This is a genomic window from uncultured Thalassospira sp. (genome assembly GCF_963976115.1).
Classification (GTDB): Bacteria; Pseudomonadota; Alphaproteobacteria; order Rhodospirillales; family Thalassospiraceae; genus Thalassospira.
The window spans coordinates 1-48,523 of the sequence record NZ_CAXBJJ010000026.1; the positions used below are offsets into that span (position 1 = coordinate 1).

The 48,523-nt window shown below is 53.4% G+C and carries 39 protein-coding genes and 1 pseudogene; 13 read left to right on the forward strand and 27 right to left on the reverse strand.

Annotated elements, in window-relative coordinates; translation table 11 throughout:
- The first annotated feature begins 204 nt into the window (after nt 1–204).
- Nucleotides 205–1,173, forward strand: a pseudogene (locus AAC086_RS22180) (IS30 family transposase).
- Nucleotides 1,174–1,465: 292 nt separating this feature from the next.
- Here the strand turns inward: AAC086_RS22180 and AAC086_RS22185 are convergent.
- Nucleotides 1,466–2,698: a glycosyltransferase family 4 protein gene (locus AAC086_RS22185; RefSeq protein WP_339782106.1), complete on the reverse strand. Its 1,233-nt coding sequence runs from the start codon at nt 2,696–2,698 to the stop codon at nt 1,466–1,468.
- Nucleotides 2,699–2,888: 190 nt separating this feature from the next.
- Here AAC086_RS22185 and AAC086_RS22190 point away from each other — a divergent pair, with 190 nt between their 5' ends.
- Complete coding sequence (locus tag AAC086_RS22190; protein ID WP_339782108.1) at nt 2,889–5,051, forward strand: bi-domain-containing oxidoreductase; 2,163 nt, start codon at nt 2,889–2,891, stop codon at nt 5,049–5,051.
- Here AAC086_RS22190 and AAC086_RS22195 read toward each other — a convergent pair.
- Nucleotides 5,033–5,974 (reverse strand): AEC family transporter, encoded by a 942-nt coding sequence (locus AAC086_RS22195; RefSeq protein ID WP_339782110.1) that lies wholly within the window; start codon nt 5,972–5,974, stop codon nt 5,033–5,035. The two genes, AAC086_RS22190 and AAC086_RS22195, sit on opposite strands and share 19 nt — an antisense overlap.
- A 167-nt stretch (nt 5,975–6,141) precedes the next feature.
- Nucleotides 6,142–7,635: a glycerol kinase GlpK gene (gene glpK / locus AAC086_RS22200; RefSeq protein WP_339782111.1), complete on the reverse strand. Its 1,494-nt coding sequence runs from the start codon at nt 7,633–7,635 to the stop codon at nt 6,142–6,144.
- Between the two features lie 200 nt (nt 7,636–7,835).
- Between glpK and AAC086_RS22205 the strand changes: the two genes are divergently transcribed.
- Nucleotides 7,836–9,020: a UDP-N-acetylglucosamine 2-epimerase gene (locus AAC086_RS22205; RefSeq protein ID WP_339782114.1), complete on the forward strand. Its 1,185-nt coding sequence runs from the start codon at nt 7,836–7,838 to the stop codon at nt 9,018–9,020.
- Nucleotides 9,021–9,088: 68 nt separating this feature from the next.
- Nucleotides 9,089–9,616, forward strand: coding sequence for a hypothetical protein (locus AAC086_RS22210; RefSeq protein ID WP_339782116.1), 528 nt, complete (start codon nt 9,089–9,091; stop codon nt 9,614–9,616).
- Nucleotides 9,617–9,740: 124 nt separating this feature from the next.
- Here the strand turns inward: AAC086_RS22210 and AAC086_RS22215 are convergent, their stop codons facing one another.
- The 9 genes from AAC086_RS22215 to AAC086_RS22255 form a co-directional block, all read right to left on the reverse strand.
- Nucleotides 9,741–11,201 carry an NAD-dependent succinate-semialdehyde dehydrogenase gene (locus AAC086_RS22215; protein ID WP_339782117.1) on the reverse strand — a complete coding sequence of 487 codons (1,461 nt, stop codon included), beginning with the start codon at nt 11,199–11,201 and terminating at the stop codon, nt 9,741–9,743.
- A gap of 691 nt (nt 11,202–11,892) precedes the next feature.
- Nucleotides 11,893–13,350, reverse strand: a complete 1,458-nt coding sequence (gene hydA / locus AAC086_RS22220) for a dihydropyrimidinase (protein ID WP_339782118.1) — start codon at nt 13,348–13,350, stop codon at nt 11,893–11,895.
- Nucleotides 13,351–13,485: 135 nt separating this feature from the next.
- Nucleotides 13,486–14,466 (reverse strand): ABC transporter substrate-binding protein, encoded by a 981-nt coding sequence (locus AAC086_RS22225; protein WP_339782120.1) that lies wholly within the window; start codon nt 14,464–14,466, stop codon nt 13,486–13,488.
- Between the two features lie 60 nt (nt 14,467–14,526).
- A complete protein-coding gene (locus AAC086_RS22230) occupies nt 14,527–15,681 on the reverse strand; it encodes an ABC transporter permease (protein WP_339782122.1) in 1,155 nt (384 codons plus the stop codon).
- The gene (locus tag AAC086_RS22235; RefSeq protein WP_339782125.1) at nt 15,678–16,607 is read right to left on the reverse strand and encodes an ABC transporter permease; all 930 of its coding nucleotides are present in this window, start codon (nt 16,605–16,607) and stop codon (nt 15,678–15,680) included. The genes AAC086_RS22230 and AAC086_RS22235 overlap by 4 nt, the downstream gene beginning before the upstream one ends.
- Nucleotides 16,597–17,388 (reverse strand): ABC transporter ATP-binding protein, encoded by a 792-nt coding sequence (locus tag AAC086_RS22240; RefSeq protein WP_339782185.1) that lies wholly within the window; start codon nt 17,386–17,388, stop codon nt 16,597–16,599. The genes AAC086_RS22235 and AAC086_RS22240 overlap by 11 nt, the downstream gene beginning before the upstream one ends.
- A 195-nt stretch (nt 17,389–17,583) precedes the next feature.
- Nucleotides 17,584–18,450 carry a nitrilase-related carbon-nitrogen hydrolase gene (locus tag AAC086_RS22245; protein WP_339782127.1) on the reverse strand — a complete coding sequence of 289 codons (867 nt, stop codon included), beginning with the start codon at nt 18,448–18,450 and terminating at the stop codon, nt 17,584–17,586.
- Nucleotides 18,451–18,626: 176 nt separating this feature from the next.
- Nucleotides 18,627–20,123, reverse strand: coding sequence for a CoA-acylating methylmalonate-semialdehyde dehydrogenase (locus AAC086_RS22250; protein ID WP_339782130.1), 1,497 nt, complete (start codon nt 20,121–20,123; stop codon nt 18,627–18,629).
- Nucleotides 20,124–20,144: 21 nt separating this feature from the next.
- Complete coding sequence (locus AAC086_RS22255; RefSeq protein WP_339782132.1) at nt 20,145–21,476, reverse strand: aspartate aminotransferase family protein; 1,332 nt, start codon at nt 21,474–21,476, stop codon at nt 20,145–20,147.
- A 420-nt stretch (nt 21,477–21,896) separates the two neighbouring features.
- On the opposite strand from AAC086_RS22255, the gene AAC086_RS22260 reads away from it, so the two are divergent.
- Nucleotides 21,897–22,538 carry a TetR/AcrR family transcriptional regulator gene (locus AAC086_RS22260; RefSeq protein ID WP_339782134.1) on the forward strand — a complete coding sequence of 214 codons (642 nt, stop codon included), beginning with the start codon at nt 21,897–21,899 and terminating at the stop codon, nt 22,536–22,538.
- A 339-nt stretch (nt 22,539–22,877) separates the two neighbouring features.
- On the opposite strand, the gene AAC086_RS22265 is transcribed toward AAC086_RS22260, so the two are convergent.
- Nucleotides 22,878–23,147: a CopG family antitoxin gene (locus AAC086_RS22265; protein ID WP_339782137.1), complete on the reverse strand. Its 270-nt coding sequence runs from the start codon at nt 23,145–23,147 to the stop codon at nt 22,878–22,880.
- Nucleotides 23,104–23,415: a BrnT family toxin gene (locus tag AAC086_RS22270; RefSeq protein ID WP_339782138.1), complete on the reverse strand. Its 312-nt coding sequence runs from the start codon at nt 23,413–23,415 to the stop codon at nt 23,104–23,106. The genes AAC086_RS22265 and AAC086_RS22270 overlap by 44 nt, the downstream gene beginning before the upstream one ends.
- Before the next feature lie 597 nt (nt 23,416–24,012).
- Here AAC086_RS22270 and AAC086_RS22275 point away from each other — a divergent pair.
- On the forward strand, nt 24,013–24,798 hold the full coding sequence (locus AAC086_RS22275) for a transporter substrate-binding domain-containing protein (RefSeq protein ID WP_339782188.1): 786 nt from the start codon (nt 24,013–24,015) through the stop codon (nt 24,796–24,798).
- 105 nt (nt 24,799–24,903) lie between these two features.
- Here AAC086_RS22275 and AAC086_RS22280 read toward each other — a convergent pair whose 3' ends face one another.
- The 3 genes from AAC086_RS22280 to AAC086_RS22290 are packed head-to-tail and all read right to left on the reverse strand — an operon-like array spanning nt 24,904 to nt 28,890.
- On the reverse strand, nt 24,904–26,181 hold the full coding sequence (locus AAC086_RS22280; RefSeq protein WP_339782141.1) for a Zn-dependent hydrolase: 1,278 nt from the start codon (nt 26,179–26,181) through the stop codon (nt 24,904–24,906).
- Between the two features lie 59 nt (nt 26,182–26,240).
- Nucleotides 26,241–27,518 carry an NAD-dependent dihydropyrimidine dehydrogenase subunit PreA gene (gene preA, locus AAC086_RS22285; protein WP_339782143.1) on the reverse strand — a complete coding sequence of 426 codons (1,278 nt, stop codon included), beginning with the start codon at nt 27,516–27,518 and terminating at the stop codon, nt 26,241–26,243.
- Nucleotides 27,519–27,543: 25 nt separating this feature from the next.
- Complete coding sequence (locus AAC086_RS22290) at nt 27,544–28,890, reverse strand: NAD(P)-dependent oxidoreductase (protein ID WP_339782146.1); 1,347 nt, start codon at nt 28,888–28,890, stop codon at nt 27,544–27,546.
- Between the two features lie 587 nt (nt 28,891–29,477).
- Between AAC086_RS22290 and AAC086_RS22295 the strand changes: the two genes are divergently transcribed.
- Together AAC086_RS22295 and AAC086_RS22300 are read left to right on the forward strand one after the other, a co-directional pair.
- The gene (locus AAC086_RS22295; RefSeq protein WP_339782149.1) at nt 29,478–29,912 is read left to right on the forward strand and encodes a universal stress protein; all 435 of its coding nucleotides are present in this window, start codon (nt 29,478–29,480) and stop codon (nt 29,910–29,912) included.
- 60 nt (nt 29,913–29,972) lie between these two features.
- A complete protein-coding gene (locus AAC086_RS22300) occupies nt 29,973–31,493 on the forward strand; it encodes an alanine/glycine:cation symporter family protein (protein WP_339782151.1) in 1,521 nt (506 codons plus the stop codon).
- Nucleotides 31,494–31,570: 77 nt separating this feature from the next.
- Here AAC086_RS22300 and AAC086_RS22305 read toward each other — a convergent pair whose 3' ends face one another.
- The 6 genes from AAC086_RS22305 to AAC086_RS22330 all read right to left on the reverse strand — a co-directional run bounded on the left by AAC086_RS22305 (nt 31,571) and on the right by AAC086_RS22330 (nt 39,171).
- Nucleotides 31,571–32,632, reverse strand: coding sequence for an osmoprotectant NAGGN system M42 family peptidase (locus AAC086_RS22305; RefSeq protein ID WP_339782154.1), 1,062 nt, complete (start codon nt 32,630–32,632; stop codon nt 31,571–31,573).
- A 45-nt stretch (nt 32,633–32,677) separates the two neighbouring features.
- Nucleotides 32,678–33,544, reverse strand: a complete 867-nt coding sequence (locus tag AAC086_RS22310; protein ID WP_339782157.1) for an FCD domain-containing protein — start codon at nt 33,542–33,544, stop codon at nt 32,678–32,680.
- Nucleotides 33,545–33,637: 93 nt separating this feature from the next.
- Nucleotides 33,638–34,615: an oligopeptide/dipeptide ABC transporter ATP-binding protein gene (locus tag AAC086_RS22315; protein WP_339782159.1), complete on the reverse strand. Its 978-nt coding sequence runs from the start codon at nt 34,613–34,615 to the stop codon at nt 33,638–33,640.
- A complete protein-coding gene (locus AAC086_RS22320) occupies nt 34,608–36,569 on the reverse strand; it encodes a dipeptide/oligopeptide/nickel ABC transporter permease/ATP-binding protein (RefSeq protein ID WP_339782161.1) in 1,962 nt (653 codons plus the stop codon). Before AAC086_RS22320 ends, AAC086_RS22315 begins: the two co-directional genes overlap by 8 nt.
- A complete protein-coding gene (locus tag AAC086_RS22325; RefSeq protein WP_085591920.1) occupies nt 36,566–37,513 on the reverse strand; it encodes an ABC transporter permease in 948 nt (315 codons plus the stop codon). Before AAC086_RS22325 ends, AAC086_RS22320 begins: the two co-directional genes overlap by 4 nt.
- 89 nt (nt 37,514–37,602) lie before the next feature.
- A complete protein-coding gene (locus tag AAC086_RS22330) occupies nt 37,603–39,171 on the reverse strand; it encodes an ABC transporter substrate-binding protein (protein WP_339782164.1) in 1,569 nt (522 codons plus the stop codon).
- A 240-nt stretch (nt 39,172–39,411) separates the two neighbouring features.
- Here AAC086_RS22330 and AAC086_RS22335 point away from each other — a divergent pair, with 240 nt between their 5' ends.
- The 3 genes from AAC086_RS22335 to AAC086_RS22345 all read left to right on the forward strand — a co-directional run bounded on the left by AAC086_RS22335 (nt 39,412) and on the right by AAC086_RS22345 (nt 43,183).
- Entirely contained in the window at nt 39,412–40,077 is a 666-nt protein-coding gene (locus AAC086_RS22335; protein ID WP_339782166.1) for a DUF1028 domain-containing protein, read from the forward strand.
- 60 nt (nt 40,078–40,137) lie between these two features.
- Nucleotides 40,138–41,376 (forward strand): allantoate amidohydrolase, encoded by a 1,239-nt coding sequence (locus tag AAC086_RS22340; RefSeq protein ID WP_339782168.1) that lies wholly within the window; start codon nt 40,138–40,140, stop codon nt 41,374–41,376.
- Nucleotides 41,377–41,536: 160 nt separating this feature from the next.
- Nucleotides 41,537–43,183: a U32 family peptidase C-terminal domain-containing protein gene (locus AAC086_RS22345; RefSeq protein WP_339782170.1), complete on the forward strand. Its 1,647-nt coding sequence runs from the start codon at nt 41,537–41,539 to the stop codon at nt 43,181–43,183.
- Between the two features lie 144 nt (nt 43,184–43,327).
- Here AAC086_RS22345 and AAC086_RS22350 read toward each other — a convergent pair whose 3' ends face one another.
- Both AAC086_RS22350 and AAC086_RS22355 read right to left on the reverse strand, forming a co-directional pair.
- Nucleotides 43,328–43,957 carry a LysE family translocator gene (locus tag AAC086_RS22350; protein WP_339782173.1) on the reverse strand — a complete coding sequence of 210 codons (630 nt, stop codon included), beginning with the start codon at nt 43,955–43,957 and terminating at the stop codon, nt 43,328–43,330.
- Nucleotides 43,958–43,959: 2 nt separating this feature from the next.
- A complete protein-coding gene (locus AAC086_RS22355; protein ID WP_339782175.1) occupies nt 43,960–45,195 on the reverse strand; it encodes an MFS transporter in 1,236 nt (411 codons plus the stop codon).
- 141 nt (nt 45,196–45,336) lie between these two features.
- On the opposite strand from AAC086_RS22355, the gene AAC086_RS22360 reads away from it, so the two are divergent.
- Nucleotides 45,337–46,203, forward strand: coding sequence for a LysR substrate-binding domain-containing protein (locus tag AAC086_RS22360; RefSeq protein ID WP_339782177.1), 867 nt, complete (start codon nt 45,337–45,339; stop codon nt 46,201–46,203).
- Nucleotides 46,204–46,236: 33 nt separating this feature from the next.
- Entirely contained in the window at nt 46,237–46,695 is a 459-nt protein-coding gene (locus AAC086_RS22365; protein ID WP_339782179.1) for an NUDIX hydrolase, read from the forward strand.
- A gap of 48 nt (nt 46,696–46,743) precedes the next feature.
- On the opposite strand, the gene AAC086_RS22370 is transcribed toward AAC086_RS22365, so the two are convergent.
- Both AAC086_RS22370 and AAC086_RS22375 read right to left on the reverse strand, forming a co-directional pair.
- A complete protein-coding gene (locus AAC086_RS22370; protein WP_339782181.1) occupies nt 46,744–47,505 on the reverse strand; it encodes a DeoR/GlpR family DNA-binding transcription regulator in 762 nt (253 codons plus the stop codon).
- 30 nt (nt 47,506–47,535) lie between these two features.
- Complete coding sequence (locus AAC086_RS22375; protein WP_339782183.1) at nt 47,536–48,471, reverse strand: sugar-binding transcriptional regulator; 936 nt, start codon at nt 48,469–48,471, stop codon at nt 47,536–47,538.
- Nucleotides 48,472–48,523 lie beyond the last annotated feature (52 nt).

The window sequence follows — 48,523 nt, forward strand, 5'->3', positions numbered from 1 at the left end:
AAACTCGGGACTAACTGGAATCCCCTGATTGATCAAATCCGACAGGCTGCTAGGGCATTGGCAAGTTCTCGCAAAGTAATGTCAGGATTTTTCTGTAAGCGTTCGATCAAGAAATCCATATGCGCGGCCAGTTTTCCCACTGTTCCAGGTGCACGCTAGATTCTAGAACCAAGTGCAACACTCAACGATTAAGTTGGGATTGCAATGGAACAATATTACAGTCAGATCGGCCTGAAAGAACGCTGTGAGATATACCGTCTGCGCGCAGAGGGTATATCTGAAAACGGGATTGCCCGCCGTCTTGGTCGGCACCCGTCCACCATCGGGCGCGAGATACGGAGAAACAGTCTGCCTCGATCCGGATACAAACCCTCAAGCGCGGATCGCATGTCCTGGGCCCGGCGTCTGCGGGGCAGCAAGATTGAACGCCGCAGCCCGCTGAAGAGCCATATCCTTGAAAGCCTTGCAATGGAACGATTACCGGAACAGATCGTCGGCAGGCTGCGACGGGAGGGATCATCGCACAGGGTGAGCGTTGAGACAATCTATGCCTGGGCACACAGCCAGGAGGGCCGACGGGAGGGGGCGCACAAGCTTCTGCCCTATGGCAAGTCACGACGTGGGCGCCGGGCGAGAAAGACCATGCGGCTGCCACCAATCCCGAACAGGATGTCTATCCATGAACGGCCAGAGGCCGCCAATGAGCGCAGCGAGCCCGGCCATTGGGAAGGTGATCTGATGCTGTTTGGCGGCCAGCGCGAAGTGCTCCTGACCATTACTGAACGCAAAAGCCGCTTGCTGTTGGCCTGAAAGCTGCCTGACCGCAAGGCGGAAACAACGGCAAACACCATGACGTCGATCCTGCTGCGTGTCCCGGAGATAACCAGAAAAACCATAACCTTTGACAATGGGGGTGAGTTCTATGCTCACCAGAAACTCCCCTTGCAGGCTTATTTTTGCGACCCGTACAGCCCATGGCAGCGCGGCTCTGTTGAGAATGCCAACGGCGTCCTCCGCCGCAGCCTGCCAAGAAAAACCAGGATCAGCAAATGGAGCGACAATGACATCGACGACATCATATGGACCTACAACACCACTCCTCGAAAATGCCTCGGGTTCCTAACCCCTTTGGAGGCCTTCGCTAAAGACCAAGGTGTTGCACTTGAATTTTGAATCCAGCCACGTCCTTGCCGCTTTGGCGCAATTTGGGCGTTATCTCTGTCCGCCGCAGCCAAACGCACCGCCGTACTTGGTGCCACACCAAAAACAGTTGCAGCGGCACGGGCCGAATGTCCCTGCCTTACGTAGCGCACAATTCGTTCGCGAAGATCCAATGAATATGGTTTGCCCATGAAACACCTCCAAAAAGAAGTGAATCACATAAATTCAAACAGGGGAATCCTCTTTCGATTCCGATCAAAGACAAACCGCTTTAGCCCTTCAAAATAACCAGTTGCAAATGCAATTACCCCAGAAGATCCTCGATAACGGCCATCGTTTTTGCAACGATCTTTTGATCACTAAGATCCTCCACAATCATTTGACGGGCATTATTTCCCATTTCTTTTCTTAAGTGCACGTCTTCCATCAGTGTTTCAATCGCTTGCGCCAATGCCTTTTGATCACGCGCCGGAATCAAAAACCCTGTATCACCATCTCTTACGATTTCTCGACTGCCTGGAACATCACACGCAATAAGGGGAAGTCCGCAAGACGCCGCTTCCAGCAATGCCTTTGGAACACCTTCACGATAATAGGAAGGTAACAAGGCAACATCGGATTGCTGAAACAATTCGACGATATCAGAACGCCGCCCCAACCATTCCACTACACCTTCATCGTGCCATTTCTGTAATTGCGATGAATCCACCTTATCCGCGTTGAACGCATCAGCACTCCCAACCAAAAGAAATCGGTAATTCCGACCTTTTTCGCGTAACATCTTTGCCGCAGCAACAACATCGCCAACACCCTTGGCCCATAGCATACGAGCAACAAAAATTGCCGTAAGGCGATGAGGACACCCCTCAGTGTCTCTATGCGTTGCAAGTACTTTATTCGTAACAGTAACTGCATTAACGTCAGCACCAGTACTTGCAGATTGCCTTGGGAAAAAAATCGCTGTATCGACGCCAGACCCAAGAATAACAGTTAACCTTGATAATACAAAACCATAGTCTTGAATCAATTCTGCGTCATCACGATTCTGAACGATGACATGAACCGATCTACGTTTTGACATAATCCACAATATTGCGCCAATTGCCTTGCGTACCAAACGCGATTTCTGGCCTGTCGCAACAAAAGTGGAACCCAACCCCGTAACCAGATTGACCGTTTTTATAAAACCAGCCAACGTCGTGGCGATACTTGCCAGCACTACACATTGAATAGCGATATTAAAAACAATGACCGGTTTCTCCCGCCTGATAATGGACACCAAATTTATTATTGTCCCAAGAGATGATACCGGACTTAACCCGCCGCGCGCAATTTTAAGGTCAATCACCCGAAAACCTTCTTCGCGAAGGCCCTCTGCCGCCGCGTTGGCACGGCAAGCAATGACAATTTCCCATCCGCGCACCTGTGCGGCACGGGCCAACGCCAGACGATGCGACACGAAATACCAGTCCTCGCTACAGACAAAAAGCAGCTTTTTACGCTTTTTCGGGGCGGTATCGGCAGATGAACGGGTCATAGTCATTTCCAGGCTGGACCCTGTGCAACGTCGTATTTGCAACCGGGTTATGGTTTTCAAACTGTGTGATGTTGCTAAGGGCGGTTTCACCATCCGTCAATGACAGATCGACCCTGCCATCACAGTATGGTTTAATTCAGCCGTCAAACAACATCCTGTGCGGGTGAAAATTGAGAAAGAAAATACAGTAATGACGACCATGCGCGCCTTATTACGGTTTCCAGGTGAAAAGCGAATATCGGTTACCAACTGCCCCATCCCTGCCCTGCGCCCCGGCTGCATTCTGGTCAAAACCACCCGATCCCTGATCAGCAACGGCACCGAAACAACCCAGAACCATGAAACCCGCCTGCCCCTGATCGCCAAGGCATGGCAGCGCCCGGACTTAACCGCACAGGTTATCGACAAACTGCGCCGCGACGGCATTTCTGCAACGCGCAATGCCGTTCAAAACCGTTTGGACCGGCCCATAGCGGCAGGATATGCCAGTTGCGGCATTGTCACCGCCGTGGCTCCTGATGTGCAGGATTTCACACCAGGAATGCACGTTGCCTGTGGCGGGATCAACCATGCCTGCCATGCCGAGTGGAATATTGTTCCGCAGAACATGGCCTGCCCGGTGCCAAACGGCGTTACAGACGACAACGCCGTTTTTACAACATTGGCATGCATCGCCTTTCATGCCTTGCGCCAGGGCGAGGTTGGCATTGGCATGACAATCGCCATAATTGGCTGCGGACTGGTTGGTCAGCTTGTTATTCAACTGGCACAGGCAGCGGGTGCACGGACCATTGCCATTGACCCGCAAATATCACGGCAGAACCAGGCACGGCAAAATGGCGCAATAGCCAGTTTTGATCAGGCAAATGCCATAAGCGCCCATGCCCTTGCCAATTTGACCCACGATATTGGCTGTGATGCGGTATTCATTTGCGCACCAGACCATCACGGTACCCTGATCGACGCGGCCGCCCCCCTGTGCCGTGACCGCGCCATTATTGTTTGCGTGGGCGATGTAACCCCCAAGGCCACCCGTAATTTGTTGTTTCGCAAGGAAATAACCCTGCGGCAGGTACGATCATACGGCCCCGGTCGATATGACGACACTTACGAACAACACGGGCAGGACTACCCGGCAGGATATGTGCGCTGGACGATCAAACGAAACATGCGGGCTGTTCTGGATCTGATGGCAGATAACCGCATCCATCCAGCTTCACTGATTGACGCCAGAATCACCCTGGAAGATGCCGATAAGCCGCCGAAAACCGGACCGGCACCGCTGGCAACCGTCATTTCCTATGACAGGCCCGCGCAAAGCAATAATCAGACGATCAAGAAAGTCACCTCGGCAGTCGAGGCGCCACAATTGCAAGCACCCCTTCCTGTTACACTTGCCCTGATCGGGGCGGGTAATTTTGCCGGGATCACCTTACTGCCGGCCCTGAAGAAAATTGCCGATGTCAGAATTTCGTATGTTGTCAGCACCACCGGGTTAACGGCAATGGGCGCGTGTCGCCGCATCCCCGGTGCAAAGCCGCTAACCGAGTACAACGACGCGCTAAACGACGCCAACCTTGATGCCGTTATAATTGCAACCCAACATGACAGTCACTGTAGCCTTGCGGCCAAGATACTGGAAATGGGCAAACATGTCTGGGTGGAAAAACCCCTGGCAATTGACCTGAAGCAGTTAGAAGACCTGGAAAAAATTGTCGTCCGGCATCCTGATAAAATTTTAATGGTCGGCCATAATCGCCGCTACGCGCCATTTACCCGGATCATTGCTGACCACCTGTCCGGTGGTCCCAAACATTTCGCTTATCATGTGCGTCTTTCACCATTGCCGTCCGGGCACTGGTTGCATCATCCGACACAGGGCGGACGGGCTATTGGCGAAGTCAGCCATTTCATTGATGTCATATCGAGGCTGGCGAATTCCCCCTTGATCAACCTGCAATGCCACTGGATAAACCGCAGCATGGGTGACAGCATCTGGAACATGCAATTTGAAGATAGCAGCCACGCCACCCTGCATTATGGACAGGGTGGAACCAAACGGGATGCCAAGGAAACCCTTCACATCACCGCACCCGATACGACCATCACCCTGACCGACTGGCACCGGTTAAGCATCCATCAATCAGGTAAGAAAACAACCCGTCGTTCCGGCCGCCTTTGGCCGCGCACACCACAAAAAGGGCATATAGAGGCGTTGCAACATTTTATCGACAAGATTGCACAAGCCAATAGAACAAACAGAGAAACGGGGATAAACAACCTTCCCTCCGCCATCAATGAAATCAGACTATGCCGAATGATTTTGAACGCCGCCTATGGCACCCCGGCATAAAGTACCAACAAGGGCAGTGTGATCACACTGATCAAGGTGGTAATGAGAATGGTGGTGGCTGAGCGGTCGATGCAGATTTGATAGTTACCAGCCAAAATAGCCACATTGGCCCCGACAGGCAGAGCGGCCATCAAGGTAACCACGATTAACCACAAGCGCGGCAGATCGAAAATAAAATAGGCAACCGAAAAAACCAGAACCGGCTGAATGAACATTTTGGCACAGGTGCACATCAGGCTGGCTTTTAAATTCCCGCGAATGCTTTGCCCGTAAAGCCCGCAACCGACCAGCAACAAAGCCACCGTTGGCCCGGCAACGCGAAAACCTTCCAGTGTATTATTGGCGATTTCGGGCAATTTCAAACCGATCAGCGAAGCCCCGACACCAGCGATAATGGCAATAATGATCGGATTTTTCAAAACCCGGACCATGCTGCTGGCAACATTAGCCAACCGGGTTTCGCCCGACGTCCGACTCCCTTCAACCAGAAAAATTGTAATGCCCAGCAACGTTAAGGGATGGATGGATAAAACAATCAGAAGCGGCACCAGGCCCTCTTCGCCATAAACCGCCTGCACCAGCGGAATACCCAGCAATACCACATTGGAAAAAACACCCCCAACCGCAGTGATGGCGGCTTCATCGTTTTTTGCGTTTAAGGTTACGCGCGCTGTGACATACATCAGCGCATAATTCAAAAGCGCCCCCCCATAATACGCCCCCCACAGGCGCAAATCAAAATGGGCCCGAATGTCGGATTGCGACAGAGTTTGAAACAGCATTGCCGGTATGAAAACCGTCATCGCAATCCGGGCCAAAACCGGGATGCCGTCACGCGATAAAATGCGGGTTCGCATCAGCAAATAGCCACACAGGATCGTCAAAAAAACGGGCCCAACCTTACTGAAGATCAAATCGAGCATTCATCCCCCAAACGCGGTATCTTTGCGGGCATCAGCCCGTTTACCGGCAACCATGCGCAACCATCGTGCCGATTGCCCATAAAAAAGGCGGCACAGCGACTGTGCCACCTGATTCCCGATGATCTTATAGAGGCTTTTGCTTTTTGACCAGTCCGCTTGGTGCACCCTTATTGATCGGAGCTACGCACCCTTTCAACCGCGTCCTTCCAACCCGCAAGTGCGTGATCGCGCTGGGCCTGCGCCATTTGCGGTGAAAACCGCTGATCAAGTTGCCAACGACTGCGAATTTCCTCAAGGTCGGCAAAAAACCCGGCTTGTAACCCCGCAAGGCAGGCCGCCCCCAAAGCCGTGGTTTCGGTGATTTTTGGTCGTTCGACATCAATTGCCAGAATATCAGCCAGATATTGGCAAATCCAGTCATTGGCGACCATCCCGCCATCGACCCGAACGGCCTTGGGGGCAACGCCGTCAGCCGCCATCGCATCAAACAAATCAAAGGTTTGGTAACAAACACTTTCAAGGGCCGCGCGCACAAATTCACGCGGGCCGGTATCGCGGGTCAATCCAAAAATAGCACCACGCGCATCGGCGTCCCAATAAGGTGCGCCTAACCCGGTAAAGGCAGGCACCATGTAAACACCGCGATTATCGGCAATATCGGCGGCCAAACCTTCGGTTTCGGCGGCGGATTTGATAATCCCCAACCCGTCGCGCAGCCATTGTACCGCCGCACCAGCCACAAAAATGGCCCCTTCCATCGCATAGCTGATTTTGCCATTCAGGCGATAGCCAATGGTGGTTAACAACCGGTGCTGCGACGTCACCGCTTCATCGCCGGTATTTAAAATAACAAAACAGCCTGTCCCATAGGTACTTTTGATCTCGCCCGGGGTAAAACAGCACTGGCCAAATGCTGCTGCCTGCTGATCCCCGGCAATACCCGAAATCGGAATTTCGGCCCCAAACAAACCGGCATCCACCACGCCAAAATCAGCCGCGCAATCCTTTACATCGGGCAACATCTGATGCGGAACACGGAAAATATTGCACAGCTCCGTATCCCACCGATCTTCCCGAATATTATAAAGATTGGTTCGTGCCGCGTTGGTGGCATCGGTGGCATGCACCTTACCGCCGGTCAGACGCCACAACAAAAAGCTGTCCACGGTGCCAAAGGCCAGATCACCCTGTTCCGCCCGGGCCCGCGCACCGCTAACATGGTCTAATATCCAGGCGATTTTGGTTGCCGAAAAATACGGATCAATCAGCAAACCGCTTTTGCCATTAATATGCTGTTCAAGGGCTGCATCGGTATGGCGCAAATCCCGGCACAGGGCGGCTGTTCGCCTGTCTTGCCACACAATGGCATTATAGACCGGCTTGCCGGTTTTACGATCCCAGACGATGGTGGTTTCGCGTTGATTTGTAATGCCAATCGCGGCAATTTCATTGACATCAACATGGGAAATGGCTTCGCGGCAGGTTTCCACCACGGTATCCCATAAATCTTCCGGGTCATGTTCGACCCAACCGGAATTGGGAAAATGTTGCGCAAACTCGCGTTGCGCAACTGCAACCGACTTGCCATCGCGATTAAAAATGATGGCGCGCGAACTGGTCGTTCCCTGATCAATGGCAAGGATGTATTTTTTATCTGACATGTCGTTCCTCCCGGTGCGTCAGCCGAAATACAACAGAATGCCGACCGCGCACATTTGGTTTTGCTAAAAGTCAGATAACATCGCCGCCAAGTCAAGAATTTTCATTATTCAACACAAAAACCATTCTCAAGTTCATTGGTGAAAATTTTAATACCCCACGCACGACCTGGAAACAATGCCTCGTGATTGCAACGCCGTTTATGCATACTGATCAACACGTTAACGTCGCTGAAATTGAAAAGCCAAACTATATGATTGTTGATCTGGTCTATGGCACCCGCCCGAATATCATCAAGGCTGCGGCCCTGTATGCCAAATGGCGCGAAACCCGCCATTGCTGGCCCTTTGTGCTCCGCCTGATCGACACGGGGCAACATTGGGATCAAACCCTGTCCGCACACCAATGCCGCGCCCTTAACCTGCCCGCACCTGCATATAATTTGCACATGGGCCATCGTCAAAATGCGACCGGGGGCAGACCGCCAGAATCTGACCCGCCCCCGCGCATGGCGGCGATTGCCAACGTGGCACAGGCCTATAAAACCGTGCTGGCATCGGGGACAAAACCGGCTGCCACGATTGCCATTGGCGACGTTAATGGTTCGGTTGGGGTCGCGCAGGCAGCAAACACATGTAACGTGCCGCTATTTCATCTTGAAGCAGGCCTGCGGGGTGGCATTGATGCCAAAGCCGAAGAAGCCAACCGCCACGAACTAGACCGGCGATGTCACTATTTATGGGCGCCAGATGAAAGTGCAGCGGCCAATCTTCTGGCTGAAAACACCCCATCAGATCGCATTACCGTCACTGGCAATATCATGATTGATGCCCTGTTACGGTTTGCGCCGCAACATCGTGAAACGGCACATCAAATAGCCCCGACCGTTCTGGTAACCATTCACCGGGCGGAAAATACGGATGACCCGATGCGTTTAAAACCCATCGTAAAATCGATCCTTGAGGTTGCGCAAAACCACCAGGTGATATGGCCGCTACACCCGCGGACCAAACACGCCCTGGATCAGCTGGCATTAACCCCGTTTATCGAAAAATGCGCCCCGATTTCGCTGCTGCCCGCCCTGCCCTATCCGGCATTCATGGCACGGTTAAATGCCGCGTCGGCCGTCATTACAGATTCCGGCGGGATATTGGAGGAATGTGCGTTTTTGGGCAAACCCGCCGTCATCGTGCGCCCGCAAACCGAACGCCCCCACGCCATGGCCCACTGTGGTTTTCATCATTGCGCGCCTGCCGATATCGCACGGTACCTTAACCACGCGCTGCCTCATCCCCCAACCCCGTTCCGTCCCAAAGGCTGGGATGGCAAGGCCGCAGAGCGCATGTTGCAGGATTTATCGGCCAGGCTGCAAAACATGCCCGGCTAACCGGCATATAAATTGCTTACATATTTGATAATTCAACCCTATGTGGCAATTTTTACCGGGACAAGGCCATGAGTGCATTTCAATCTGTATCGGGTTTAACCAGCAGCCTTTCGCAAACAGCCAGTTCGTCAAACACCACAACGGTAGCGTCGAGCAGCACAGGCTACACATCGAAATCTGACAAAAACCAGCATTCCGCCGAGTTCAACTATATTCGCGAACATGGCTTTACCGCCTATGTGAAGGAAATAGAGGAACAAAAAATCAAAGAATTGCGCGAGCAAATGTTGCAATCAATGGGTCTGGACGAGGAAAAACTTGCCGCCATGCCCGCAGACGAACGCGCCGCCATCGAAGACGCGATTTCAAAACGCATCCAGCAGCAACTTGACGTTGCCACAATTGCCAAACAATCCAACAATGACGAAGATAAATCCAGCACCCAAAAGCTGGATCAAAACATGGCACAAATGTCGCTTGATCCGAAAATGTTTACCGCCTTGACCATGATGCAGGAACTGGACCAACAGTCCAAAACTTTGACCGACGACCAATCCGGTGGTGCGGACAAGTCCAAAACCGGGCAAGACTTTTAAAGACACGCATTGATCGCAACATCATCGCATTACACACAAAAAGGCCCAAACGGGACAGCCGTTTGGGCCTTTTCAAAGTCAGAAGCGGTGCCGTCAGATTACAGACCGCACCTTACTGGTGCAATCAGGCGTCAAGACCACCCATACAAACATATTTGGTTTCCAGATAGTCTTCCATGCCGTATTTGGAGCCTTCACGCCCGATACCGGACTGCTTATAGCCGCCAAACGGCGCCACTTCGGTCGAGATCACACCGGCATTAACACCGACCAACCCGCTTTCAAGGCCTTCGGCCAGCTTCCAGATCCGGCCAATGTCGCGCGAATAGAAATAGGATGCGAGACCAAATTCGGTATCGTTTGCCATTTCCAGCACTTCATCATCAGTTTTAAACCGGATCAGCGGTGCCATCGGGCCAAAGGTTTCTTCACCAAACACCTGCATGTCGCGGGTTGCGTCAACAATCACGGTCGGCTCAAAGAATGTCCCGCCTTTTTCATGGCGTTTACCGCCGGTCAAAATACGTCCGCCTTTTTCAAGCGCATCCTTAACGTGGTTCTCCACCTTCTGAACCGCTTTTTCTGTAATCAGCGGACCTATTTCAACACCGTCCTCGGTGCCTGCGCCCACTTTTAGCTTTGCAACCTTAGCAGCCAGTTTTTCGGCAAACGTGTCATACACTGCGTCATGCACAAAAATACGGTTGGCACAAACGCAGGTCTGGCCGGTGTTGCGGTATTTCGATGCCATCGCACCTTCAACTGCCGCATCAAGGTCCGCATCTTCACACACGATAAACGGCGCGTTGCCGCCCAGTTCCAGGCTGATTTTCTTGATCGTGTCGGCACACTGGCGCATCAACAAACGACCAACCTGGGTGGACCCGGTAAAGGTCAGCTTGCGAACGATCTTGCTTTCGGTCATTTCCAGGCCAATTTCCCTGGCATCCCCGGTCACAATCGACAACAGACCCTTGGGCACCCCGGCCCGTTCAGCCAGCACTGCCATGGCCAGTGCCGAATAGGGCGTTTCAGATGCCGGCTTAACCACCATCGAACAGCCAACGGCCAGTGCCGGGGCGGCTTTCCGCGTGATCATGGCCGTGGGGAAATTCCAGGGCGTAATTGCGGCACAAACACCCACCGGTTCTTTTAAAACGACAATGCGTTTATCGGCGGCAAAGGTCGGAATAACATCGCCATAAACGCGTTTGGCTTCCTCGGCAAACCATTGCAGGAAAGACGAACCATAAGCAATTTCGCCGCGGGCTTCGTTAATCGGCTTGCCCTGTTCGGCGGTCATCAACTGGGCCAGGTCTTCCTGATTTTCCATCATCAGGTCGTACCATTTCATCAAAACGCTGGCGCGATCCTTGGCCGTGCGTTTTTTCCACAATTTCTGCGCCTTTTCGGCAGCTTCAATCGCCTGTCTGACGATGTCACGGCCCAAAACAGGAATGGTTCCCAGTTTTTCACCGGTGGCAGGGTTTGTAACGTCTTCTGTCTTGCCATCGGGGGCATCGATCCATTCACCGGCGACATAAGCCTGCTGGCGAAACAGAGACGGGTCCTTGAGCGAAACCATGTTTCCTCCTGATATTTTGAAATCCGGGGCGCGAAACGTCCCCATTTGATGATCGGTATGTGACGCGGTTTTGGCCAATTTTGCAACCCAAATTGCCACGATCATCGTGAAAAGACATGTCCTTAAAACGTAAGCGACAGGACGCGGTTCCCAAAACCCGGGAAAATCGCCTGGCCCTTTGACAACAGCGGTAGCCTGATTGACAAAACGTTGCTGGCGCTCGAAAAGGAACACAATATCCTGATCCTGATTGACATTCCTGATCCCGAGTTCCCCCAGAACGGCTTCGCCCGTTAGGGTGTCACAAATGACATGCTTTATTTTGCCATACATCATCGGCGATCGGCGCGTACCAAAACAAAGGGGATGGCACGCGGCCACCCCCTTAAAGTACTTTTCCTTTAATATGACCCATTTTGTTGTTTTTGGCGTGTCGTTTGGCAAGGCACAGCGCGCTGCGCGATGCGGCGCATCGGGCGAGCGGTGTAACGCCGCCAAACACCGCCAAAATCAAACCCTGTGGGCCAGCGCAGTCTGCCGCCTGGCCGCGTCGAAATCCTTGTCCGTAAACCCATTACGCCCTGCGGACTTCTCCTTACCAGGCGGCAGACTGAGCTGGCAAAATGGGTCATATTAAAGGAAAAGTGCTTTAAAATCACGAACCACCGAAAACGGAAATCAGAACCGATACTCACACACCTGCAGGCATGTTTTCTGCTTTGCGTTCTACCTTGCGCGGGGCGGTGATTTCTTTCCATTTGGAAAGCGCCTTGTTCACAGCGGGAAAAGCATCGCGGCGGACAAATTCGCCATCGCCGCATTTGGCAAGCACCACACCTTCTTCGGCGGCAATGCGTCCACGGCTGATGGTGTAACGCGGCAGGCCGGTCACTTCCATGCCCTCAAACACGTTATAGTCAATCGACGAAACCTGATGTTGCGCTGTAATGGTTTTGGAGGCCTTCGGGTCCCACACCACCAGGTCGGCATCGGCCCCCACCAAAATAGCGCCTTTGCGCGGATAGATATTCAAAATCTTGGCAATGTTGGTAGACGTTGCCGCCACAAACTCGTTGGGTGTCAAACGCCCGGTATTCACCCCATAGGTCCAAAGCAGGGGCATACGGTCTTCAAGGCCGCCCGTACCGTTCGGAATCTTGGTAAAATCACCCATCCCCATGCGTTTTTGCTCAGATGTAAAAGCGCAATGGTCAGTCGCCACCACTTGCAGGCTGCCCGCAGCCAAACCATTCCACAAGCCATCCTGATGAACCTTGCTGCGAAACGGCGGCGACATGACACGCCGCGCGGCATGGTCCCAATCAGCATTGGCATATTCACTATCGTCAAGCACCAGATGCTGGATCAATGGTTCGCCAAAAACACGCTTGCCGTTCTGGCGCGCCCGGCGAATGGCTTCGTGGGCGGGTTCGCACGATACATGCACAATATAAAGCGGCACATTGGCCATATCGGCAATCATGATCGCACGGTTGCACGCCTCGCCTTCCACATCAACCGGGCGGGAATAGGCGTGCGCCTCGGGGCCATTATTGCCGGCATCTAGCAGGCGTTGCTGCAAGGTGGCAACCACGTCGCCATTTTCCGCATGAACCAGCGGCATCGCGCCTAGTTCCGAACAGCGCGAAAAAGATGCAAACATTTCATCATCATCCACCATCAAAGCCCCTTTATAGGCCATGAAGTGTTTAAAGGTATTAATACCCTTTTCCTCGACAACAATTTTCATCTCGTCAAAAATCTGCTCACTCCAGGACGTAATCGCCATATGGAACGAATAATCACATACCGCCTTGGATGATTTGTTATCCCATGCCTGCAAGGCCTCCAGAAGCGACTGATCTGGCGATGGCAAACAAAAATCAACCACCATCGTGGTGCCACCTGCTACGGCGGCTTTGGTGCCAAACTCAAAATCATCCGCCGAATAAGTGCCCATAAAGGGCATTTCCATATGGGTATGCGGGTCGATCCCGCCGGGCATGACATAGCACCCGTCGGCTTCAATCACCTTGTCGCCCGAAAGGCCCTTGCCAATCGCGGCTATCTTGCCGTCTTCAACCAGAATATCGGCTTCATAGGTCAGGTCTGCGGTAACGATGGTTCCGCCACGAATAACCATGGACATGGGTGGCTCCTTATTTATCGGTATCGGGGTTGAATGGGTCCGTGTTGGCACCCGGTCCCTGCAATTTCAGGGAAGATCGCCCGGCAACATTGGGGCCGTCGCCGGGCTCACAAAGGTTGTTATACGCGCAAAGGCTTACATTTTGTCGGTAACAGCATGCGTCCACGCCCCTTCGGGTTTTTTGGTAATAACCGGGTCCGAGCCACCTGAGAGCAGGCTGTCAACGGTGCGGGTGTAGGCGTCTTCGCTTAAAACACCATCGTCACTTAAAAGTTTGCCAACTTCCGTCATCATGCGGATCTGGTGCTTTTCGGTTTGTGCCCCGGTGGCGTCGTTATCAAGCACGATCAGGGCGGCATCCTCGGGGTGTTCTTTGGCCCATTTCCAGCCTTTCATGCTGGCATTAACGAAACGTGCCATTTTGTCGACAAAAGCCGGATTTTTCAGCTTGTCTTCCATCACATAAAGACCGTCTTCAAGGGTGGCAACGCCCTGATCTTCATATTTGAAAACAACCAGATCATCGGCCGGAATACCAGCATCAATGATCTGCCAGTATTCATTATAAGTCATGGTTGAAATGCAATCGGCCTGCTTTTGCAAAAGCGGGTCCACGTTAAAGCCCTGCTTTAACACCGTAACACCTTTGGGGCTGCCATCGGTGGGAATACCCAGTTTCGACATCCAGCTTAAGAACGGATATTCATTGCCAAAAAACCACACCCCAAGGGTCCGGCCCGGAAAATCCTTGGGCGAGGTAATACCGGTATCCTTCAGGCACGTCAGTTCCATGCCCGATTTGGCAAAGGGCTGGGCAATATTCACCAGCGGCACACCCTTTTCGCGCGCGGCAAGTGCCGATGGCATCCAGTCAACCATCACATCCGCACCACCCCCTGCCATCACCTGCGGCGGGGCAATATCGGGGCCTCCGGGATTAATGGTGACATCAAGGTCCTCGTCTTCGTAAAATCCTTTATCCTGGGCAACGTAGTAGCCAGCAAACTGGGCCTGAGTGACCCATTTCAATTGCAGGGTCACGTTATCTGCAGCCATCGCCGAAAGCGATGTCAGGCCAAATGCCATCCCCAGAGCCGTCGCAAACACCTTTTTCATTTCGTTGAAGCCTCTCCACAGGTTGAAGTTCATTCCTCCCGACGGGTCGCCTTTTTTGCCTTACTGGCGACGTACCCGAAATGACGGATGCCATGACGTTACCTTGCGTTCTGCAAGGGCCACGGCCCCGTAAAAGGCAGTCCCGACAAGGGCTGCCAATGCGATTTCCGCCCAGACCATATCAAGGTTCATCCGCCCGACTTCTGTCGAAATGCGAAAGCCCATACCTACGATCGGGGTTCCGAAAAATTCGGCCACAATCGCGCCAATCAGCGCCAAGGTGGAATTGATTTTAAGCGCGTTAAAAATAAACGGCAGGGCTGCGGGCAACCGCAACCGAAACAAGGTGGACCAATAGCCCGACGCATAAGTCGCCATTAAATCCTTTTCCAGTCGCCCGGCCGCGTTCAAGCCCGATACCGTGTTCACCAGCATCGGAAAAAACGTCATGATGACGATGACCGCCGCCTTCGACTGCCAGTCAAAGCCAAACCACATCACCATAATCGGCGCGACGCCAATAATCGGCAGTGCCGAAACCATATTGCCCAAGGGCAACAGGCCCCGTTTAAGAAACGGCACGCGGTCAACAGCAATCGCCACGATCAAGCCGCTGCCGCATCCTAAAACATACCCGGCAATCACGGCTTTTAGAAAAGTCTGACGGAAATCATCCCACAGAATGCCGGTCGAATGAACAAAGCGCACGCCGATCATGCTTGGTGGTGGCAACAATACCTGTGGCACACCAAACCCGGCGGTGATCACTTCCCACAAAAATAACAGCCAAACGCCAAAGGCAACCGGCACAATAATGTTGGCCGTTTGCTGCTTGCCATTTTCCAAACTGTGATAATTGGCAATCACATCGATGGCACGCCACACCAGCGCCCACAAGGACAGGATAAACATCCAAAAACCATAGGATGCATATCCAGCCAGCCCCCCATGATAAAGAACCACCAGAGCCTGCCACGCACCAAACACAACAATCAGCAGCAATAAGCTGGCACGGATAACACTGGTGACCCCGTACCAGGTGAAAATCACCCCGGCAACAACACAGGCCACCATGGCACCGGCCAGCCCTGGCAAGTCCGAAACAAAGGCAACGTTTTTACCGCTATCAATGTGAGCGCCGGACAAAGGAAACACCAGCGACAGCAGGGCAAAAACCGCCGCAACAAGGCAGAATTTATCGAGTTTGCCGCTCATGCTCGCGCCCCCATGCGTTCCAGAACCCGTTTTTCAAAAAAGCCGACAATCACCACCATCATCGCCGCAACAAAGGCCGCCGTTAACAAGGCCGCCCATATCTGCACCGTTTGCCCATAATAGGACCCGGCCAGCAACCGTGCACCAAGGCCCGATTGCGCCCCGGTCGGCAATTCGCCGACAATGGCCCCGACAAGGCTAATCGCGATGGCAACCTTCAGGCTGGCAAACAAAAACGGCATCGCCGATGGCCAGCGCAAGGCCAGAAAGGTTTGCCAACGCGAGGCATTATAGGTGCGCATCAGATCAAGCTGGATATGGTCGGGCGAGCGCAGGCCCTTAACCATGCCAATGGTGACCGGGAAAAAACACAGATAGGTTGAAATCATTGCCTTGGGGATCAGTCCCTTAAGGCCAATCGCGCCCAGCACCACAATAATCATGGGCGCAATGGCCAGAATGGGAATGGTTTGCGATGAAATCACCCACGGCATCAGGCTTTTTTCCAGCGTCAGGACATGAACAATCCCGACAGCCAACACGATACCCAAAACAGTGCCCAGCCCAAACCCCAATAGCGTCGAGGATAATGTGACCCAGGTGTGATAAACCAGTGAGCGTTTCGAGGTGATTTTAGTGGCAAAAATGGTTTTATACATTTCAGCGGCCACCTGGTGCGGGGCCGGTAAAACCGGGCGTTCTTGCGAAAGGGTTGCCTCAACCAGCTGCGGAACAGTCCAGTCCAGTTTAGCGCGGGCGTTGCGGTCGATCTGGCCGGGCAGGTTCAAAAAAACCGCCCCGACATACCACAGCACAAACAGCCCGATCAGCATCACGCAGACCGGCCCGGTCTGGCCTTTCATCATACGGCCCCAAAGGCTTGGCCCGGCGGTAGCGGTTGGCAAGGTTGCGGCATCAGTCGTCATAGCTATGCCCTGCCCGCAGCCCTTCGCGTACGCGATGCGCTACTTCCAGAAATTCGGGGGTTTCGCGCACATCAAGGGTGCGGTCTTTGGCGAAATCGGTTTCGATCACATCAATAATCCGCCCCGGACGTGGCGACATCACCACAATTTTCGACGACAGAAAAACCGCCTCGGGGATCGAATGGGTGACAAAAGCCACCGTCTTGTTGGTCCTCGCCCACAATTTTAACAATTGTTCGTTCAAATGGTCGCGCACAATTTCGTCCAGCGCGCCAAACGGTTCGTCCATCAACAACAAATCGGCATCAAAACTTAACGCACGGGCGATAGAGGCGCGCTGCTGCATCCCGCCTGACAGCTGCCACGGGAATTTTTTCTCAAACCCGTTTAATTCCACCAGTTTCAAGGCTTCATGGGCGCGCTTGATACGTTCTTCCCTGGGAATTTCCATAATTTCCAGCGGCAAAGTTACGTTGCGTTCAATAGATCGCCACGGCAGCAAGGCCGGGGCCTGAAATACATAGCCATATGCCCGTTCTTCACGTGCTTGCCGGGGTGATACGCCATTCACCAGCATATCGCCGCCTGTTGCCCGTTCGAGATCGGCAATCACCCGCAAAAGCGTTGTTTTGCCGCAGCCCGACGGGCCGATAAAAGATACAAATTCACCGCGATTAATCGTCAGATCCACCTCGGAGAGGGCATAAACCGGGCCATCGGCGGTTTGGAATGTCAGCGACATTTTTTGAATATCAACAACCACATCCTTCGATGCGGCCATCGGCGCCACATTATTGACGACTGCCTGTAACGTCATGGGTCTTCCCCTGATCGATGTCTCTCAAAAACCTCCCTCAGGGACATTGCCCTGAACTTTGCCGGTTTGTTTTATGGCCCCCTTCACACAAATGGCGTGCGGGCACTTACCGGTCAAAGCAGTCCGGCGAACAGGCGGGCTGTTCGCTGTCAAATGCGTTTAGTTGCCGTCGGTTAAACGGGTATAGGTCGAGGGGCGACGGTCGCGGAAAAACTGCCAGTTATTGCGGGCTTCACGCACCATTGCCATGTCCATGTCATGCACAATCAGTTCGTCCTGATCCCGTGATGCCTGTTTTTCAATCACGCCACGCGGATTAACAAAATAGCTTTGCCCGTAAAACTCGCCAATATCCCACGGCTGTTCGCGGCCGACCCTATTAATCGCGCCAATATAACAGCCATTGGCAACGGCGGATGCCGGTTGTTCCAGCTTCCAGATATATTCCGAAACCCCGGCCACCGTGGCGGACGGGTTTACAATATATTCCGCACCATTAAGGGCTAACGCACGCCAGCCTTCAGGGAAGTGGCGGTCATAACAAATATAGACACCTAATTTGCAATATTGCGTTTCAAAAACCGGCCAGTTCGACGCACCGGGCTTGAAAAAGAACTTTTCCCAAAAGCCTGCCACCTGCGGAATATGGGTTTTGCGATACTTGCCCAGATAGGTGCCATCGGCATCAATCACAGCAGCGGTATTGTAATAAACGCCGGTAATATCTTCCTCATAGATCGGAACGACAATCACCATTTTATGTTTGGCCGCCAGTTCACACATTAACTGTGTGGTCGGCCCATCGGGAATTTTTTCCGCTGCCGCATACCATTTGGCATCCTGGCTCGGGCAGAAATAGGGTTGGGTAAACACTTCCTGAAAACACAGCACCTGAACGCCCTGTTTCCCGGCTTCCTCGATATAAGGCAGATGCGCCTCGATCATGGCCTGGCGAATTTCTTCGGGTGACTGGTCCGTTGTGCCCTTTAAGGACATCTGGATCAATCCGCCTCTCAGCATCGACATGCGAGATACCTCCTTGATAATTTTTCGTCCCTGCCTGCTTATGCCGGTCTGTCTGGACGTTGGTGTGATGGTTGCTCGTCAAAATACCAGCAACCATCAAAGCAAAAGCCGATACGCAAACAGCACCGGCAAAACAAAGCGGCGTGGCCCGATACGGACCACGCCTGCCTTTTTATCTACCCGTTTGACGGAAAGTTAAATTCCGCACCAGCGCGAATGCCAGTTGGCCAGCGCATGGTAACGGTTTTCAGCTTGGTATAGAAATGAACCGCTTCCGGGCCATAAATTCCGTGTGACCCGAAAATCGACCGTTTCCAGCCACCAAAGCTGTGATAGCCCACCGGCACGGGGATCGGCACATTCACACCGACCATACCAACCGCAATACGGTCGATAAAGTTACGCGCCGCATCGCCATCGCGGGTGAAAATCGCGGTGCCATTGCCATATTCATGCTTGTTGATCAGATCAACCGCCGTATCATAGCTGTCTGCCCGCACAACCGACAGAACCGGGCCGAAAATTTCGTCTTTGTAAATCGACATTTCCGGGGTCACGCGGTCAAACAGGGTGCCACCAATGAAATAGCCGTTTTCATAGCCTTGCAGCGTAAAGCCTCGGCCATCGACAACCAGATCAGCCCCTTCTTTAACGCCTGCATCAATGTAACCCAGCACTTTATCTTTATGCGCCTGGGTGATCACCGGGCCCATATCGGCATCACTATCGGTTGACGGGCCAATTTTAAGGGCGGCAACCCTGGGTGCCAGCGCCTTGACCAAACGATCAGCGGTTTCTTCGCCCACAGGTACAGCAACCGATACCGCCATGCAGCGTTCGCCCGCCGCCCCGTAACCTGCCCCCATCAGGGCATCGACGGCCTGGTCGATATCGGCATCGGGCATCACGATCATGTGGTTTTTGGCCCCGCCCAGCGCCTGAACCCGTTTGCCATTGGCCGTGCCGGTTTTGTAAACATATTCGGCAATCGGGGTCGAGCCGACAAAGCTGATCGCCTGAACGTCAGGATGATGCAACAAGCCGTCAACCGCCACCTTGTCGCCGTGCAAAACATTACAAACGCCTTTGGGCAACCCGGCTTCATGCAGCAGTTCCACCACCAGATTGGCAGCCGACGGGTCACGTTCCGACGGTTTAAGGATAAAGGTGTTGCCGCATGCAATCGCCATCGGGATCATCCACAACGGCACCATGGTCGGGAAGTTAAACGGGGTAATCCCGGCAACAACACCCAGGGCATGGCGATCGGCACAGGCATCAACCGCTGTTGCGACATTGCGGCTAAAGTCGCCTTTTAACAAATGCGGAATGCCACAGGCAAATTCCACCACTTCTAACGCACGGGCCACTTCGCCCAGGGCATCGGGGTGGGTTTTGCCATGTTCGGCTGAAATGGTGCTGGCAATGTCATCGGCCCGTTTTTCCAACAGGGCCTTATAGGCAAACATCACCTGCGCGCGTTTGGCGGGCGGTGTGGCTGACCAGCTTTCAAACGCCGCCTTGGCGGTGGCAACAACGGTGTTTACATCGGCTTCGGACGCCAAAACAACTTCGCCGGTTTGCTCGCCGGTTGCAGGATTGAAGATGGCGCCGGTGCGCGTGCTGTCGCCGCTGGTATGTTCGCCGCCGATGATATGTTCAATACGTTTCATAATTCTTCTTTCCGTGCAGAATCAATCAAGGTTTTTCAGAACGTCGCGCAGGGTTCCAAACAATTCGTCGATATGGGATTTTTCAATGATCAGTGGCGGCGACAGGGCAATGATGTCGCCCGTCGTGCGGATCAGGATGCCTTTTTCAAACGCCTGCAAAAAGGCCGAAAACGCCCGTTTGGTCGGCTGTCCGTCAATGCTTTCAAGCTCAATCGCGCCAATCAGGCCCAGATTGCGCACATCTTTCACCAATGGCAAATCGGCCAGGCTGTGCACGGCGTCTTCCCAGTATTGGCCCAGTTCGGCCCCCCGGGTTAACAGCCCTTCTTCTTCGTAAATTTCCAGCGTTGCCAAACCAGCGGCACAGGCCACCGGGTTGCCGGAATAGGTATAACCGTGGAACAGCTCGATCATGTTTTCCGGGCCGGTCATGAAGGCATCATAAATCGCGTCGGTGGCAAAAACGGCCCCCATCGGAATCGTGCCGTTGGTCAGGCCTTTGGCGGTCGTCACCATATCGGGCTGCACATCGAAATAATCAACGGCAAACGGGGTGCCGATCCGGCCAAAACCGGTGATGACTTCATCAAAAATCAGCAAAATGCCGTGTTTGCTGCAAATCTCGCGCAGGCGCTTCAAATATCCCTTCGGCGGGATCAAAACACCGGTCGATCCTGCAACCGGCTCAACAATCACAGCGGCGATGGTTGAGGGGTCATGCAGGGCGCAAAGACGTTCAAGGTCTTCGGCCAGCCACACGCCGTTTTCCGGCTCGCCGCGCACAAATTTGTTTTCTTCGGGCAAATGCGTATGACGCAAATGGTCAACTCCGCCCAGCATGGTGCCAAATGTTTTACGGTTGGTCGGAATACCGCCCACCGAAATACCGCCAAAATTGACCCCGTGATAGCCGCGTTCGCGGCCAATCAGTCGGGTGCGCTGGCCTTCGCCCCGGGCACGATGATAGGCAATGGCGATTTTAAGCGCGGTTTCAACCGATTCCGACCCGCTATTGGTATAGAAAACGTGGTTCAAATCGCCCGGCATTAACTGGGCAAGGCGGGTTGCCAGTTCGAACGCCTTGGGATGGCCCATTTGAAAGGCTGGAGCATAATCAAGCGCGTCAAGCTGGGCGCGAACGGCTTCGTTGATTTTGGGGCGCTTGTGCCCGGCATTGCAGCACCACAAACCTGCGGTTCCATCCAGGATCTGACGGTTATCGTCGGTGGTGTAATACATGCCTTCGGCAGCCACCAGCATACGCGGGGTTTGCTTGAACTGGCGGTTGGCGGTAAACGGCATCCAAAAGGCGGACAAATCATTGGGGCGATTGTTTGATGTGGCGGCAGTCATTGTTATCAGGTCTCCCGAACCCTGTTTGGCTTTGCTGGCATCGCATATGCCAGTCAACTGGTCGATCATGGCACAGCCGAATTTTGACAAGCAATTACAATTACCTGCCATTGGCAACAGAACCGTGTCGCGCATAACATCTTGCGATCAAGACATGCAAAACTACAGCACAATGACTGTAGCTGTCAGTACCGTTTTTGAACAACTAACCCGTAAGAGCATGACATCGAAGCGATCCCTGTTTTTTTATTGTTTGCGACACATTTATGTCTATCTTCACGTCCCGGCGCGGTTGCACATGCAAGGCCGATCCACGAAGTACCGCGCAAATTTAAACTTGCTTTTTGGCGGCTGAAACAGAGATTATTTGAACCTGACCAAACGGTCAAGATAAATACATAGAAACAACGGGCAGGGTTTATGACCGCATCAGGCAGACCGGCAACCGGCGCGCACAAGGCCGCCATCCGTCAGGAAAACGAAGTGCAAATTCTCGCCGCCGCCGAACGGGTTTTTGCCGATTACGGCTTCAAGGGTGCGACCACCGCCCGCATTGCCGAGGTCGCCAACGTGCCCAAGGCCAATGTGCATTATTATTTCGCCACCAAAGAGGCGCTTTATCGCCGGGTCATTGAAAATGTCTGCTCGCAATGGCTCGAAGCGGCCATGACATTCGAAAACACCGCCAACCCCGCCACCATCCTGCGCGGCTATATCGAAGCCAAAATGGATTTGTCGCGCAGCAACCCCTATGGCTCGCGCGTCTGGGCGCATGAAATCGTCCGTGGGGCCAAATTCTCGTCGGATTATATCTCGACCACCGTCAAAGACTGGCTTGATGGCCGGGTGCGCATCATCCGCCGCTGGATCGCGGAGGGCAAAATGGACGATGTTGAACCCTACAGCCTGATGTACATGATCTTCGCCACCACCCAGCACTATGCCGACTTCTCCAGCCAAATCGAAATTTTCAATGACAACCAGCCGTTAAGTGACGCACAGTTTGCTGAGGCGAAAGAGAATGTGGTGAGGATTATTTTGAGGGGCGTGAACTTACAATAATTTTCAAATCAAAACCACATACGTAAAACTTACAGCGGACAAGAAGATGATATGAAAATAAACGATTTCATCGGGAACTACAGAAATCATCCCGTTTTGTTTATAGTAGCGGGAATCAGCTTACGATATTTAAACACTCACACACGAAAAACAGACACAACAACATTATGTACAATCAAGAACCAAATTGAACAACACGACATAAAACATCATATTTTTAATTTCCATGAAAAATCCTCAACAGATTTCAGGAAACTGATCTGCGCTTATGATTCCCAATACTCCTCCACAGAGAGAATAGAATATTAAACAACCCGGAAAGGCTTCCGTTCGGACTCTTTACCGAGGATGGAGGGTTTGCATTCCTCGTTCCATAAGTTCCCGCATGAAACGTTGGTATTTTATACCGCGCTTGCTCGCTTCAGCCTTGATGCGCTCTAACTGGCTTTCAGGCAGGCGCATGGTCACGCGGGCAGACTTATCCTCGAACTCATAACTCACAGCTTCAACAGCCCCCCAGTCAAACCTGGACAGATCGGCTTCCTCTACGAACCGCTCAGCCGCTTCATCTGTTGGTAGGCTTGGCCATTGCTGTTTTGACGTGTTCATACTCTTTTACCTCCTTGTCGTGCATGTAACGGGCGCTTATTGGCCGTAAATACATTCCGTCTTCTCTGGCGCGATGCATGTAAACGATGAAAACATGACGCCCGCCGCCGTTTTCGCCAGCTGTTCGATAACGGGGTTCATCAGGATGAGGATCAGGTATCCGAAAGGTGATTGCTTTAAGCACATGCTCTATTTCGTCTTGGGATACGCCATGCTTGCCGCACTTCGGCCAATTCCCCTGATCCCATTCAAAACCCGCAATCTTCATGATGTTAGTATGCACCTTTGTATGTACAATTTCAAGCGGAATATATTCAGACGACCCAAAATCAATGATAGATCGATAAGGAAACAGCACAAGAAATTTGCCCCCAAACAGATACTTATCAAATCTTCAATCATGCTTAATCCATCAGGGATGGTATAATCAAGAACTGGTTAACAGCAATAAAAAGCACATCTGGTGGACGTCAAACATTCACATATAATCGGAAAATACCATAATAGCGGCAAGTGAAGGTTCGTGCCGCACAACCATTAATACGCAGCCTTATGCTACCGCAAAAAACACGGGTCGTGTGTATAGGTAGCCCGAAGAAACTTCATTTTCAAAATCAACATCGCCCAGCTATGCCCATTCCTTTGCATAGTTGTACAATCACTAAACGTGCCAATTTAACAAAGATAACTGAGCTGTATAGGCGACGGCCGTATGGAATACATCTGCAAGTTTTCGTTAGCGTTGTTTGCCGCAATCCTGCTAACCAGCCCCGCACGGGGTGTTGCGGGGACAGACGTTTTATTGCCCGTTAACGGGCACGTTTCAGGCCCACAAGATGCCTCTTCTAACACGCAAATCACCGCCATGCCCTCTGGTAACAACAATCAAAGCGACCTCCCCCCGTCACGGTCCCGCGTCACCAAGGCCATACAGGGCCCAAACGCGACAAAGTGCACGAAACTTCGTGCCAGCGGTGCATCGGGATGGGAGCCTGTGACGTATCTTGATAGCCAGAATATCGCGCGGGGTGTTGCCGTTGATATTTTGCAAGAATTTGCAGCGCAAAACCGGATCGACCTGGAGGTTGACCTCGACATTCCTTGGAACCGGGCGATGTTAATGTTGGCCAATGGCGAGATTGACGTCATGGCCGGAGCCTATTTTACCAAAGAACGCGACAAGGAATTTTTGTATTCCCTGCCCTTCGCCTCTGACGATATTATGGTGTTTCAAAATGCCGATCACACCTTTGCCGTTAGCGAAGTCCGCGACCTGATCAACCATCGTGGTGCGCGGCCCCAGGGCGGAAGTTATGGCGATTTTCTGGATCATTATGCGGCGGATTATCTGGATATTATTTTTTCGCCCACCGGCAACCGCATTATGGATTTGTTGATCACGCAACGCGTCGATTACGTGATGCTGGGTCGCTATGACGGTTTGGCAAATATTGCCAATGACGATGTCAGCCGCCAAATTCATATGGTTGAACGCCCGCTGGTGGCAAACCCGGTGATGTTTATGTTTTCACGCAAATCACCCTGCATGAAAATGGTGCCGCCGCTTAACACCTTCGTTAATCACCTTGAACAAAGCGACCGCCTGACCGAAATGACAGCAACCCATTTGCCAATTCTGCCACAAAACTAACTGTTCCGATCAACGCAAAAAAACGGGCCGCCGGTTAAGACAGCCCGCAAGGGAGGGTTGTTTTTGCTCGTGAAAGATTGTTCCTTAAGCTGAGAACAAAAACCGTCAGGCAGCCGTTTCAGCCGGTTTTTCATCCGCCTTCGCCAAAACAGCATCGAGCAGCACCTGCCCGCCCGCATCTGACCAGTGTTTATGGACTTCCTCGATCTCGTTATGGGAAATACCATCAACACAGGGAATAAAGATCATGGCCGTCGGCGTGACATGAGCGAGATAACACGCATCGTGCCCCGCACCCGAGACGATTTCCCGCGCCTTGTAGCCACCGCGTTCCGCCCCCTTGCGCACCGCATCAACGCAGGATGTATCGAACGGCACCGGGGCGTAGTAGAAAATCTGCTCAAACGCGCACTCAAGACCAATGCCGTTTTTGATGTTTTCTACCCCGGCGCGGAGCGCGGCATCCATATCGGCCAGAACGGCGTCGTCCGGGTGGCGAAAATCGACCGTCAGAAACACGCGACCGGGGATGACATTGCGGGAATTGGGGTGGATTTGCATCATGCCGACCGTGGCACAGGCCAGCGGCCCGCGATCCAGGCCAATTTTATTAACCAGTTCAATGATACGCGCCGCCCCCAACAGCGCATCCTTGCGCGAGGTCATCGGGGTAGGTCCGGCATGGGCTTCCACCCCGGTCAGGGTGATTTCATACCAGCGCTGGCCTTGCGCATCGGTGACAATGCCAATATCCATGCCTTCATCTTCGAGGATCGGCCCCTGTTCGATATGGGCTTCAAAATAGGCCCCCATCGGATGGGCATCAATCGTGGCGTCATCCTCGCCCATATAGCCGATGCGTTTAAGTTCCTCGCCCATGGTTTTGCCATCGACATCGGCACGCGAATGACCGTAATCCAGGTCAAACACCTTGGCAAACACACCCGATGCCACCATGGCCGGGGCAAAGCGCGAGCCTTCTTCATTGGTCCAGCAAGCGACCTCTACCGGGGCCTCGGTTTCGTATTTGGCATCGTTAAGCGTGCGGATCACTTCAAGGCCGCTGAGCACCCCATAAACACCATCATATTTGCCGCCGGTCGGCTGGCTATCAAGGTGGCTTCCGGCGACAATCGGCGGCAGATCGGGGTTTTTGCCTTCGCGGCGGGCAAAGATATTGCCCATCTTATCAATACGGATCGAACAACCTTCGTCCTTGCACCATTTGATGAACAAATCGCGGCTTTCGCGGTCGAGATCAGTCAGGGCCAGGCGGCACACACCATCTTTGGCGGTTTTGCCAATTTTGGCCATTTCCATCAGGCTATCCCACAGGCGGTCGCCATTGATATTCAGGTTACGGGCGGTTGACGCAGCAGTCATTGAAGAATTTCCTTTCATATGTGGGGCATATAAATGCAAGGGTTGCGGGGCTGCTGCGCCTATTCGGCGGCGTCGCGCATGGGGTTAAGCGGATGTTGCGGCCAGGTCATATAGGGTTTGTCGGTTTTAACCGGCTCCATCGTGATGCAATCGGGGACCGGGCAAATGTGGTAACACAGGTTACAGCCCACACATTCCGCGTCGATCACCACAAATTCCTTGCCGCCTTCGGGCTTGGCATTCATCGCAATCGCCTGATGCGAGGTATCTTCGCAGGCAATATGGCACCGGCCGCATTCGATACATTTATCCGGGTCGATCACCGCTTTGGTATCGAAATTCATGTTCAGTTCGTTCCAGTTTGCCACCTGCGGCACTGCCTTGCGGGTAAACTGGTCAACGCTGGTGTAACCCTGATCATCCATCCATTGCGACATGCCGTCCATCAGGTCGTCAACCACGCGGAAGCCATAAATCATGGCCGCTGTACACACCTGCACCGCATTCGCCCCCAGCGCCATGAATTCTGCGGCATCCTTCCAGGTGGTAATGCCGCCAATACCCGAAATTTCCAGCGCCTGTGTTTCCGGCGTCCGGGCAATTTCGGCCACCATGTTGAGCGCAATCGGCTTGACAGCCGACCCGCAATACCCGCCGTGCGTACCTTTGCCATCCACCATCGGTTCAGGCACCATCTGGTCAAGATCGACGGAAATGATAGAGTTAACAGTGTTAATAAGCGACACCGCATCGGCCCCGCCCTTAAGCGCTGCTTCGGCGGACCACAGGATATTGGTGATATTGGGTGTCAGCTTGGTAAAGACGGGAATATCCACCGCTTCCTTGACCCAGCGCGTCACCTGTTCAACCATTTCCGGTACCTGACCGATGGCAGACCCCATGCCGCGTTCGCACATGCCATGCGGGCAGCCAAGGTTAAGTTCAATGCCATGCACCCCGCTTTCGGCAATCTGCTGGGCCAGGTCTTTCCAGGCGCGTTCTTCAATCGGGGCCATCATCGACCCGATAATCACATGATCGGGCCATTCTGCCCGGCATTCGCGAATTTCCTGAAGGTTGAGCGCCAATGGACGGTCGGAAATCAATTCGATATTGTTAATGCCCAAAAGGCGACGGTTTTGGTCGTGATGCGCCCCATAGCGCGACGATACATTAACCACGGGCGGGTCAATACCCAGCGTTTTCCACACAACGCCGCCCCAACCGGCCTGAAAGGCGCGCACGACATTGTATTTCTTGTCCGTCGGCGGTGCGGATGCCAGCCAGAACGGGTTAAGGCTATCGATACCAGCAATCTTGCAGCTTAAATCAGCCATGTTCTCTCTCCTCGGCGGGCAATGCTCAGGCGGTTTTCAAAAAGGCATCAATGGCGATGGCGGCACATTTGCCATCTTCAACCGACTGAACGGTCAAATCCTCGCCGCTTTTGATACAGTCGCCCCCGGCAAAAATACCCGGTGCCGTTGTTTGATAGGTGTCATCCACCACAATCTTGCCGCCGGAAATTTCCATGCCTGCAAGGTCATCGGTTTTGATTTTTTGCCCGATAGCTTTTAAAACCTGATCGGTTTTGACCTCAAACCTTTCGCCAGTGCCAACCAGTTTGCCACTGGCATCAAGCGCAGTTTTTTCAAACACCATGCCCATCAGGCGGCCATTGGCTTTAATCGCGACCGGTTTGGCCCAATAGCGCACGATCACGCCATTGATTTTTGCCAGTTCCTGTTCAAATTCGGTGGCCGACATGTGGTTTGGCCCGCGACGATACACCAGCGTTACCTCATCCGCGCCCAAGCGTTTGGCCTGCACGGCGGCATCAATGGCGGTATTGCCCCCACCAATCACCACAACCGATTTGCCCACCGGCATGGTTGATTTATCGACCGCCTGACGCAAGTTTTCGATAAAATCAATCGCGTCATCAACGCCATCGGCTTCTTCGCCCGACAAACCCAGATTATTGCTTGTGCCCAGGCCAACACCGACAAAAACGGCGTCAAACTGCGCGCGAAGCGCGCCTAGCGTCACATCACGACCCAGCGCCTTGCCATATTCAATGTCAATGCCACCAATACCCAACAAAAATTCAACTTCGCGCTGGGCAAAATCGTTGGTCATTTTATAGGCCGCCAGGCCATATTCATTAAGGCCGCCTGGCTTTGCCTTGGCTTCAAACACCGTCACATCATGGCCCAGCATGGCGCAACGGTGCGCGCAAGACAAACCGGCGGGGCCAGCGCCCACAACCGCAATTTTCTTACCGCTGGTGGCAGCACGTTTAAACGGATGGGGTAAATTGCGCGCCATTAAATGATCCACGGCATAACGCTGCAAACTGCCAATTTCGACGGCTTCGTCTTCGGCCACGTTGCGCACACAGGCCTGTTCACACAGCACTTCTGTCGGGCAGGCGCGCGCGCAGGTGCCGCCCATAATGTTGGCCGACAAAATGGTTTTCGCCGCCCCATCGGGGTTTTGGGTGCTGATTTTGCGGATAAAGCTCGGGATATCGATAGATGTGGGGCACGCCGTAACACAGGGTGCGTCGTAACAATAAAGGCAGCGATTGCTTTCGGCCATCGCCTGCAATGATGAAAAAGGCGGATGCAGATCGGTAAAATTATCGTCGATGGCAACCGCCGACATCTGGCCGGTTTGCAAAGCGGGCTTTGCCTGCTGGGTCGTCATTCCATGTCTCTCCCTGCGCTAAAGGCGTCCTCTCCTGCGTCAGCGAAAGACATGTTTGCGTTGAAATACACGCTTTGGATACAACAAGGGCGTTGATGGCACAGCAAACGCTGTTCCCCCTGATATATCCGGCACGATGCATTCCTGGCGTTTTTCAACAGATCCGTTGCCATCATGCAACAAGACCCGTCAATCCCGTTTTTTTCCCTGCCGCGTTTTTGTCATTTAGCTTTGCAGACGCGGTCAGGTGCCTCTCTCTGACCTATGCAGAATGACCAATCCTGATCATTTGGTCAAGATTAAAATACATCCGGCAAAAGCCCTTTAAAAACCCGTTTGCTGGCCGGTTTCAACCTGCCAAAACCGCCCTCATTCAATAATTGAAACAAACCAGATCTAAATTACAGATTGCTTTTTCGGAACATACAACAACCATAAGCGTTCAATCCTTCATTCTGGGGATTGCGGGGGCATGGGGAAGTTCAGATCAGCCTCTCTGTTTCACGCGCCACAGATTGTACCGGCAAACAGGGAGGATCGTGCGCACCACAACACCCCGTAACTTTCCCCTTCATGGAGCAAGAAAAATGTCTGAACACCCCATATTGGTCGGGTTTGACGGCACCGACGCAGCCCACCGTGCCGTCAAATTTGCCGGCATACGTGCCGAAGCCGAAGGCTGCCCCATTCATATTGCCTATATTCTGGAATGGTCCCCCTACAGCTTTCTTTCCGCACAGGAACTTGAAGAACGCCACCAGCGCCGCAGCGAAGAACTGATCCGCGCAGAGGCCACCCTTAATCCCGCCCTGGAAATTTTAAAAAACAAAAACATCAACGTCACCTACGAAGTCCGTTACGGGCATTCGGGCGAATTGATGTGCAAAATCGCCAAAGAAAAACAAGCTACCCAGATCATCATTGGCCGCAAGGGCGGATCGTCACTGGGTGCGCGATTGCTGGGCAGCCTTGCACTGACACTGGTTCAGGCCGCACCGCTTCCGGTCACTGTTGTCCCATAAGCCAGCCCCCTTACCACCGGGAAGACAAGCAAACAAAAAAGACAAAATCAGGAGCACCTCATGTTTTCGCTAAAATGGATTCCTGCCAGCATGGCTGGTATCGCCATTTTATCCTATGCCCCCCTGGCCCAGGCGCAAGAAGGCGGCATGGACCAGGTCATTAACGAAACAATCGCCCCGATTTCGGATGTCATCGCCGGGGCGATTTTTTATACCATCCCCATCGGCGACACAGATTTCCCCCTTATCGTCGGCTGGCTGGTTTTAGCCGCCGCCATTTTCACCCTTTATTTCGGGTTTGTGCAATTTCGCAAGTTTGGCCATGCCATCGCACTGGTCAAAGGCGACTATTCCGACCCCGATGATGCCGGTGAAGTATCGCATTTTCAGGCCCTGGCAACGGCGCTTTCGGGTACCGTCGGCCTTGGTAATATTGCCGGGGTGGCCGTTGCCATATCCATTGGCGGGCCAGGTGCTACATTCTGGATGATTTTGGCCGGGCTTTTGGGCATGGCATCAAAATTCACCGAATGCACACTGGGCGTTAAATACCGCAATGAATATGCCGATGGCCGCGTTTCGGGCGGGCCAATGTATTATTTGACCAAGGGCCTTGCCGAACAGGGTAAACCGGGGCTGGGCCGAATATTGGCCATTGTTTTTTCCATTTGCTGTATTGGCGGGGCTGTTGGCGGCGGCAATATGTTTCAGGCCAACCAGGCGTTTCAGCAAATTGTTAATGTCACCGGCGGCGACCAAAGTTTCATCGCAGATAGTGGCTGGCTGTTCGGGTTGGTCATGGCGATTATTGTCGGTATGGTCATTATCGGCGGCATCAAATCCATTGCCAAGGTTACCGAAAAAATCGTGCCGTTAATGGCGGTGATTTACGTGCTATCCGGCCTGGTCATTATCGGCATGAATATCGAACATGTTGGCGATGCCTTTTACCGCATTTTTGACGGTGCTTTTACCGGGGCCGGTGTGGCTGGCGGGACTGTCGGGGCGCTGATCCAGGGGTTCAAACGTGCGGCATTTTCCAACGAAGCCGGTATTGGTTCTGCCGCCATTGCGCATTCGGCTGTCCGCACCAAAGAACCCATCACCGAAGGCTATGTTGCCCTGCTTGAACCCTTTATCGATACCGTGGTGATTTGCACCATGACGGCGGTTGTCATTACCATTTCGGGGCAATTGCAAACCAACCTGACCGGGGTTGAACTGACATCGGCGGCTTATGCCACCGCATTCACCTGGTTTCCGATGATTCTGGCCCTTGCCGTGGTGCTGTTTGCCTTTTCAACCATGCTGTCCTGGTCCTATTACGGGCTAAAGGCCTGGACCTATCTGTTTGGTGAAGGCAAAGGCAAGGAAATCGTCTTTAAGGCCTTTTTCTGCCTGTGCGTGATTATTGGTGCCAGTATGAATTTGGCACCTGTCATCAATTTTTCAGATGCGATGATCTTTGCCATGGCCCTGCCCAACATAGTGGGCCTTTATTTTCTGATGCCGGTTGTGAAACGCGAAGCCACCCAGTATTGGCAAAAAATTGACCGGGGCGAGATCAAGAAGGTCAAATAACACCATGTAAGACGATAAATTCAAAACATCCCGGCAGCCATTTTGACAGCCGGGATGTTTTATAGCCAAACCGTTAATCAGGAAACGACAGGCGGGCTTTGCACATAAGCCAGCAGCAACCGGGCCACGGCAACAAAGCTGTCCATATGTGCGCGTTCATGCCCGTGCGAGGCATCCAGCCCAAAACAAATCAGCGATGCCCGGGTGTCGTATCCGGCCTCAAGGGCAGAGGCGACGTCGCTTCGATAAAACTTGAACACATCGCGCGAATGGTCAATGTCGTTTGCCCGGCACAAATCCATAAGATGGCGGTTCAAACGGCGGTCAAACGGGCCGGACATATCCATCATCGCAATGGTGACGCCATATTCGCTGGTGTTTTGGCCCGGTGCAAAGGTGCCGTTATCCACCGCCACCAGTTCACCCACATCCTGATCAAGCACATGCGCCCCACCCAGCCCGACTTCTTCGGCGATGGTGAAAATAACATGGCAATTCACCGGCAGTTCCAACCGGTTTTCCATAACCGCCTTGATCATGGCCAACACCGATGCCACCCCGGCCTTGTCATCAAGGTGACGTGACACCACAAATCCGCTGTCGGTAAATTCGGCATTGGTATCAACCGCGATCAAATCGCCGATATTGACCCCGGCTGCCACCACATCGGCCTTGTTTGCAACCCGCGCGTCAAGGCGCACTTCCAACTGTACCCAATCAACAGGCTGGCTATCAATCTCGGCATTATAGGTATGGCCCGATGCCTTTTGGGGCAAAATCGTCCCGCGCCAGCTTTTGCCATCGTCGCCATGCACGGTTACACGGGCACCTTCGGCAAAACGCGATGACCAATGCCCAACGGCAACCACCGCCAAACGCCCGTTATCCTTAATTTCCTTTACCATCGCGCCTAGCGTATCAACATGAACAGCCACGGCACGATCAGGGGTATGGCGTTTGCCGGGCAATTCTGCCCGGATGGCCCCGCGCCGGGTTAAATCAAACGTCACGCCAAAGTTTTTCAATTCGTTGCAAACAAAGGCAACGATGTCATCGGTCATCCCCGTCGGGCTATGGATTTGCAGCATCCGACCCAGAATGGCAGCCAGATAGTCACGGTCAATATGCGGGGCGGACATGAAAACTCCTGTCAGTCATCGGGCCAGATTACAATTCCGGCCAAATCAGTGTTTGGTAATAATAGAGGAAAGCGCCTGTAATTCAGGACTTAACGGCTGATCGGGCGGTAAATCATTGCTGCCCACCCTAAGAAAACGGCGTTCGACGACGGCTTCCTGTTCTTCCATCAGGCGTTGGGCGGCGCACATATGCTGATAGGTAACGGCGCGAACGGTTTCACCATCGCCATTTTGCAATGCTTCAATCAAACGTAATTGATAGCTGCGGCCCACCTCGCGCAATTCGGTATTGGGCTGGTCATAGATTTTCTTGCAAACCGTCAGGTTCATCAACAGATCAATCATGAACCGGCACACAAAGGCCAGCAGTGGATTGGGGCAAATCTCAACCAGAACCAGATGAAATTCCAGTTCCTTTATCCGCTGGCGATGGGCTTCTTCGATGGTGGCAGGCTGGCGGGCGTACCATGTCATTTTTTCTTCCAGGCGCACAAAATCGGCTTCGTCCATCCGGCCAATGCAGGCGGCAACCATTTCAGGTTCCAGCAAAATGCGTAATTCATAAATATCGCGGATCGATAAATCCTTGAAAAAGAAATAGTTGCCCAACAATTCAACGGCGCGCTGTTCCGGCACACTATCGATAAACGCACCGCCCCCCGGCCCGGTGCGGGTTGCGATCAAGCCCTGGGTTTCCAGCGATTTCAGGGCTTCGCGCACGGTTCCCTTCGATGCCCCCAACAGCGAAATCAGGTCCGCCTCCTGCGGCAGGCGCGAACCGGGGCGCAGGCGTTTTTGCGCAATATAATCCTTGATCGCTTCGCTGATCGCCTCGGGGCGTTTGCGGTCGCGCTTGCGCGTTTTATCCGCCGCATCCGACCGGTTTTTGGGAAATATCGGGTGATCCGTCATCCATGCTCCATCTGCCGCCAGTGCGGCCCGTTTGCTGCCTTGCGCAGGCGCAGGCAAAACCAAACAAAATTAAATTCTGCACCCCACCCTGTCTTATGTCATCCGATCAAGCGGGTGAAAACAGGCCGCTGCATGATTATCCAACCCGAAATCCGCTTTGGGCACATTTTTTCGGCAATCATCGCGCGCATGCTGGCATCGCGGGGCAAAAGCACAGCCGGGCGGGGGTGCCATCGGATCGGGCAATTCGGCACTGGCGTCCTCGACTTGCAAACCCCGTTTGCCCGGCACGGGCGCACTATCAAGCAATAAACGGGTATAGGGATGGCGCGGTGCCACAAACAGGGCCTGTCCGGCAGCCTGTTCAACCACACGGCCAAAATACATCACGGCCACACGGTCACTTACCGCCTCGACCACCGATAAATCATGACTGATAAAAATATAGGTTAAACCAAACCGTTTTTTCAGATCATCCAACAAGTTTAAAACCTGTGCCTGCACCGACACATCAAGGGCCGATACCGGTTCATCAAGCACGATAATTTCCGGTTCCGCCGCCAAAGCCCGGGCAATGCCCACACGTTGGGCCTGCCCACCTGAAAATTCATGCGGATAGCGATCCAGAAATTCGGGACGCAAATTAACACAATCCATCAACTCTTCCAGCCGGTCGGTCAGGGCCGGGCCCGAGAGATTGCGCAAATAGCGCAGCGGTGCGGCCAATGTTTCGCGGATCAGCTTGCGCGGGTTTAATGAACTGATCGGATCCTGAAACACATATTGAATACGCCGCGACAGCGCATGGCGGTCACGCGCGAGCAAATCATTTAGCGGTTCACCCGATACAGTCACATTACCCGCACTGGGCCGATCCAACCCCACCAGCATCCGCGCCAGTGTGGATTTCCCACAGCCAGATTCCCCGACAACGCCAAGGGTTTCGCCCTTGCGCACGGCAATATCCACCCCGCGCACCGCATAAACAGATGGTTTTTTGCCCATAAAAAGGGTGCGTCCACCGCCAAAAACACGCACCAGATCGCGGGTTTGAAGAACAATGTCAGACATGATCGCCTCCCATCGGTTTGACACAACGCACCGCATGCCCCGCCCCCAAATCATCAAGGGCGACGGCCCCTGCCCGGCAGGTATCATCGGCGCGGTCGCACCGCTCGGCAAAGGCACACCCCACGGGTAAATTGTTTACCGCCGGGGGCAAACCGGGAATGGCCACCACGTTACGTTTGGCTTCGCCCAACCGGGGCACACAATCGATCAGGCGTTTAGTATAGGGATGGGCGGGTTGTTGCAAAACCTGTTGTGTGGTGCCCATTTCCACAATCTGGCCCGCATACATTACGGCAACCCGATCGCAAATTTCCGATACCACGCCAAAATCGTGGGTAATAAACAACACCGATGTGCCATGTTCGGTGCGCAGATTATTCATCAATTTCAAAATCTGCGCCTGTACCGTCACATCAAGCGCGGTTGTGGGTTCATCGGCAATGATCAGTTCGGGTTCGTTGGCCAGCGCCATGGCAATGCCCACCCGTTGGCGCATCCCGCCCGAAAGTTGGTGCGGATAGCTATCTGCGCGTTGTTCGGGGTTAGGGATCCGCACCATCCGCAACAGCGATACGGCCTTGGCCCACGCATCCTTGTAACTGACACGGTTATGGGCACGGATCGCCTCGACCAGTTGGTCCCCCACCGAAAATAACGGGTGCAAGGTTGAAAGCGGGTCCTGAAAGACATAGGCGGCACGACCCCCGCGAATGGCGCGAATTTCACTGTCGCGCATGGCAAACACATCGCGACCATCAAGCATCACCCGCCCGCCAACAATGGTGCCTGGTGGCGATGCCACCAACCCCAACAACGATAAGGCCGTGACAGATTTACCCGACCCGGATTCCCCCACCAGACCCACACATTCATTGCGGCCAACGTTAAAGGACACACCGCCAACGGCCTTGTAAACATCATCGCCCAGCACAAATTCCGTGCGTAAATCTTCGACCGCCAAAATGGGACCGGTGCCTGTTTTTGTATTTGCACCGGCACCCTTTTCGGTCGTCAGGGTTTTGGAACGATCAATACGGGTGACAGGGGCCGGGCGGGCCAATGCGCCCGATTTTAAACGCGGGTCCAACACATCGCGAATGCCATCGCCCAGTAAATTGATGCTCATGACCAGTAAAAAGATCATACCACCGGGAATGGCCGATAAATGCAGGGCGGTTGTAATCAGCTTGCGCCCCTCGCCCAGCATCGACCCAAGGTCAGCCTGTGGGGGTTGCGCGCCCAAGCCCAAAAAGCTTAGCCCTGCTGTTTCCAAAATCATCCAGCCGACCGTGGTCGACATGGTGATCACAATCACCGGCATCACATTTGGCAAAATCTCGCTTAACAGAATACGGATATGCCCCTTGCCCGACAAACGGGCAGCATCAACAAATTCGCGGTGGGCAATGCCAACCGTAACCCCACGAATATTACGGGCAAAAAACGGAATGTTGACCACGGCAATGGCATAAAGCGCATTCATCAATCCCGGCCCCAATGCAGCAACAATGGCAAGGGCCAGCAGGATATAGGGAAACGCCATCACCATATCGATGCCGCGCATCAGAACATTATCGGTTCGTCCGCCGAAATAGCCCGAAATAATACCAATTGCCGAGCCAAACACCGCCGCAAACAACGATGCCGAAATGCCAACAGCCAGACTAACCCGTGTGCCCCATAACAGCCGCGATAATAAATCACGGCCCAAATGGTCGGTTCCCAGAAAATGCCCGTCTGTTAAGGGCTGCAAAAGCCGGTTGGCCGGGTCGGTTGCATCCGGGTCGGTCAAAGGCAGCCACGGTGTGATGAGGGCGACAATAATAACAACAGCCAAAATCACCGCCCCGACCAGGGCGAGATGATTGCGCGCCAGCAATTTAAAGGCCGAAGGGCGGGCCGACGATTTACGGGGTTTTGCCGCCATTTTTGCGGTTGCTGCCGGGGTGCTCATGCCTTGACCCTCGGATCGATAAGATGTTGCAACACATCGGCAAACAGATTGAACAACACATAACTTGCCGCCACAATCACAACGCCCCCTTGCACCAGCAAAATATCGCGGGTGGCAATGGCGGTTACCAGCATCCGGCCAATACCGGGCCATTGAAACACGGTTTCAATGTAAACCGCCCCGCCCAGCACAAAGCCCGCCTGCACCCCGATCACGGGAATGACATTCACCAGTGCCGCCTTGAAAGCATGGCGATAAATCACCCGTCTTTCATCAAGGCCCTTGGCGCGTGCGGTGCGGATATAATCCTGTCGTAAAACTTCCAGCATGTTTGACCGCGTCAGCCGGGCAATCACCCCGGTTGCCACCACTGCCAACGTGATTGACGGCATAACCAGATGGCGCAACAGGTCGGGCAAATCCCCGCCGCCGTAAATCGCATACATGCCACTGACCGGCAGCCAGCGAAGATTAACCGCAAACAGCAACATCATCATCAGACCCAGCCAGAATGACGGCACGGAAATGCCAATCAACACCACAAAAGTCAGGGTTTTATCGGCCCAGCCATATTGCCGCACGGCCGACACCACACCGGTTAGCAGGCCCAAAATCGTACACAAGACCAAAGATGTTCCCGCCAAAATCAGCGTCGCGCCAAACCGTTCCAGAATTTCATCTAAAACCGGGCGGTTCAGGCTGTAAGACCGGCCAAAATCACCGTGCAGCATATGGGTCAGCCAAATCCAGTATTGGCTGATCAGTGATTTGTCCAGGCCCAGATCAGCACGTAATTTGGCAACATTTTCCGGGGTGGCATAAGACCCTAAAATCGCCAGGGCCGGGTCGCCGGGAATAAGCGACATGATCAAAAATACAATCACGGTCAGCCCGAAAAGAACCGGGACCATCAAAACCAGGCGGCGAAGAATATAGACGTGCATGATTACGGCTCGTCGGTGTGAATGCGGGAAAAGACACCGGGTGCAAAAGGCATGATGTTTCGCACCCGGCCACATATCGGCATACGGCCCTATTCCTTGCTAACGTCTTTCAACAGCAGGAAGAATGACGGTTGCAGTTTAAACCCTTTTACCGCCGAACTGCTCACAGCATTCTGTTTCCAGTTGGCAATAAAGGCCCACGGGGCATCATCATGAACAATCTGTTGCATGTCGCGATACAGCTTGGCGCGTTCATTCTGATCGGTCGAGGTGCGGGCCTTTTCCAGCAATTCATCCACCTTGGGGTTGGAATAATAACCGGAATTAAAGCCACCCTTGTCAGGCCAGGCATCACTGCGCAGGGCCAGATACGGCAATGTATCGGGGTCGTTGGTCATCCAGGCCATTTCGGCCATGTCAGCTTTGCCTGCCAAACCCGGATTAACCTTGCCCAGAAAGGTATTCCATTCATAGGTTTCGATTTTAACCTTTAAGCCGACCTCGGCCAGATCCGCCTGGATCGCAGCCCCCATCGGGATCGGATCAAGCATGCCCGAACCGCCTTCGGTCACATAAAAGGTCACTTCCTTGCCCGTGGCCCCGGCATCGCTGATCAGCTGTTTGGCCTTTTCCACATCATAGGGATAAGGGTCCAGGCTTTTGTCATAGGCCCAGGCAAAGGCCGGGGGTGTTGGCCCGGCTGCAACCTCGGCTGTGCCTTGCAACACATTATCCACCAATGCCTTTTTGTTAATGGCATAGTTAACCGCCTGGCGAACGCGCTTATCCTTGAACGGGCCTTCCTTCATATTCAGGATCAGGAACCAAAGGTGCGGCCCGGCCTGCTGATAAACCTGAAAATTGTCGTCACCGGCAAGGTTGGTCAAACTGTCAGGCGGCACCTCGACCATCAAATCAATACCGCCGGCCATTAATTCGGCCACACGCGTATTGGCGTCGGTAATCGGGCGGAACACAACGGCGTCAAGTTTCGGCGCCCCATCCCAGTAATCGTCATTGCGGCTGACCACCACTTTGGCGTTGCTGTCCCATTCTTCAAACTTGAACGGGCCGGTCCCCACCGGGTGACGGCCAAAATCCTTGCCGTATTTCTGAACCGCTGTGGGCGATACGATCAGGCCGGTTGGATAGGCCAGATTGGACAAAAACGGCGCATAGGGTTCTTTTAAAGTAAACTTCACCGTCAGATCGTCAAGCACGTCGATTTTATCAACGGTGCTAAAGAAAAACGCCAGTGGAAACGGGCCGGTGTCATGTTCCGGGTGTTTTTCATCCAGCATCCGGTCAAAATTGTATTTTACCGCCTCGGCATTAAACGGGGTGCCATCATGAAACGTCACCCCGTCGCGCAACTTGAAGGTATAAACCTTGCCATCGTCGGAAATGGTCCAACTGGTGGCAAGGTCGGGTTCGACCTCAAGGGTGCCGTCCTTATAGCGCACCAGACCATCATACATATTGACCAGAATGCGAAAATCATTGACCGCCGTATCTGCTGCGGGATCAAGCGATTTGGGTTCGGCGATCTGCCCGACCAGCAAAACGCCCGGTGGTGTCTGTGCCTCAGCCTGCCCGGCTGAGAATGTTGAAACTGTCAGGGCTGCTGCGACCAGCGCCCCCTTAAACAGGCTTTTCATTCAAGCCTCCCTGTTATTAAGCCTCTCGATCTCGCCCGGATCACAATCCGGACCTTGCGGCAACAACCGCTTGTTATTGTGCTGAACGTTCCCCAAACCAAAAGCTGTTGCCCTGTTGCCCGTCCTTTTGGCCATCACGGTTGCAAACTCTATTTATAATGATAAATTGGATTTGAGCAATTATTTATCATTATAAATTTACCCAAACCGGGTTGCCGCCTCTCTGATCAGGCAGGAAACATGACCTACTCTCTCATCGCGAAAGACCCGAAAACCAACGCCCTTGGCCTGGTTACCGCCACCGGCAATCTTGCCGTGGGTGGCTTTGTTCCGCACCTGTGCCCCGGGGTGGGCGCCATTGCCACACAGGGGTTCTCTACCAATTACTGGTATGGTGTTAATGGGCTAAAACAGCTGGAAAACGGCGAAAATGCCGAGTCGGTGGTAAAAAACCTGACCGATGCCGACAGTGGCCGGGATCATCGGCAAATGTTGTTGCTTGATGCAAAAGGCAATGGTGCGGCCTGGACGGGCCATGCCAACGCCGCGCACCACGGCCATATCATTGCCCCCAATCTGGTTGCCGGAGGCAACATACTGGCCAGTGATGAGGTTATTCCCGCCATGCAATCGGGCTTTGAACGGGCACTAAAAAACGGCGTATCGTTTTCGCGGGCATTGCTGTGTGCCTTAAAGGCAGCCTTTGAGGCGGGCGGGGATAAACGTGGCACCAGTTCGGCTGTGATCAGGGTTGTGACGCCAAATGCCCTGCCGCTGGATCTGCGTATTGACGATCATGCCCAGCCGATTGCCGAACTGCAGCGCCTTTACGACATGACACAACAAAACGACTATCAGTCCTTCTTTGTCCGCCTGCCCACACCGGATCATCCGCACCAATATTAGTCCTTACCACCAGAATATAACCCGCCGTCAAATCGCCGCATCACATATCGGAGGCTCCCCATGCTGGGACAATTTGTTTATGACCGCCTGGAAGAAGCCGCACAATTTTCGCAATCCGGCCCCGGCGTCACCCGCCTGTTTCTAAGCCCCGAACATAAACAGGTTGCCACCTTGATCCGCGACTGGATGACACAGGCGGGCCTGCACACCGAAATTGATGCCGCAGGCAACATTATTGGCCGTGATGCCAAGGCCCAACAAGGTGCGCCCACATTGATCATGGGGTCGCATCAGGACACGGTGGTTTGTGGCGGCAAATATGACGGAATGCTGGGCGTGGCCCTGCCCATTGCCGTCATCGGCGACCTTTACAATCGCAACATCGATCTGCCGTTCGGCATCGAAATCGTCGCCTTCGGGGACGAGGAAGGAACCCGTTTTCAATCCACCCTTGTCGGCTCGCGCGCCCTTGCGGGCACGTTCGATCCCAAAGCCCTGGATGCAACCGACGATCACGGCATTTCGGTGCGCGCAGCCTTGCGCGATTTTGGCTGCGACCCCGATGCCATCGCACCCCTGAAACGCGACCGCAAAAACACACTGGGATTTTTGGAAATCCACATCGAACAGGGGCCTGTTCTGGAAAGCCGCGACCTGCCGGTTGGCATTGTCACCGCACTCACCGGCATTGAACGCCACCGCGTGCTGATCAAAGGCAAAGCCAGCCATGCCGGAACCACCCCGATGGATAAACGTCAGGATGCCCTGCTTGCCGCAGCCGATATTATTCACAAGGTCAATCAGGTCTGCCATGAAACCGAGGGCATGGTTGGTGTGGTCGGTAAAATCGAGGTTTCACCAAACGCGGTTAATGTCATTCCCGATACCGTCGATCTGACGATTGAACTGCGCGCGCCCGAACGCACCGTGCGTCTCAATGGCCGGGGTGCCATCCTGTCGTCACTTGGCACCATTGCGCAAAACCGTACTGTCGCCATTACGGCCGATAAAACATACGAGGCCGAAGGGGTGCCCTGTGCCAACTGGATGATGAACGGGCTGGAAGCCGCAATTGGCAAACAGGGCCTGGCCCCGCTGCGCCTGTTTAGTGGTGCAGGCCATGACGGCCTTGCCATGCATGATTTATGCGATATCGGCATGCTGTTTGTGCGCTGTAAAGACGGGTTAAGCCACCACCCCGACGAAGCAATTACCGCAGCCGACGCCGATATTGCCGCCCATGTCCTGGCTGAATACTTGCAAAATCTGGCCCGGTTCTGCCCAAAACTGGCAAAATAATAAAAGCAGTTACCCGCCGCGCATCCCGGCATTGCAAAGCCATGCCTTTGCAGAATGCCTGAAATATGCGATTTTGGGCGCAATCTGGCGTGTATTTGTGATATGACGCGCAGGTAAGAGAGAGAATTTCCCCGCATTCCATGAAAAAAGACCCGACGACATGAGTGATCAATCGCGCCGTTCCGAATTGTTGATGCCTGCTGGCTCTTTGGAAAAGCTAAAAATTGCCGTGCTGTATGGGGCTGATGCCGTTTACATGGGCACGCCCGATCTGTCATTGCGGGTCAAAAGCCAGATGACGCTGGATGATGTGGTTGAAGGCATTGGCTTTGCCCACGCGCATGGGGTGCGGGTTTATCTGACGTTAAACCTGTTTTCGCACAATAAAGACATCGCCAAGCTGCCCGAATATGTTGATACCGTGCGCAAGGTGATGCCCGATGGCCTGATTGTCGCCGATCCCGGCGTTTTCATGTTTGTGCGCGAACATGCGCCGGAACTTGATTTGCATGTCTCGACCCAGGCCAATGTCTGTTCGTGGCAAAGCGTAAAATTCTGGCAGCAGATTGGCGCCAAACTGGTTGTGCTGGGCCGCGAGGTTTCCTACGAGGAATTGACCGAAATTCGCGAAAAATGCCCCGACATCAAACTGGAAGCCTTCGTCCATGGCTCCATGTGCATGACTTATTCGGGGCGCTGCCTGCTGTCAAATTTCATGGCCGAACGCGGGGCAAACCAGGGGGCCTGTGCCAATTCATGCCGCTGGAAATACAAGGTCCATATGAAACTGAAAGACGGCACAGTCAAGGAACTGAAGCTGTCTGAAGAAAACATGGAAATGTTTGATTTCTTCCTTGAAGAAGAAATGCGCCCCGGCGAATTGATGGAAATTCAGGAAGACGAACGCGGGTCTTATATTCTGAACTCACGCGACCTGTGCATCATGCCGAAACTGGAAGACTACCTGAAAATCGGTGTCGACAGCCTAAAGGTCGAAGGTCGCGGTAAAAGCCCCTATTATGCCGGGCTGGTCGCACGCGCCTATCGCATGGCAATTGACGACTGGTACAAGGACCCCGAAAACTGGTCAGCCGAACCCTATATGAAGGAACTGGCAACAATCCCCAACCGGGGTTATACGCTGGCCTTCCACGAAGGACGCCTGACCAACTACGCGCACGGATATGACAATGCATCAAACGTATCGGACTGGGAATTTGCCGGGCTGATCGAACGTGTTGAAGACGATGCCTTTGTCATTTCGGTCAAAAACCGTCTGCTGGCCGGGGATGTTTTAGAGATTGTGCCGCCCAGGGGCCGCAATACCATTTTCATCCGCATGTATGAATTCATCGACGCCAATACCGGCAAAATCGGCGAAGCCGTTCATGCCGGGGCCAAACCCATGGTCCGCATCCCGTTTTCATTGCTCGAACAGGAAGACCCGAATTATCTGCGCACCGCCTTCCCGCCGCTGACCATTATCCGCAAGGAAAAAGCCTTAACACCGGATGAATGGCAGCGCATGAAGCTGGATCAGGAAGGCCATAAAATTGAAATGGGCAAAGGCAACCCGGAACGCTACGACGTTAAACGCGATGCCCTGCAAACCGCCCTTGATGACCGCCAGAAAGACCGAAGCTTTCGCACCCCGCGTGTTGGCACCCAGGGCTGTTGTGGCCGGGGCTGCAACGGCTGCCTGATTTTCTGGCACGACCCGCAATACGCCAAAGCCCGCGAAATCCTTGGCAAACGCAAACAGGGCGAGATGCTGGAACATGACGGCAAGACGGTGGCGGCGGAGTAAAATTTTGCACCGCGTTTTTCTTTGAAAACTGAAACATACCGTTTGGGGACCCCCGATGAGTCATCCCCCCCGAGAGGTGGAATAAGGCCCGGCACACCCAACCTCATCCGTAGCGGCTTGGCATCACAACGAACTCAAAAAAACCTATCGATAAAAACTTTGATTTCCCAACAGGGCCAAACCAACGGAGCAAAGCAAAAGTACCGCAAAAACGATATTGATGATTCTTCCGATCAGCGGATTGGTTAAAAATCGCGAAAAAGTCACCCCGAATGCAAGCCACGTCATATTTACGACCGCGATAACAGCCGCCAGAACAGCAACCTTGATTGCGCCATCCCACCCCGCTTGCGCCGGAATTATGATATGGCCCGAATAAACCGCACCTATGGCCGCAAAAGCCTTCGGGTTGGTAATCGCCAAAATTATCCCGGGTAAAAACGTGGGTATACCCGCTATTGCACGTCCTTTTGCGTGACGGTCTGACGGGCCAATTGGTGCGCTGGCAATCTTCCATGCGAGATAAATAATATAAACCGCAGCAACTAATTGAACCACAATCAGCATGACGGGCTGAACAGAAATCAGCGCTGTAACACCAGTTGCAATAATCAGCAAAACAGCGGTCGTACCGATTATAATCCCCAACAGATAACGCAAGCAGCACTGAAACCCGAACGCGGCCCCCAAACTGGCAAGACTAAGCGTCGCCGGCCCCGGGCTCCCCATGAGCGGAAATGCCGCAAGTAACAGAAGTATAATTTTACTCAACATGATTATGCCGCAGCCAAGGCACTGCGCTCCCGGACCAGAAGATGAAGCAAGGCAGACAACAAGCCCAAAACAATTGCTAAAAACCAGACGGCATCGTAACTGTCGAAACGGTCAAACCAGATCCCGCCTAACCAGACACCGACAAACCCGCCAAGCTGGTGACTGAGAAAAACAAACCCGAAAAGCGTTCCCATCACCCGCGGCCCAAACATAACCAGAACAAGAGCACTGGTCAGCGGAACAGTCGAAAGCCAAAGTCCCCCCATCAGGAACCCGAATATCATTACCGAGGTCGGCGTAACCGGAAGCGAAACAAACCCCAGAATAATAATCGCCCGTAAAACATAAATCATCGCCAATACATAGGGCTTGGGGAAAATACCCCCCAAACGCGAAGCCAACAGCGTGCCAAAGATATTGGCAAATCCCGCCAGGGCCAGGGCGCGCAACCCCAAAGCACGCAATTCCTCGGGCGAAAGTTGGGTGCCGGTGCAGAAGTTCTGAACATAGTTCGGAAGATGCGCCGTAATGAAGGCAAGATGAAAACCGCAAACAAAAAACCCGGCACTCAGCATCAGGAAACTTGAATGACCAAAAGCCTGCCGAATGGTCTGTTGCAGGTAAACAGGTGCATCCTCGGTAATCTTTTTATGATCCGCACGCAAAAACGGAATACAAAAGGCCATCGGCACTAACATGGATGTTACAATCAGCAGCGTTATACGCCAGTCAAAAGATGCGATCAGCCACGATACGATCAAAGGCAGCAAAGCCTGCCCGACAGACCCCATCGCCGAGGTGACACCCAGGTAAAAACCGCGTTTTTCCAGCGGCGCTGCCCGACCAACCACCGCAAGAACGGTTCCAAAGGCCGTGCCGGAAATGCCCATACCAACCAAAACACCCGCCCCCAAATGCTGGGCCAAGGGCGAGGTTCCGGTGACACAAACGACCATTCCCACAACATACAGGAAAAAACCCAGCCAAAGCGCACGCCGATCGCCAAATTTGTCCGCAATGATGCCAAACCCTGGCTGTGCCAACCCCCAAACCAGATTTTGAATTGCAATAGACAGTGAAAAAATCTGGATCCGACCTGCAAAAAGGTCATCTGACAACGGCTGAATGACCCCGCCAAAAACCGCCCTTACGCCAAATGCCAAAGCAAGTACAACGCTGCCCGCCGTTACGATTATAACGGTATCGTTCGATCCTTTGCATAACGCCTTCGATTTCATTGGCTGTCCTTCGCTGCCATACGTGTAAACCGGATAATCACCGATAGCGGCAATTCACGCTTTACCTTGAACAGAATGGTAACAGGGGCTAAAACTTAAAAATAACGAATATATCTGAACTCTCAATTTCGAAATTGTGAAATGAAACCCGCTTTCGACATAGATGCGCTACGCGCAATTGTAACGGGAAACGACCTTGGCAGCTTTACGCGGGCAGCAATTCATTTGGGCCGGTCGCAATCTGCAATCAGCATGCAACTAAAAAAACTCGAACATCAAACCGGTCAGCAACTTTTCATTCGCAAAGGGCGTGGACTGGTCCCAACCGAAGCAGGTGAAACGTTTGTCGCCTACGCGCGGCAAATTTTAGCCTTGAACGACGAAGCCGCGTTCGCAATGGGAACCGCAACAACCACCGCATCGATACGGCTTGGTCTTCCGCAGGATTTCTTTGACGACGTCATGCCCGCCACCCTCACGTCGTTTGCCAAAACCCATGACACTGTCCATATCGATGTGCGCGCAGGCGAAAACCACAGCATTGCAGAAGAAGTCCGGGCGGGCCGCCTTGATGTCGCCATCGCCTTTTTTAATTGCGGAAGCCCGGAAACAGGCGATGTTTTGTGCAAATTGCCAATGCGCTGGCTTGCCCATGCCAATACAGCAAATCAATTGGAACTAAATCCGTTGCCACTGGTGCTGTTTAACCATCCCTGTCTGTTTCGTCAGGCTGCCCTTGCCATGCTTGAACAAAAGCGGCAACGCTGGCGGGCAGCGTTAACAACACCCAGCTTACCAGGTATATGGGCCGCATTACGATCCGGTCTCGGTGTTGCGGTACGCACCGAACATGGTAAACCAAAAGACATTACCTGCGCCGACAACGCATTGAACCTTCCCCGACTGCCTGAAATTGAAGTGCGCTTGCTGTGCGCGCCGAATATTTCAGCCCTCGCCAAAGACGTGGCCAAAACCCTTCGTCGGGAAACACTGGCAAGGGTCTGGTAATTTTCCGACACCGACACACGTAACGGAACCGCTATGATTAACCAGCATCAATCCCCCGCGCGCTCTCGTCCAATCGCCGCAACAATTGCCGTGGTCATCCGAAATGAACAGGTTTTACTGGTCCGCAGGGCAAATCCGCCCGACGTGGGAAAATGGGGTTTTCCGGGTGGAAAAATTGAACAGGGTGAAACACTGGCGCAAGCCGCCCTACGCGAACTTAAGGAGGAAACCGGTATCTCGGCGGACATATTGCGTGTTTTTACCGCAACAGATGCCTTCGAACAGGACAAAAACGGACAGATACAGCGCCATTTCATTTTGATTGCAGTGTTATGCCGCTGGAAACATGGCGAACCGGTTGCAGGCGACGATGCACTGGAAGCCCGCTGGTTGCCAATTGGCAACCTTGAAACATCCGGCCTGGAACTCAGCCTTGACGTCGCCGAAGTTGCGCAGCAGGCGGCACAGATTATGTCAGAATTTCAGCAATAACCCGTTTGCCACACGCCAAAGATTGTCCCCTGTCGCATTTGGCAGCGCTCAGCCCGCTATCACAAGCTTGCTTCCTGCGGCATCGATCTGCGTACGGGCGGCATCCGAAGGGGAGGCATCGGTAATCACAGCGGAAAACGCCGAGAATGGGGCCAGAACATGTAAAGCTGTATGGTCGAACCGCAAATGATTTATAAGCAATATTGATCGCGTTGCAGCATCCATCATCCGTCGCTTTGCCCGTGTGATGTCGTCATCCATGTGGTAGACGCGCCCCTCTCCTGCCGCTGGCGTCGATATAAACGCGATATCGGCACGTAAAGCATCAAGGGCGTCTTCCGTCACCCGCCCGACCCAGGCATTGTATTTCGCTGAATAACGCCCACCAAGCGCAAGCACAGTAATCCCTGCTTCACACTTCAACGCCTCCATAACCGCATCATTATTGGTAATAACCGTAAGCGGTCGTTTTTCCGGCAAAAGACTGCCCAGCACCGTGGCTGTGGAGCCGTCATTGACCATAACCGTCATGCCCGGTTCAACCCATTCAAGGGCGGCACGTGCCATGCGTTTTTTCAGGTCATGTCCCTGAAGGTGGCGAAAGCGAAAATCGCTTTCAAATTGCGAACCAGGTTCAATGGTCGCGCCACCCCGGATCCGGCGTAGCAAACCTTCCCCTTCCAGATCATCAAGGTCACGATGAATGGTCATCTTCGATACGCCGAAGGATTCTGCCAGTTCATCAAGCTGCACTTCGCCATTGCGTACCAGTGCATCGAGAATCTGCTGCCTGCGGTCGTCTCGTTTCATGGGGTGTCCTTTTTATGCGTCTATACGTGATCAATCCAGAAGCGCGCGCGCCGTTCTTTCGTCGGTGATCAGCCCGGCCACCCGGCCCGAGCGCAACACCGCCCGGATCGCATTGATCTTGTCCGGCCCACCCGCAACCGCAACAATATCCTCTTCGCGCTCAGGATCATAGCCCACCGCAAGCGTTCGGGCCGATAGCGTGGTTTCAACAACGTTCCCCGCCGCATTAAAGAAATCACCCAGCATTTCGCCCTGCGCACCGGCGGCAGCAATTTCCTCGATTTCCGAAGGTTCAATCATGCCCGATGAAACAAGCTGCGCATCCGCCGTTGTCGTCCCAATCCCCACTATTTTTAGCGTTGCTGCCTGCGCCATGTGGAACACTTCGTCTACCCCGCGCTGCGAAAGCAGCACTTCGCGATCTTCCACGGTATTGGCAAAAAACGGAACCGGCATAACATAGGCCCGCGCCCCGGTTTTTTCGGCCAGGCGGTGCATCACATCATGCGGATTTGCCGAGAAATTCCGGGTCAGCCCGCCAAGAAGAGAAACAAAGTGAAGTCCTCTGGCATCAATCCGGGGTAATTGCCGGGTAATTTCGGCCAGGGTCCGCCCATGACCCAGCCCGATGATCGAATGCTCGCCCGCTTCGAACTGGCGTTTCAGGTAAGCCGCCCCTGCCAAAGCCAGCGCCCGCACCGGCAACCCTTCCTCGCCAATATCGGGGGCCACTTCGCAAAGTTTAAGGTTATAGGCCTCAAATAACCGCGTTTCGAGTTGAACACATTCAACAATATCGCCTTCAATCGTGACTTTGACACGCCCGTCAGCCACGGCCTTGGCGATAAGCCGGTGCGCCTTGACCGATGGCAGGCCAAGCCTTTTAGCGACCTTGGCCTGTGTAAGGCCGCCGACGTAATGCATCCAGGCAGCACGAATGGCCAGTGTTTCGTCCGTATCGTTCATAAAGCATATTTCCTTTAATATGACCCATTTTGTTTGTTTTTGGCGTGTCGTT

Bases quoted from the DNA above. Each gene is read 5' to 3' on its own strand.
- AAC086_RS22185 (WP_339782106.1), bottom strand. From the start codon at position 2,698: ATGACCCGTTCATCTGCCGATACCGCCCCGAAAAAGCGTAAAAAGCTG.
- AAC086_RS22190 (WP_339782108.1), top strand. From the start codon at position 2,889: ATGACGACCATGCGCGCCTTATTACGGTTTCCAGGTGAAAAGCGAATA.
- AAC086_RS22195 (WP_339782110.1), bottom strand. From the start codon at position 5,974: ATGCTCGATTTGATCTTCAGTAAGGTTGGGCCCGTTTTTTTGACGATC.
- glpK (WP_339782111.1), bottom strand. From the start codon at position 7,635: ATGTCAGATAAAAAATACATCCTTGCCATTGATCAGGGAACGACCAGT.
- AAC086_RS22205 (WP_339782114.1), top strand. From the start codon at position 7,836: ATGCATACTGATCAACACGTTAACGTCGCTGAAATTGAAAAGCCAAAC.
- AAC086_RS22210 (WP_339782116.1), top strand. From the start codon at position 9,089: ATGAGTGCATTTCAATCTGTATCGGGTTTAACCAGCAGCCTTTCGCAA.
- AAC086_RS22215 (WP_339782117.1), bottom strand. From the start codon at position 11,201: ATGGTTTCGCTCAAGGACCCGTCTCTGTTTCGCCAGCAGGCTTATGTC.
- hydA (WP_339782118.1), bottom strand. From the start codon at position 13,350: ATGTCCATGGTTATTCGTGGCGGAACCATCGTTACCGCAGACCTGACC.
- AAC086_RS22225 (WP_339782120.1), bottom strand. From the start codon at position 14,466: ATGAAAAAGGTGTTTGCGACGGCTCTGGGGATGGCATTTGGCCTGACA.
- AAC086_RS22230 (WP_339782122.1), bottom strand. From the start codon at position 15,681: ATGAGCGGCAAACTCGATAAATTCTGCCTTGTTGCGGCGGTTTTTGCC.
- AAC086_RS22235 (WP_339782125.1), bottom strand. From the start codon at position 16,607: ATGACGACTGATGCCGCAACCTTGCCAACCGCTACCGCCGGGCCAAGC.
- AAC086_RS22240 (WP_339782185.1), bottom strand. From the start codon at position 17,388: ATGGCCGCATCGAAGGATGTGGTTGTTGATATTCAAAAAATGTCGCTG.
- AAC086_RS22245 (WP_339782127.1), bottom strand. From the start codon at position 18,450: ATGTCGATGCTGAGAGGCGGATTGATCCAGATGTCCTTAAAGGGCACA.
- AAC086_RS22250 (WP_339782130.1), bottom strand. From the start codon at position 20,123: ATGAAACGTATTGAACATATCATCGGCGGCGAACATACCAGCGGCGAC.
- AAC086_RS22255 (WP_339782132.1), bottom strand. From the start codon at position 21,476: ATGACTGCCGCCACATCAAACAATCGCCCCAATGATTTGTCCGCCTTT.
- AAC086_RS22260 (WP_339782134.1), top strand. From the start codon at position 21,897: ATGACCGCATCAGGCAGACCGGCAACCGGCGCGCACAAGGCCGCCATC.
- AAC086_RS22265 (WP_339782137.1), bottom strand. From the start codon at position 23,147: ATGAACACGTCAAAACAGCAATGGCCAAGCCTACCAACAGATGAAGCG.
- AAC086_RS22270 (WP_339782138.1), bottom strand. From the start codon at position 23,415: ATGAAGATTGCGGGTTTTGAATGGGATCAGGGGAATTGGCCGAAGTGC.
- AAC086_RS22275 (WP_339782188.1), top strand. From the start codon at position 24,013: ATGCCCTCTGGTAACAACAATCAAAGCGACCTCCCCCCGTCACGGTCC.
- AAC086_RS22280 (WP_339782141.1), bottom strand. From the start codon at position 26,181: ATGACTGCTGCGTCAACCGCCCGTAACCTGAATATCAATGGCGACCGC.
- preA (WP_339782143.1), bottom strand. From the start codon at position 27,518: ATGGCTGATTTAAGCTGCAAGATTGCTGGTATCGATAGCCTTAACCCG.
- AAC086_RS22290 (WP_339782146.1), bottom strand. From the start codon at position 28,890: ATGACGACCCAGCAGGCAAAGCCCGCTTTGCAAACCGGCCAGATGTCG.
- AAC086_RS22295 (WP_339782149.1), top strand. From the start codon at position 29,478: ATGTCTGAACACCCCATATTGGTCGGGTTTGACGGCACCGACGCAGCC.
- AAC086_RS22300 (WP_339782151.1), top strand. From the start codon at position 29,973: ATGTTTTCGCTAAAATGGATTCCTGCCAGCATGGCTGGTATCGCCATT.
- AAC086_RS22305 (WP_339782154.1), bottom strand. From the start codon at position 32,632: ATGTCCGCCCCGCATATTGACCGTGACTATCTGGCTGCCATTCTGGGT.
- AAC086_RS22310 (WP_339782157.1), bottom strand. From the start codon at position 33,544: ATGACGGATCACCCGATATTTCCCAAAAACCGGTCGGATGCGGCGGAT.
- AAC086_RS22315 (WP_339782159.1), bottom strand. From the start codon at position 34,615: ATGTCTGACATTGTTCTTCAAACCCGCGATCTGGTGCGTGTTTTTGGC.
- AAC086_RS22320 (WP_339782161.1), bottom strand. From the start codon at position 36,569: ATGAGCACCCCGGCAGCAACCGCAAAAATGGCGGCAAAACCCCGTAAA.
- AAC086_RS22325 (WP_085591920.1), bottom strand. From the start codon at position 37,513: ATGCACGTCTATATTCTTCGCCGCCTGGTTTTGATGGTCCCGGTTCTT.
- AAC086_RS22330 (WP_339782164.1), bottom strand. From the start codon at position 39,171: ATGAAAAGCCTGTTTAAGGGGGCGCTGGTCGCAGCAGCCCTGACAGTT.
- AAC086_RS22335 (WP_339782166.1), top strand. From the start codon at position 39,412: ATGACCTACTCTCTCATCGCGAAAGACCCGAAAACCAACGCCCTTGGC.
- AAC086_RS22340 (WP_339782168.1), top strand. From the start codon at position 40,138: ATGCTGGGACAATTTGTTTATGACCGCCTGGAAGAAGCCGCACAATTT.
- AAC086_RS22345 (WP_339782170.1), top strand. From the start codon at position 41,537: ATGAGTGATCAATCGCGCCGTTCCGAATTGTTGATGCCTGCTGGCTCT.
- AAC086_RS22350 (WP_339782173.1), bottom strand. From the start codon at position 43,957: ATGTTGAGTAAAATTATACTTCTGTTACTTGCGGCATTTCCGCTCATG.
- AAC086_RS22355 (WP_339782175.1), bottom strand. From the start codon at position 45,195: ATGAAATCGAAGGCGTTATGCAAAGGATCGAACGATACCGTTATAATC.
- AAC086_RS22360 (WP_339782177.1), top strand. From the start codon at position 45,337: ATGAAACCCGCTTTCGACATAGATGCGCTACGCGCAATTGTAACGGGA.
- AAC086_RS22365 (WP_339782179.1), top strand. From the start codon at position 46,237: ATGATTAACCAGCATCAATCCCCCGCGCGCTCTCGTCCAATCGCCGCA.
- AAC086_RS22370 (WP_339782181.1), bottom strand. From the start codon at position 47,505: ATGAAACGAGACGACCGCAGGCAGCAGATTCTCGATGCACTGGTACGC.
- AAC086_RS22375 (WP_339782183.1), bottom strand. From the start codon at position 48,471: ATGAACGATACGGACGAAACACTGGCCATTCGTGCTGCCTGGATGCAT.